Annotated in this window: 52 protein-coding genes and 1 pseudogene (1 of these 53 running past the window's edge); 16 read left to right on the top strand and 37 right to left on the bottom strand. The window is 42.5% G+C overall.

Features of this window, described 5'->3' with window-relative positions; genetic code table 11:
* Positions 1 to 19, top strand: the 3' portion of a protein-coding gene (locus O3646_RS05605) for a VWA domain-containing protein (RefSeq protein WP_371610654.1). The gene continues 1,400 nt to the left of window position 1, outside the view; only the last 19 of its 1,419 coding nucleotides appear in the window; its start codon lies off the left edge, out of view; it ends in the stop codon at positions 17 to 19.
* Positions 20 to 168: 149 nt separating this feature from the next.
* The gene (locus O3646_RS05600) at positions 169 to 2,883 is read left to right on the top strand and encodes a DEAD/DEAH box helicase family protein (RefSeq protein ID WP_371610653.1); all 2,715 of its coding nucleotides are present in this window, start codon (positions 169 to 171) and stop codon (positions 2,881 to 2,883) included.
* 69 nt (positions 2,884 to 2,952) lie between these two features.
* On the opposite strand, the gene O3646_RS05595 is transcribed toward O3646_RS05600, so the two are convergent.
* The gene (locus O3646_RS05595; protein WP_049474106.1) at positions 2,953 to 3,294 is read right to left on the bottom strand and encodes an antibiotic biosynthesis monooxygenase family protein; all 342 of its coding nucleotides are present in this window, start codon (positions 3,292 to 3,294) and stop codon (positions 2,953 to 2,955) included.
* Between the two features lie 82 nt (positions 3,295 to 3,376).
* Complete coding sequence (locus O3646_RS05590; RefSeq protein ID WP_049474107.1) at positions 3,377 to 4,813, bottom strand: glycoside hydrolase family 1 protein; 1,437 nt, start codon at positions 4,811 to 4,813, stop codon at positions 3,377 to 3,379.
* Positions 4,814 to 4,920: 107 nt separating this feature from the next.
* Here O3646_RS05590 and O3646_RS05585 point away from each other — a divergent pair, with 107 nt between their 5' ends.
* From O3646_RS05585 to O3646_RS05575, 3 genes are all read left to right on the top strand, one after another.
* A complete protein-coding gene (locus tag O3646_RS05585) occupies positions 4,921 to 5,802 on the top strand; it encodes an AraC family transcriptional regulator (protein ID WP_070662788.1) in 882 nt (293 codons plus the stop codon).
* A 98-nt stretch (positions 5,803 to 5,900) separates the two neighbouring features.
* A complete protein-coding gene (locus O3646_RS05580) occupies positions 5,901 to 6,740 on the top strand; it encodes a Cof-type HAD-IIB family hydrolase (protein ID WP_049474109.1) in 840 nt (279 codons plus the stop codon).
* A 9-nt stretch (positions 6,741 to 6,749) separates the two neighbouring features.
* Positions 6,750 to 7,349, top strand: coding sequence for a histidine phosphatase family protein (locus O3646_RS05575; protein ID WP_371605536.1), 600 nt, complete (start codon positions 6,750 to 6,752; stop codon positions 7,347 to 7,349).
* Between the two features lie 290 nt (positions 7,350 to 7,639).
* Here O3646_RS05575 and celB read toward each other — a convergent pair whose 3' ends face one another.
* The 10 genes and pseudogenes from celB to O3646_RS05525 all read right to left on the bottom strand — a co-directional run bounded on the left by celB (position 7,640) and on the right by O3646_RS05525 (position 16,970).
* A complete protein-coding gene (gene celB / locus O3646_RS05570) occupies positions 7,640 to 8,986 on the bottom strand; it encodes a PTS cellobiose transporter subunit IIC (protein WP_049474111.1) in 1,347 nt (448 codons plus the stop codon).
* Positions 8,987 to 9,071: 85 nt separating this feature from the next.
* Positions 9,072 to 9,578, bottom strand: coding sequence for a hypothetical protein (locus O3646_RS05565; protein WP_049474112.1), 507 nt, complete (start codon positions 9,576 to 9,578; stop codon positions 9,072 to 9,074).
* Between the two features lie 28 nt (positions 9,579 to 9,606).
* Entirely contained in the window at positions 9,607 to 9,921 is a 315-nt protein-coding gene (locus tag O3646_RS05560) for a PTS cellobiose transporter subunit IIA (RefSeq protein ID WP_049474113.1), read from the bottom strand.
* Positions 9,922 to 9,930: 9 nt separating this feature from the next.
* Positions 9,931 to 11,907, bottom strand: a complete 1,977-nt coding sequence (locus O3646_RS05555) for a transcription antiterminator (protein WP_371605535.1) — start codon at positions 11,905 to 11,907, stop codon at positions 9,931 to 9,933.
* A 151-nt stretch (positions 11,908 to 12,058) separates the two neighbouring features.
* Positions 12,059 to 12,373, bottom strand: a complete 315-nt coding sequence (locus O3646_RS05550; RefSeq protein WP_049474114.1) for a PTS cellobiose transporter subunit IIB — start codon at positions 12,371 to 12,373, stop codon at positions 12,059 to 12,061.
* A gap of 130 nt (positions 12,374 to 12,503) precedes the next feature.
* Positions 12,504 to 12,743, bottom strand: coding sequence for a SemiSWEET transporter (locus O3646_RS05545; protein WP_049474115.1), 240 nt, complete (start codon positions 12,741 to 12,743; stop codon positions 12,504 to 12,506).
* A gap of 2 nt (positions 12,744 to 12,745) precedes the next feature.
* Positions 12,746 to 14,182: a 6-phospho-beta-glucosidase gene (locus O3646_RS05540; protein WP_371605534.1), complete on the bottom strand. Its 1,437-nt coding sequence runs from the start codon at positions 14,180 to 14,182 to the stop codon at positions 12,746 to 12,748.
* A gap of 190 nt (positions 14,183 to 14,372) precedes the next feature.
* Positions 14,373 to 14,594 (bottom strand): annotated as a pseudogene (locus O3646_RS05535) (PTS transporter subunit EIIB); the annotation flags it as partial.
* A 354-nt stretch (positions 14,595 to 14,948) separates the two neighbouring features.
* Positions 14,949 to 15,986, bottom strand: coding sequence for a zinc-binding dehydrogenase (locus tag O3646_RS05530; RefSeq protein WP_371605533.1), 1,038 nt, complete (start codon positions 15,984 to 15,986; stop codon positions 14,949 to 14,951).
* 78 nt (positions 15,987 to 16,064) lie between these two features.
* The gene (locus O3646_RS05525) at positions 16,065 to 16,970 is read right to left on the bottom strand and encodes a cation diffusion facilitator family transporter (protein WP_371605532.1); all 906 of its coding nucleotides are present in this window, start codon (positions 16,968 to 16,970) and stop codon (positions 16,065 to 16,067) included.
* A gap of 132 nt (positions 16,971 to 17,102) precedes the next feature.
* On the opposite strand from O3646_RS05525, the gene O3646_RS05520 reads away from it, so the two are divergent.
* From O3646_RS05520 to O3646_RS05510, 3 genes are read left to right on the top strand one after another with little or no spacing between them, the layout of a single operon-like run.
* Positions 17,103 to 17,642, top strand: a complete 540-nt coding sequence (locus O3646_RS05520) for a TetR/AcrR family transcriptional regulator (RefSeq protein WP_371605531.1) — start codon at positions 17,103 to 17,105, stop codon at positions 17,640 to 17,642.
* Between the two features lie 15 nt (positions 17,643 to 17,657).
* A complete protein-coding gene (locus O3646_RS05515; RefSeq protein ID WP_371605530.1) occupies positions 17,658 to 18,128 on the top strand; it encodes an HXXEE domain-containing protein in 471 nt (156 codons plus the stop codon).
* A 34-nt stretch (positions 18,129 to 18,162) separates the two neighbouring features.
* Positions 18,163 to 18,495: a glucuronide permease gene (locus tag O3646_RS05510; RefSeq protein WP_371605529.1), complete on the top strand. Its 333-nt coding sequence runs from the start codon at positions 18,163 to 18,165 to the stop codon at positions 18,493 to 18,495.
* Between the two features lie 48 nt (positions 18,496 to 18,543).
* Here O3646_RS05510 and O3646_RS05505 read toward each other — a convergent pair whose 3' ends face one another.
* Complete coding sequence (locus O3646_RS05505; RefSeq protein WP_371605528.1) at positions 18,544 to 19,482, bottom strand: AEC family transporter; 939 nt, start codon at positions 19,480 to 19,482, stop codon at positions 18,544 to 18,546.
* A 224-nt stretch (positions 19,483 to 19,706) separates the two neighbouring features.
* Between O3646_RS05505 and O3646_RS05500 the strand changes: the two genes are divergently transcribed.
* A complete protein-coding gene (locus O3646_RS05500) occupies positions 19,707 to 19,868 on the top strand; it encodes a hypothetical protein (protein ID WP_001062367.1) in 162 nt (53 codons plus the stop codon).
* A 224-nt stretch (positions 19,869 to 20,092) separates the two neighbouring features.
* Here the strand turns inward: O3646_RS05500 and O3646_RS05495 are convergent, their stop codons facing one another.
* From O3646_RS05495 to O3646_RS05470, 6 genes are all read right to left on the bottom strand, one after another.
* Positions 20,093 to 20,893: an energy-coupling factor ABC transporter ATP-binding protein gene (locus tag O3646_RS05495; RefSeq protein WP_014713856.1), complete on the bottom strand. Its 801-nt coding sequence runs from the start codon at positions 20,891 to 20,893 to the stop codon at positions 20,093 to 20,095.
* Positions 20,880 to 21,716: an ABC transporter ATP-binding protein gene (locus O3646_RS05490; protein WP_247923625.1), complete on the bottom strand. Its 837-nt coding sequence runs from the start codon at positions 21,714 to 21,716 to the stop codon at positions 20,880 to 20,882. The genes O3646_RS05495 and O3646_RS05490 overlap by 14 nt, the downstream gene beginning before the upstream one ends.
* A complete protein-coding gene (locus tag O3646_RS05485) occupies positions 21,692 to 22,483 on the bottom strand; it encodes an energy-coupling factor transporter transmembrane component T (RefSeq protein ID WP_193389732.1) in 792 nt (263 codons plus the stop codon). The genes O3646_RS05490 and O3646_RS05485 overlap by 25 nt, the downstream gene beginning before the upstream one ends.
* Positions 22,483 to 23,085, bottom strand: a complete 603-nt coding sequence (locus tag O3646_RS05480; RefSeq protein WP_021153833.1) for a hypothetical protein — start codon at positions 23,083 to 23,085, stop codon at positions 22,483 to 22,485. The genes O3646_RS05485 and O3646_RS05480 overlap by 1 nt, the downstream gene beginning before the upstream one ends.
* A 603-nt stretch (positions 23,086 to 23,688) precedes the next feature.
* Positions 23,689 to 29,088, bottom strand: coding sequence for a Cna B-type domain-containing protein (locus tag O3646_RS05475; RefSeq protein ID WP_371610652.1), 5,400 nt, complete (start codon positions 29,086 to 29,088; stop codon positions 23,689 to 23,691).
* 302 nt (positions 29,089 to 29,390) lie between these two features.
* Entirely contained in the window at positions 29,391 to 30,446 is a 1,056-nt protein-coding gene (locus O3646_RS05470) for an acyltransferase (RefSeq protein WP_257738894.1), read from the bottom strand.
* Between the two features lie 118 nt (positions 30,447 to 30,564).
* Here O3646_RS05470 and pabB point away from each other — a divergent pair, with 118 nt between their 5' ends.
* From pabB to O3646_RS05450, 4 genes are all read left to right on the top strand, one after another.
* Entirely contained in the window at positions 30,565 to 32,292 is a 1,728-nt protein-coding gene (pabB, locus tag O3646_RS05465) for an aminodeoxychorismate synthase component I (RefSeq protein WP_371610651.1), read from the top strand.
* Entirely contained in the window at positions 32,292 to 32,906 is a 615-nt protein-coding gene (locus O3646_RS05460) for an alpha/beta fold hydrolase (protein ID WP_003008726.1), read from the top strand. Before pabB ends, O3646_RS05460 begins: the two co-directional genes overlap by 1 nt.
* A 395-nt stretch (positions 32,907 to 33,301) precedes the next feature.
* Entirely contained in the window at positions 33,302 to 34,210 is a 909-nt protein-coding gene (locus tag O3646_RS05455) for an ABC transporter ATP-binding protein (protein ID WP_049471876.1), read from the top strand.
* Positions 34,211 to 34,267: 57 nt separating this feature from the next.
* On the top strand, positions 34,268 to 35,020 hold the full coding sequence (locus O3646_RS05450; protein ID WP_006595651.1) for an ABC transporter permease: 753 nt from the start codon (positions 34,268 to 34,270) through the stop codon (positions 35,018 to 35,020).
* Between the two features lie 20 nt (positions 35,021 to 35,040).
* On the opposite strand, the gene O3646_RS05445 is transcribed toward O3646_RS05450, so the two are convergent.
* On the bottom strand, positions 35,041 to 35,928 hold the full coding sequence (locus O3646_RS05445; protein WP_049471878.1) for a sensor histidine kinase KdpD: 888 nt from the start codon (positions 35,926 to 35,928) through the stop codon (positions 35,041 to 35,043).
* Positions 35,928 to 36,617, bottom strand: a complete 690-nt coding sequence (locus O3646_RS05440; protein ID WP_037615952.1) for a response regulator transcription factor — start codon at positions 36,615 to 36,617, stop codon at positions 35,928 to 35,930. Before O3646_RS05440 ends, O3646_RS05445 begins: the two co-directional genes overlap by 1 nt.
* A gap of 203 nt (positions 36,618 to 36,820) precedes the next feature.
* Here O3646_RS05440 and O3646_RS05435 point away from each other — a divergent pair, with 203 nt between their 5' ends.
* Positions 36,821 to 37,354: a hypothetical protein gene (locus O3646_RS05435; protein ID WP_371610650.1), complete on the top strand. Its 534-nt coding sequence runs from the start codon at positions 36,821 to 36,823 to the stop codon at positions 37,352 to 37,354.
* Between the two features lie 114 nt (positions 37,355 to 37,468).
* Here O3646_RS05435 and O3646_RS05430 read toward each other — a convergent pair whose 3' ends face one another.
* The 16 genes from O3646_RS05430 to O3646_RS05355 all read right to left on the bottom strand — a co-directional run bounded on the left by O3646_RS05430 (position 37,469) and on the right by O3646_RS05355 (position 55,418).
* A complete protein-coding gene (locus tag O3646_RS05430) occupies positions 37,469 to 38,908 on the bottom strand; it encodes a 6-phospho-beta-glucosidase (RefSeq protein ID WP_003005649.1) in 1,440 nt (479 codons plus the stop codon).
* A 208-nt stretch (positions 38,909 to 39,116) separates the two neighbouring features.
* On the bottom strand, positions 39,117 to 39,464 hold the full coding sequence (locus O3646_RS05425) for a VOC family protein (RefSeq protein WP_003005063.1): 348 nt from the start codon (positions 39,462 to 39,464) through the stop codon (positions 39,117 to 39,119).
* Positions 39,465 to 39,572: 108 nt separating this feature from the next.
* Positions 39,573 to 41,348 carry a pyruvate oxidase gene (gene spxB, locus O3646_RS05420; RefSeq protein WP_003005687.1) on the bottom strand — a complete coding sequence of 592 codons (1,776 nt, stop codon included), beginning with the start codon at positions 41,346 to 41,348 and terminating at the stop codon, positions 39,573 to 39,575.
* A gap of 348 nt (positions 41,349 to 41,696) precedes the next feature.
* Positions 41,697 to 43,919 carry a heavy metal translocating P-type ATPase gene (locus tag O3646_RS05415; RefSeq protein ID WP_371610649.1) on the bottom strand — a complete coding sequence of 741 codons (2,223 nt, stop codon included), beginning with the start codon at positions 43,917 to 43,919 and terminating at the stop codon, positions 41,697 to 41,699.
* Positions 43,920 to 43,929: 10 nt separating this feature from the next.
* Entirely contained in the window at positions 43,930 to 44,301 is a 372-nt protein-coding gene (locus O3646_RS05410; RefSeq protein ID WP_002901455.1) for a cupredoxin domain-containing protein, read from the bottom strand.
* Positions 44,302 to 44,319: 18 nt separating this feature from the next.
* Entirely contained in the window at positions 44,320 to 44,715 is a 396-nt protein-coding gene (locus tag O3646_RS05405) for a CopY/TcrY family copper transport repressor (RefSeq protein ID WP_003005519.1), read from the bottom strand.
* 420 nt (positions 44,716 to 45,135) lie between these two features.
* Positions 45,136 to 45,768 (bottom strand): SGNH/GDSL hydrolase family protein, encoded by a 633-nt coding sequence (locus O3646_RS05400; RefSeq protein ID WP_155124640.1) that lies wholly within the window; start codon positions 45,766 to 45,768, stop codon positions 45,136 to 45,138.
* On the bottom strand, positions 45,769 to 46,617 hold the full coding sequence (locus tag O3646_RS05395; protein ID WP_371605514.1) for an HAD family hydrolase: 849 nt from the start codon (positions 46,615 to 46,617) through the stop codon (positions 45,769 to 45,771).
* A 136-nt stretch (positions 46,618 to 46,753) separates the two neighbouring features.
* Positions 46,754 to 47,332, bottom strand: coding sequence for an HD family hydrolase (locus O3646_RS05390; RefSeq protein WP_371605557.1), 579 nt, complete (start codon positions 47,330 to 47,332; stop codon positions 46,754 to 46,756).
* Positions 47,333 to 47,790: 458 nt separating this feature from the next.
* Entirely contained in the window at positions 47,791 to 48,507 is a 717-nt protein-coding gene (locus O3646_RS05385; RefSeq protein WP_371610648.1) for a DUF554 domain-containing protein, read from the bottom strand.
* Positions 48,508 to 48,529: 22 nt separating this feature from the next.
* Positions 48,530 to 50,194, bottom strand: a complete 1,665-nt coding sequence (locus tag O3646_RS05380) for a hypothetical protein (RefSeq protein WP_371605513.1) — start codon at positions 50,192 to 50,194, stop codon at positions 48,530 to 48,532.
* Between the two features lie 3 nt (positions 50,195 to 50,197).
* A complete protein-coding gene (locus tag O3646_RS05375) occupies positions 50,198 to 51,541 on the bottom strand; it encodes a CapA family protein (RefSeq protein WP_155170228.1) in 1,344 nt (447 codons plus the stop codon).
* A 159-nt stretch (positions 51,542 to 51,700) separates the two neighbouring features.
* Positions 51,701 to 52,414, bottom strand: coding sequence for a CPBP family intramembrane glutamic endopeptidase (locus O3646_RS05370; RefSeq protein WP_155170229.1), 714 nt, complete (start codon positions 52,412 to 52,414; stop codon positions 51,701 to 51,703).
* Between the two features lie 378 nt (positions 52,415 to 52,792).
* On the bottom strand, positions 52,793 to 53,728 hold the full coding sequence (msrB, locus tag O3646_RS05365) for a peptide-methionine (R)-S-oxide reductase MsrB (RefSeq protein ID WP_155170231.1): 936 nt from the start codon (positions 53,726 to 53,728) through the stop codon (positions 52,793 to 52,795).
* 273 nt (positions 53,729 to 54,001) lie between these two features.
* The gene (locus tag O3646_RS05360) at positions 54,002 to 54,358 is read right to left on the bottom strand and encodes a helicase BlpT (protein ID WP_151378950.1); all 357 of its coding nucleotides are present in this window, start codon (positions 54,356 to 54,358) and stop codon (positions 54,002 to 54,004) included.
* 124 nt (positions 54,359 to 54,482) lie between these two features.
* The gene (locus O3646_RS05355; protein ID WP_155170235.1) at positions 54,483 to 55,418 is read right to left on the bottom strand and encodes a dihydroorotate oxidase; all 936 of its coding nucleotides are present in this window, start codon (positions 55,416 to 55,418) and stop codon (positions 54,483 to 54,485) included.
* Between the two features lie 299 nt (positions 55,419 to 55,717).
* Between O3646_RS05355 and gdhA the strand changes: the two genes are divergently transcribed.
* Together gdhA and O3646_RS05345 are read left to right on the top strand one after the other, a co-directional pair.
* Positions 55,718 to 57,064, top strand: a complete 1,347-nt coding sequence (gdhA, locus tag O3646_RS05350; RefSeq protein WP_003004977.1) for an NADP-specific glutamate dehydrogenase — start codon at positions 55,718 to 55,720, stop codon at positions 57,062 to 57,064.
* A 278-nt stretch (positions 57,065 to 57,342) separates the two neighbouring features.
* Positions 57,343 to 57,660 (top strand): hypothetical protein, encoded by a 318-nt coding sequence (locus O3646_RS05345; protein ID WP_003013440.1) that lies wholly within the window; start codon positions 57,343 to 57,345, stop codon positions 57,658 to 57,660.
* Positions 57,661 to 57,671: the final 11 nt, after the last annotated feature.

Here is a 57,671-nt window from a genome sequence, read left to right as displayed (position 1 = left end):
TAAAACAAAGAAAGACTAACATGAAAAGCCTAATCCGTTGATTGGGCTTTTTATCACTCAAAATTTCCCCTTTGCTATTTTCATTAGAAAGCGGAAATCTTCAACTTCTACCAAGAGATTCTTGTCCTCCGCTATGATATAATGGGGACAGTACAAGGGAGGAAACCAATGTTACAAGAACTAGCCTTTACAGGCCAATGGAGACACTATCAAAAACGCGTTCTCGATAAGAGTGACGCTTTTATGGCGGATGGCCACCTGCATTTGGTAGCAGCTCCTGGCTCGGGAAAAACAACCCTGGGAATCGAATTTATCAGACGCTTCGGCCAGCCAACCCTGATCTTGGCTCCAACGGTCACCATTCGTCAACAATGGGTGGATCGGATTATCCAGGCATTCTTGAGTGATGAAAGTCAAGCGGAACAACTGATTTCACAAGACTTAAAACATCCTAAGCTGATTACAGTAGCTACCTATCAGGCCCTACACAGCGCCATGAACCAAGTCGTCGGTCAATCGCAAGCTGAGGATACCGATGACCAGGCAGAGATTGAAACATTTGATTTCAAAGGCTTTGATATCTTCACTACTTTCAAAGCCATCTCACTCGGAACCCTTTGTTTAGATGAGTGTCACCACTTACGCAATGAATGGTGGAAGAGTTTGGAAGCCTTTCGTCAAGCCTTCCCTGACTTAAAGATGATCTCCCTTACCGCCACCCCTCCCTATGAAGGGGATCCTGCCCTTTGGGATCGCTATATCCGCATGTGTGGTGAGATTGATGAGGAAATTACGGTTCCCGAATTGGTCAAGGAAGACACCCTTTGTCCTCACCAAGACTATGTCTACTTTGCCTTTCCAACCAAGGAAGAGCAAGAGCAGTTGGATGCTTTTAGCCAACAAAAGAATGCTCTCTTGCAACAACTGACTTCCGATCCCCTCTTTTGCCAACACCTCCAAACCTGCCAGGCCTTATCGGGTCAGATCAGCGATGATGAATTGCTCAATGATCCCCAATATCTCTCTGCTACCCTGATCTTTCTTCGGAGCAAGGGAATCGCCTTTCCCAAACGTTTCCAGGACCTTTTAGGAGCCAAGAAACTTCCTGCTTTCACCATGGATTGGCTAGAAATTCTCCTGCAAGGCCTGCTCTTTCAAGTTCCCCACTGGTACAATCTACCAGAAGAATACGAAAAGCAAGTCCTCCATGAATTAAAAGCAGCTAGTTTAATCGATCGAAAACAAGTCAAACTGGTCCACAACAAAAAACAAGATCTCCTACTCAACCAATCCCTCGGAAAACTCAATGCGGTTCGAGAGATTTTCAAGGCGGAATACCAGGCTCTTGGAAGCCAACTGCGACAACTGGTATTAACAGACTACATTCGTCAAGACTTTGAAGTCCATCTCGGGGATAAGGATGCCCAATTCACTCAGTTGGGAGTTCTCTCGTATTTTGAATCCATTCGCAGGGAAAGCTTAGAGCTAACGACTCCTCCTGCCATCGCTGTCTTAACAGGTAGTATCGTCATCATCCCAACAGTTGCTAAGCCAAGACTAGAAGAGCTTCTAGGAGCAGATCGACTGACTTACCAAAATGTCGGCCAATTATCTCCTGATGACTTTCTCAAGGTTCGTTTGGTCGGTTCTCAACATGATTTGGTGACAGCTGTGACCCAGCTCTTTCAAGAGGGCCTCATCCAGGTTGTTATTGGAACCAAGTCTCTTCTAGGAGAAGGCTGGGATGCTCCTTGTGTCAATTCCCTGATCCTAGCGAGCTTTGTCGGCAGCTTTATGCTCAGCAACCAAATGCGAGGTCGTGCCATCCGAGTGTGGCCTGAGGATCCAGACAAGACCAGTAATATCTGGCATCTAGTCTCTATCAACCTTTCCCTAAAGAAATGGTATGAAAAGTCCGATCTTGAAAAGGAAGAAATCGAAGCCATCACTGATCAGTTGAAAGAATACAGTCCTGATCTGGAGCTCTTAGAAAGACGGATGAAGCAATTTTTAGGTCTCCATTACAAGGAGCCCTTCATCGAATCCGGTATTGAGCGTCTAGCCTTTGACAATATCCGCTATACCAAAAAACAGTTGCAAAAACTCAATGAAGAAACCTTAGAGCGCTCCACCCATCGTCAAGAACTCCGAGACGGCTGGCAAAAAGCCCTTCCGATTCTGGAGAATATGGAGATTGCAAACGAGGTCCAAGTGGATAAACACTTCCTGCCTCTGGCCCTATTTTTTGATGCCAGAAAGCTAGCTCGCTGGCTGACGGCTGCTGCTTTGACCGATGCTTTCGCCAACCTTATTTACTACTCACATAGAGGAGGAAGGAACACTGTTTCTCTTATTCTTCTATTCGTCTTAGCTGTTCTCGCACTCCTTGCTTGGCTCCGTTACTACCTCTATAAGAGTCCTTATAAACGCATGGAAGTATTTGGAGAAGCTGTCCGTCAAGCCTTATTAGCTTCTGGACAGATTCAAACCCAAGAGACCCGTATCCAAGTGGTCAGAGATAGGAAGGATGCCATCAACACGCTGATCTATATGAAGGGCGGAACCATGCGAGAGAAAGAACTCTTCTCGCAAACCATGATCGAATTTTTCGCACCGATTGAAAATCAACGCTATATCTTGAAAGCACAAGAAAAGGTATCCGATCAGACAGAATATTTCGCCGTGCCAAGCCTCTTTGACAAACGGAAAGAAGATGCCCAAGCCTTTGTCGAGCAGATTCGAAAGAGTATAGGTAAGTATGACCTGGTTTATACTCGAAGTACGGAAGGTCGTGCTGTTCTTTTAGATGCGCGCATCAAGGCCTTGGCTAACAAACAAGAGCGCACCTTCACCAAGAAACAAGTGATGTCGAATTTGAAATAAAAAGAATAAAAAACATCCAACTCCCTATCTTACTTAAAGGGTTTGGATGCTTTTTTTGATTAGATATTTTTAAAGTTCTCCCCTAGCAATAAACTGCTCGTCACCTTCTGGAATTCCTGATTCATCTTCGATAAATCGCTCTACTTCCATGACAAGGTTATATTTCTGGCGTAAGTCTAAGATTTTCTGCATGGTAGGAGATTGGTGATGAAGATCAAGGGCTTCTTGATTGGCCCATTGGTCAATCAGTAAGACTGTTTCCGGATCCTCTAAGGGGAGGAAGTAGCCATATCTGAGACTTCCTTCTTTATCTCGGATCTCAGCTACAATACCAGTTTCTAACATCTTTTTGGCAAAGGCAATAGCAGCCCCATCTTTTCCCTTGTAATAAATATTGACTGTTAAAACCATTTTATTTCTCCAATTTCTCTTTTACTATTATTTTAAAACAAGTCTGAGAATGTCTCAGACTTGTCGTCTTATAAGGAGCAAATTAATGATATAGTAACTCACCGTTACTTGCAATGACTTCCTTATACCAATCAAAGGATTTCTTTTTATATCGAGCCAAAGTTCCTGTGCCATCATCATTACGGTCTACATAGATAAATCCGTAGCGCTTGCTCATCTCTGCAGTCGACGCAGACACCAGGTCGATACAACCCCAAGTCGTGTATCCCAAAAGTTCTACACCATCCTCAAGCGCTTCTCCCACCTGTTGCAAGTGCTGTTTTAAATAATCAATCCGGTAGTCATCTTCCACCGTTGGACCATTTGGACCTTCTACCAAGACATCTTTAGCTCCAAGTCCATTTTCTACGATAAAGAGTGGCAATTGATAACGGTCATAGAAATCGTTCAATACTAAGCGTAGGCCAACTGGGTCAATTTGCCATCCCCACTCAGAGCTAGCAAGATAAGGATTGCTTACTCCACCAAGAAGATTTCCCATACCTGACTCATAGTTTTCAGGATCGTGTGCTTGCACCACACTCATATAGTATGAGAAGGAAATGAAGTCAACCGTATTTTCTGCTAGTAATTCGGCATCACCGTCAGCAAATTCAATGGAAATATTGTTTTCACGGAAATAACGATTGATATAGGCTGGGTATTTCCCACGCGCATGAATATCGGAGAAAAGATAATTTTGGTTTGAAAACTCACGAGTTGCTAGGACATCTTTAGGATTTGGTGTCATTGGATAAGCTGGCATTGCTAATACCATACAACCAATCTTGAAATCTGGGTTAATTTCATGACCTACTTTTGTTGCTAAAGCTGAAGCTACCAATTCATGGTGAACTGCTTGATAAAGATCTTGTTTTGACAACTCTTCAGCTGGTGTAGCAATCCCACCACTCATGAAAGGCGCATGCAGAACCGAGTTGATTTCGTTAAAGGTCAACCAATACTTCACTTTGTCCTTGTAACGATTGAAGACTGTACGAACATAGCGCTCGTAGAAAGCAATTAAATCACGGTTCACCCAGCCATTATACTGACGAGCTAAGTGCAATGGTGTCTCATAGTGAGAAAGTGTCACCAATGGTTCAATGCCATACTTAGCTAATTCATCAAATAAGTCATCATAGAACTGTAAGCCTGCTTCGTTTGGTTCCAGCTCATCCCCGTTAGGGAAGATACGAGACCAAGCGATAGACGTGCGATAGACCTTAAAACCCATTTCTGCAAATAGAGCGATATCTTCCTTGTAGCGATGGTAGAAATCAATTCCCTCAAGTTTTAAGTTGTCAGGAGTAGGTTCTTCTGTAATCAGCGGATTATGGTCTCCAGGTTTAGCCGGAACTCCACCTTTTGGTGTCACATCCTGAACAGAAAGTCCTTTTCCATCAACATTATAAGCACCTTCATATTGATTGGCAGCAGTTGCGCCACCCCATAAAAAATCTGTAGGAAATTTAGCCATATTCTTTCTCTTTTCTTTTGTTCTTTCTTATATTATAATGAATCCAGAATCAACTGTCTTACACTAAACTATCTATTACTGATACTATTCTCACAAAAAGGAAAATCATGCTTAATTTAGGACAACTCCACAAAAATATCCCCTATAAGAACGATCTCACCCCCTACTCCATTACTCGGACCATTATGGAAGACGGTCATCCTGATATTCTCTTTCATTGGCATACCGATATGGAACTCATCTATGTCCATGATGGCCAAGCGCAATTCCATATTGATTATGATTATTTTAATAGTGAAAAAGGCGATATTATCCTCATCCGTCCCAATTGCCTCCATTCAATCCACCCAATTGATAGGAACTATCACTTTATGGATGCCATCAATTTCCATCTCGATTTGCTTGGCTATTCAACTTTAGACTACGCTTCAATTAATTATCTTCAGCCACTCTACAACGGACAGTTAGACTTTGATCGTGTCATCAAACCTCATCAAGCTGGTTATTCCGAGATTCGGAAACTTCTGGTTGAGGCGATAGAAATTGGCTACTACCGTAAGGGCTTCTTTGAATTAGAACTGAAAAGTAAACTCTTATCCCTCCTTCACCTTCTCTTTCAACACGGCTATGTCCACTCCAAAGACCAAACCCGCGATGCCTATCGAAGAGAGGAAAAAATACGGACCATCATTGATTACATCAATGCGCATTACAACGAGGAGCTCACCATTGATCACCTAGCATCCATTTGTAACTATAGTCCCACTTACTTCATGAATTTCTTCAAGAAAAATCTGGGCGTTAGTTGCATCGATTACCTGATCTCCTACCGTTTACGAAAGGCGACCGAACTCCTCCAACACTCCAGTCTCTCCATCCTAGAAATTGCATCGGAAGTCGGTTTCACCAATCTGTCCAATTTCAATCGCCAGTTTAAAAAGGCTTATCACGTGACTCCTCGGGTCTATCGAGAAGAACGAAAAGGATAATGGGGTATAATAGGAAAGTATCATTATATAACAGGATATCAGTAGATTACTTGCCAATTAAAATGTAGAATCGTGAAAAATAGGAAAGGAAGGAACTGATGAGCAAGATTATTTTCCTAGATGTTGATGGAACCATTGTTGACTATGATAATCACATACCCAATTCAGCTAGACAGGCCATTCGAAAAGCACGTGAAAATGGACATCTCGTCTATGTTTGCACGGGACGGAGTAAGGCAGAAATGCCTGACGACATTTGGAATATCGGTTTTGATGGCATGATTGGAGGAAATGGTTCTTATGTTGAACATAAGGGTCAGATCCTCCAACATCAACTAATCCCCTATGAGACAGCCAAGCGAGCTGTTGATTGGCTTGAATCACGAGGCTTAGAATTCTATCTTGAAAGCAATAACGGCCTTTTTGCCAGTCGGAATTTTCGGGAAGCCGCGAGACCAACTCTACGCGCCTACGCTTTAGGCAAGGGAGCTAGCGAAGAACAAGTCTTACACATGGAGGCAGAGGATGCCTTGCATGGCTTGGTTTATGGTGGAGAGCTCTACCGCGATGACTTGAACAAAATCAGCTTCATTCTCCACTCCTACCAGGATCATTTGGATTCTAAGGAAGCCTTCCCGGAGCTAAAAGCCGGAACTTGGGGAGGACGTGGGGAAGAGGCTCTCTTTGGAGATTTAGGTGTAAAAGATATTCATAAAGCCTATGCAGTTGATGTTATTCTCCAGCATCTTGGGGCCAATCGTGAAGATACCATCGCTTTTGGTGATGCTAAAGTCGATATTCCTATGCTAGAAGCCTGTCAGATTGGTGTGGCGATGGGAAATGGTGGACCAGAAATCCTTGCCATGGCGGATTTGATCACGGATGATGTCCGAGAAGACGGTCTTTATAAAGCTTTTGAAAAACTAGGTTTACTGTAGGAGGATCGTATGTCAAAAACTCTTTATCTCATGCGTCATGGGCAGACACTCTTTAACAAACGCCATCTGATCCAAGGTTGGTGTGATTCTCCACTGACAGACCTTGGAATCTACCAAGCTCAGATTGCTGGCAATTATTTAAAAGAAAATGGCATTCATTTTGATCAAGCCTATAGCTCAACTTCTGAACGTGCCTGTGATACTTTGGAAATTGCAACCAATGGACAAGTCTCTTATCAACGAATCAAAGGCCTCAAGGAATGGAATTTTGGAGTGTTTGAAGGAGAAAGTGAGGACCTCAATCCAGCTCTACCTTATGAAGACTTCTTCGTTCACTACGGGGGAGAATCTCAACAAGAAGTTCAAGAACGCATCAACCAGACTATTCAAGAGCTGATGGAAAAAACAAGTGGAGATACAATTCTTATGGTCTCCCATGGGGGCTCTATCCGCAATTTTGCAAGAGTCTGGGAGAAATATCAGCAGACGCCGATCACTGGTCGCATGACCAATTGCTGCATCCTCAAGTTCACCTATACAGATCATATTTTTTATTTAGAAGACGTCATCCATCACGATTTCAGTGGCTGGACAGGCGATGAAACCTAGACAAGAAAAAATCATAAACACACAAGGTTTATGATTTTTTTAAATAGGGAATAGTTTAGTTCTGTAAAAATTAATTAATGCACCTATAAATCTTATTATAACAAACTTTGCAATGATTCCAAAAAACAGATATAGACTTCAAAGATAGTTAAAATAGATAACAGTCTATTTTACTTGTCTTTGAAAAAAGTAGAGAAAAATTTTTAAAATGAAAATTTTTCTCTACTAATTCAATTTTATCTTATATGAATTTCTTGGAGTACGTTAATAATTTGGAAATTCTTAATTTATTATGCTTCTTGTTCTTCTTTCACCAATTTTTGATCATAAACTCGGATGAATGGGAAATAAACTAAGAACGCTGCAACTGCACAAAGTAGTGCAACAAAAACTGCTCGAACATCCGTCGTTCCTAAGAAAGCACCTATCCCTACTGGAGTTGGCCAAGGAACTTGAGCGATTACCGGATTAATTAATTGCAGAGCGTTAGCAAAATAGTAAATACTTGCAGTAACCATTGGCGCTAAGATAAACGGAATGGCCAAGGCTGGATTATAGATAATTGGTAAACCAAAAATCAAAGGTTCATTAATATTGAACAATGCCGGCACAATTGAAGCACGTCCAATCGCTTTAAGTTGTTCTGACTTAGCTACAAATGCGATATATGCACATAGACCAAGAGTTGCTCCAGATCCTCCTGCAATAACAAACATGTTAGAAAACTCTCCAGCTACAGCAAAGTGACCTCCAGCAGCATTTTCCGCCATGTTAGCAAGTGCGATTGGAGTTACAAAAGCAAAGATAATATTTGCACCGTGAATACCTACAATCCAAAGAAGTTGAGTTAATAGATAAATAATCATCAGTCCAATCCATGAGTTGGTCAGATTCGCAACAAACCCAAATGGAATAGCAATAACTTTAAAAATATCTGTTCCCATAGCCACAAGTAAGCCATTAATGAAAATAACAACGAACGCAACTACAAAGCCTGGAATCAATGCGGTAAATCCACGAGAAACACCTTCTGGAACAGCTTCGGGCATTTTAATGACCCAATTCCGTTTAACACACATACGATAAATAAGAACTGTGACAATAGCCATAATAATCGCTGTGAAAATACCTGTAGTACCAAAACGAGTAACTCCATTTCCCATTGCCCAACCATCAGCAACTACAGCTCCTTCTTTGAGACTTGTCACAGCCTTCATCATACCTCCATCAAAAATAATCTGTGGAACTGTCATGATAAATGCCATTAATGCAAGAAGAGCACCATTAAGAGGATTCATATTTAACTCTTCTTCTTCTGCATAGATTTTAGTCAACTCATATGCTAATGAAAGTACAAAGTAAAGTGATAATGAGCCCATAGTTGCATAGTTTGCAACCATATATAGTGACGTAAATTTATCAAATGAAGCAGAGAAAATATCTGCTACAATTGGCCAGAATGAGAAAGCTTGTGGCAAAATACTAAATACCAAAAACATTGACCCAACAATAGTAAAAGGTACGGCTGCCATACCGGCTGCGGTAATAGCACGCACAACTTTAAACTGAGCAAGTTTACCCATTGGTCCCATGACGTGATTTTCAAGGAAACCAAACAATCCGCTTTGCTGATCCATAAACAGACCTCCTTAATTAAACATAATAATTATTTACTTTTTCAAAAAAAGAATAATTCGAAGTATATCGACTCTAACCAAAAGTTTATAAGTTAAGTGAGCTCTTTTCCAATTGAATAAATCGTTGATAAGCCTTATCTTTTTGTTGATATATATCTTGAATTCTTCTAATATCTAATAAGCTGATAACCAGACCCAATAAAAGAACTATAAAGACAAACACACGTGCGACTTGATTATTTTCGAAAATTGGAAAAAGATAGGTGAACCAACTTGTCCAAGTTAGAACAAGTAATCCCGTTGAAATAACTGCTTGTAAACGAACAAACATTTGTGTTATTCCCAATCGCACACTCCGTTTCCCATACAATCGAAACTGCTCAACAGTAGCTAAAATAGAAAATACGACGAGTATAATAGGGAAAATCACGACAAGAGAGGGTCTAATAAATTGGATTAAAAGCCAATAAATATTGCCAAAAAAGAAGAGTGCGATTGAATAACGTAAAAGAAGAAATCGATTGAAAAAAGTATTTTTCAAAGCAGTCTCCCGACGTTGTCGTTCAATTTCTTGTCGTTCTTTTTTATCCATTTTTACCTCCTTGTGTAAATATACAAATTTAGCCAACTTTCCTATAAAGAACTAACATTTCCTTCGCTACTTCTAACAAAGTCATCGTTGTCATTAAATGATCTTGAGCATGTACCATGATAATTTCAATTTTAATTTCTACGCCACTTGCATATTCATTTAGTAGTTTGGTTTGTGCATGATGAGCCTCCAGAATTATTTCATTTGATTTATTTAATTGATTCTCTGCTTCATCGAAACTACCTTCCCTCATCTTAGCAAATGCTTCATGTATTTCTGATCTTGCATTTCCCGAATGAAGAATAATTTCAAATGCCGCGACCTGTAGTTCTTCTTGATTCATACGAACCTCCTATGTTACGTTCTCAAATATTTTCATAAAATCTTCAAAATTATCGCAAGCTATTAATTGATTTTGCAAGTCCTCCTTCTCTGTTAGCGAAACAATTCTTTTAGTCACATCCGTCAATCCTTCATTACCATATATTGATGGCGATAAGAGAAAAACGAGTTGAACATTTGAGTTTTGATCATCCCAAAGCAAGGGATCTTTACAAATAGCAACCGCTATCTTTACATTTGTTCCTAAAGCCTGGATCGGATGTGGAACTGCAATCTTTTCAGAGAAAACTACCGAACTTAACTCCTCACGTTGTTGAATACCGTGTAGTAAAGAATCTTTAAAATTATACGATTCACCTCCAGATAAAACATCAGCCATTTTTGAAAGTAAACTTTTCTTATCTTGATTGAACCATATTAGAAAATTATCTTTACTAAAATACTGTTTTACATCTGAAGCGTCCCTGTTAATCTGCGAGCTTTTCATATGATTCGAAACCTGCATCTGATCCATCGCCTCTCGAATTTGAGCAATTTCATCATTTTTAAGGAAGACGCTAACCGTAAAAACCGGAACCTGAAAATAGAGATTTGATAAATCTACAGCGGATACAATAAAGTCAATGCCTTGGATTTTTTCTTGATTCAACTCGTAATATCCTATTACGTCAACAACTTCAAGTCGATTACCAAATTCTGCTTCCAAACGATTTCTAAGCATTTGAGCAGCGCCGAATCCCGATGCACAGATAGCAAGAACAGAAAATTTATCATTTTCTTTCCGACGCTCTATAGCAGCTAAAAAGTGAAGACTCACATATGCTATTTCATCATCTGATATAGACACCTGAGAGAATGTTCCCATATTCTCAAGGATTTCTTTAGTCATAAAGAATATGTCACTATAATTCTTTTTAACCTCATCTACCAAAGGATTATTGAGAGTAATTCGACTATCCAAACGAATTTGTAAAGTCATTAGATGTGTTATTAATCCCTCAAAAAGTTGAAAATCCGAAGAGAAATGATAAATGTCATCTAAGCCTAAAGCCTGAAAAGTCTGGACTAAAGACCTTTTCATTTCCTCTTTAGAAATTTTCATTTGAGTTTTTTGAGATAGTTGGCTTTTAGCCAATAAATGCAAAGTAATATAATCTACTTCTTGAACTGGAAATTCTTGATTTGAAACCTCACTTATCCTTGCGAGTATTTTCTTAGCAACTTTTCTTTCCGTGTCATTATTAGACATCTGGCAAGATAAATTTTTTATCTCAAATCCAGATTTGATGCGCACAATAGCTAGTGCTACATGAACAACCAAATTTTGTAAAACAAAATCTGATAACTTGAGTTTTGCATCATGACACTCTTCTAAAATAATTCTAGCTATTTCTTCTAATGATAGTGTTTGATCAAAAAAGTTAGATTGAACATGACAGTGTATTGTTTTAAAAAATTGATTACCCAAAAAATAGTTTATAATGAAGCGTCGTTTATCTCTTTCTTCTCCTGAAACATATACTCCCTTATTAGCTCTACTCTCAATCGATAAATCATACTCCGATAACATTCTTCGTATTTTTTTAAAATCATGAGATAAAGTTGAACGACTAACATAAAGTTCATCAGCTAAATCATCAAAAAGAACCGGGACTTGTTCAAAGAGCAATTTGTTTAATATAAAAGATAAACGATCATCACTTTTTGAAATGGAGGTTGTTGAATAAACTTCACTAAGTTCATAAGTTAACCGAAATTCTTGATATGCCTCTTGATTCTCAAAAAATAATTGGAATCCTTGTCCTTGCTTTGAAATCAGCTTAACACCCTGAATATTCATTGTCTGATCAATTAACTTGAGGATATTACGAACAGTTCTATCTGAACAGGATATGTGCTCTGCAAGTTCCTTACTTGTAACAAAACGCTCCTTATGCCTTATCAAGAATTGAAGGATGCTTTTTTCTTTAGAGTTTGACACAATCATACCCTCCTAAAATTCATGTTTTCACCTTCTTTTATAGGATATATCCGCACCTAAATGATTTACAATACTCACAAGTCTCAAATACGAAATCAATTTTAAATTCTTATTAATTGTCTCGCATTAATGTGGAGATATTGAATCTATTTTAAAACTAGATATTTTCAAGAATTAAATTAGCCATTTTTTCAATTCCCATTGGAATTGGAATATATGCTTGAGGAGGTATTTGTACTACCGGTTTCCCTACTCTGAGACCTGCTTCTTCAAATTGCTTAAAATACATTTTAGTTTGAGGGCTAACTAGATATAAATCAAAGCCTCCCGTTGCAATAGCTTTTCCTCCTTCGGTAGCACTAATAGCATCTACCTCAATATCTTGACCTTTACCTTTAAGAAATTCCGTTGTTTTCTTCGCCATAAGTGATGAAGACATTCCTGCCGCACAAATAATTAAAGCTTTTGCCATAACATTTCTCCTTATTTCAATTCCAATCATCTATATATTTGATTGAGTAGTTTGTTATCTATAATTCTATTATAGATCAAAGCGCTTACAATAACCATTCTTATTTTTTCCTAATCGATACGGAAAAAAACTATTTATACTTCAATTTATATAGCAAAATAGTACCAGATAGCAAAAACGAAATACTATTAGCCAAAATCAAAGGTAAGTCACCAATATGAAGCCCATGAGCAAGCCATAAAGCAATGCCAATAACCTGCATAATATACATCCCTAAGGCAATTGATTCGGTATCTTTTGTTTTTACTACACGCACAACTTGCGGCAAAAAAGCAAATGTTGTTAAAATTGCTGCAATGCTACCAATCATATTTATTCTACCGTTGCACCGTTAGATGCAATAACTTCTTTATACCAATTAAATGACTTTTTCGGTGAGCGTTCATAACTTCCCTGTCCATCATCATCTTTATCCACATAGATAAATCCGTAACGTTTCCTCATCTCACCGGTACCAGCTGAAACCAGGTCAATACAGCCCCAAGGTGTATAGCCCATTAAATCAACGCCATCTTCAACTACAGCTTTTTTCATTTCACGAATATGGGCACCTAAGTAATCAATTCGATAATCATCATGAACCATGCCATCTGCTTCAACTTGGTCTATGGCACCAAAACCATTTTCAACAATGAAGAGTGGTAAATGATAGTGATCAGTAAACCAGTTTAATGCATAACGTAAGCCCTCTGGGTCAATTTGCCACCCCCACTCAGATGCCTGAACATAATTATTTTTAACCAAATCTTCTGTTTCAAGATAATCGAAATAAGGGTTATTCTCACGATGAGAATCGATAGCAAAAGACATATAGTAGCTAAATCCAATATAGTCTACTGTTCCTTCAAGTAAATCCTCTTTATCTTGATCTGTAAAATCAACTGAAATTCCTTTACGTTGCCAATACTTGAGAATGTGTTCAGGATATTTACCAAAAACATGCACATCAGCAAAATAATAACGCTTCTGCATAGCTTTCATAGCCATTAAAACATCTTTAGGATTACAAGTTGCAGGATATATCGGGCACATGGCAATCATACAACCAATCTGAAAATCCGGATTGATTTCATGACCGAGTTTTACTGTTTTAGCAGAGGCTACTAACTCATAGTGTGCTGCTTGATACATGATAGCTTCTCGGTTATCACCCTCCTCATATACAATGCCTGAGTTCGTAAATGGTGCAAAATCTTCCTGGTAATTGGCTTGATTATTGATTTCATTAAACGTCATCCAATATTTAACTTTATCCTTATAACGCTTGAATACAACTTCCGCAAAACGAACAAAGAAATCAATCAATTTTCGATTTTTCCATCCACCATATTCCGTAACTAAATGATAAGGCATCTCAAAATGAGATAAAGTAATTACAGGCTCTATTCCATGTTTCAAGCACTCATCAAAAAGATCATCATAAAATTGCAAACCTTGTTCATTAGGCTCTAATTCATCACCTTTTGGGAAAATACGTGTCCAGGCAATCGATGTTCGGAAACATTTAAATCCCATTTCAGCAAAAAGTGCTATATCTCCTTTGTAACGATGGTAAAAATCTATTCCCTCATGGTTTGGATAATATTTGCCTTCCAAAACACCTGGGGTAATTTCACGAGCAACTCCATGGCGACCAGCTGTCATCACATCAGCAACACTGATTCCCTTGCCACCTTCTTGCCATCCTCCTTCAAGTTGATGAGCTGCAACAGCACCGCCCCACAAAAATCCATTTTTAAAAGTAGTCATCTTTTTTCCTCCTGGCTTTGATACTTTTATTATAAGCTTTACAATAAACAATGAAAATGTACTCTTTTTCCATAATATAACGGAAAAAAAGACTATTCTAAGCAACTATTACGTAAATCAGAAACTAATAATCAATGATTAGTACTCATTGGTTACATTTATAAATGTACAAATAAAGTCACTGATATACTATATGTTTCAAATCATTAAATATAAAAACCTGATATTGGCCACCTGCCTGAACAATTGTCACAATACCATCTCTTTCCATGAGATAGTCTGTATCTGCTTTACTCTCGTCCTTAAGAGAGAAGCGTAAACGAGTGACACAGTGTTTAACACTAGTAACATTATCACGTCCACCGACGTGATCAAGAATATCTTGAGCTAATTCTGTATAATCCTTAGCCATAATGGAGCCTCCTTTATTTTTAGGCCATCAGTCTGTTCCCATTCCCGGAAAATGGGTAACAAAAAAACTAAACAGATACCAAACAGAAAACACGCACAAAGAGGGCGATTTCTATCTTGTATATGCTTAGGTTTTACCTGCATGACCAGTAACAATCCATGGATTTAGTATAGTACATTATTTCTAAAATGCAAGCGCTTTTATAAACTATTTTAATTTTTTATTTGTCTTCTACTCATTTTATTCATGAACATCCTTGATAAATCAATGTTTTATAGCCTTTTTAAGATTTTAAAAAATTTTATGTACACCAAGTTAAAAGTCTAGCAGAAACGATTCTACTAGACTTTTTCGTTACTCTATCACAATCATAGCCTTAATGGTCTTGCGTTCGTCCATGTCTTTGTAGGCTTGATCAATCTCGTCCAAGCTATAGCTATGGGTGAAGACGCGTCCTGGATTGATATCGCCATCAAGGACGGCCTTGAGCAAAAACTGTTTGTCATAGGTGGTAACAGAGGCTGCTCCACCTGCCACGGAAATATTTTGCGCAAAGGTCGAACCAAGGGCACGGTTATTGTAGTGAGGGACACCCACGAAGCCTAAGCGACCACCATTATGAAGGACCCCAAGGGCTTGGTCGACAGCTGCCGCTGTACCGACACATTCAAGAGCGGCATCCGCTCCGCCTCCAAGGATTTCACGAACCTTGGCAATCCCTTCTTCACCACGCTCAGCCACAACAGCTGTCGCACCTGACTCCAAAGCCATTTGTTGACGGTCTTCGTGGCGACTCATAAGGACGATTTGCGATGCACCACGCATCTTAGCTGCAATCACAGCACATTGACCCACAGCACCGTCACCGATAACGACAACCTTATCACCCTTTTGCACATTGGCAACACGCGCCGCATGGTAGCCCGTCGGCATGACATCAGCCAGCGTCAAGAAGGATTTGAGCATGGCTTCTGTATAATCAGATGGTTGCCCTGGAATTTTGACAAGGGCCCAATTGGCAAAGTGGAAACGGATGTACTCTGCTTGCACCCCGTCAGACCAGTTGGTGCCGATATGGCGGTCACAAGTCCCATCATAACCAGCACGACAGGCATCACACTCCCCACAACCATGGGTGAAAGGCGCGATAACAAAGTCTCCTGGTTTAACCGTTGTAATGGCTTCTCCGATTTCTTCGACGATACCAATAGCTTCGTGACCACTATTTTGATGACCTGCTTCAATATCAGGATTGCGGTAGCTCCATAGATCGGATCCACAGACACAGGTACGAACGATGCGGAGAATGACATCATCCGGTGCTTCGATGCGTGGACGTTCTACTTCTACTAGACCCACTTGCCCAGCTTTTGTATAGACTGTTTTCTTCATAGGATTAACCTACTTTCTATTGCTTACTTATCTATAGTATACACTTTTTATCGAGCTTCTGCTCATACCAACTCGTCATTAATGGTGGTGATAATCATGCCCATGACCTTGATCAACTTCCAGTTCTTCGATCTTGCGTTTATGGGCTCGGTGGGTTGCCAGGTCTTCATCAACCTCAATGGTGACGTTTTGAAAACCACAATCTTTGAGCAAGGTACGAATCGCTTCTTTACAAACCTCCATGTGGTTGACATGCTCTAAACAAACATGGACAATGGCGTTCTTTTCCAGCCCATCCATGGTCCAGAGATTAAGCTGATTGATACTAGCCACATGCTCCAACTGCTCCAAATCACTCTTGACTTGCTGGATATCCACTCCTTCTGGAACGGCATCGAGGAAAATCTTGAGCGTGCTCCAAAAACGTGGAATTGCTTTTGACAGAATAAAGATGGAAATGGCAAGAGATAAGAGCGGATCCAGAATATACCAGTCGGTAAATCGTAGAACAATGGCCATTAGGATAACAGCCACCCAACCCAAGGTATCTTCCAGAAAATGCAGGCTGAGAATGGATTCGTTCTTGGTTTGTCCTTTGCGAATGACGAGACTCGCTAGCACATTGATGCTGACGGCTATGATTCCAAGCCAGAGAATGCCCTCATCGTTGACAGGTTGTGGATGAACCAGTTTCGTTATATTTTCCAAAATAACTAGAACGGACCCTGTCATGAGAATCACAGCCGTTACCATGGCCCCTAAAAGGCTAAAGCGCTTGTAGCCCAAGGTATAGTGGCTGTCTTCTTCACGGTTGGAAATACTCTCCAAAAAGGCAGAGATCCCAATAGCGATCGCATCCCCCAAGTCATGGACCGAATCCGCAAGGACCGCACTGGATCCAAAAATCCCTCCTGCAATAAACTCAACAATGGCATAACTCAAATTCAAGAAAAAAGCGATCCAGACCGCATGTTTTGTCTTCATAATCCTATTTCCTTTGTTATAATAGATTCATGAACATCATGTTCATTATCATTATCTAACATTCACAACAGAAAGGATAGGGGCAAACCGTTTAGGGTGTCCGTTACTGAACAGTTTGTTCGAAGTGTCCATATGACAGCACAGGATCGTCGCATCACCAAAACTCGAAAAGCTATCTATCAGGCTTTCTTACACTTACTCAACCAAAAAGACTACGAAGCCATCACGGTTCAGGAAATCATAGACCTTGCTGATGTGGGGCGCTCGACCTTTTACAGTCATTACGAGAGTAAGGAACTCTTGCTAGATGAACTCTGTCAAAAGCTCTTTCACCATCTCTTTGAGCGTGCTGGACACCTCTCACCACAAGACTATCTAGCTCATATCTTTCAGCATTTCAAGAAAAATCAAGATCATGTGACCAGTCTCTTGCTCTCTAAAAACGATTATTTTATACGGCAACTGCGAAAAGAACTAGAACACGATGTCTACCCAATGGTAGCCGACGAACTCATCCAATCGTACCCTAACATTCCTCACTCCTATCTCAAACACCTGGTCGTCAGCCATTTCATCGAAACCCTCAGCTGGTGGTTGAAAAAAGGCAAGTCCTACACCGAACAAGAAGTGATCCAATTTTATTTGGAGATTCTAAAAGTGGGCTCGAACTAGAAGGGAGTACTTTCAATGACCAGCGTGCAATTTTACTTTCTATTTCCATCACTCTTCATGCTTCACGAACTGGAAGAAATCGTTTGGATGCCATCCTTTGTCAAAAAAATATCAATCCAGTATCCAAACAATCGAATCCTAACTTATTACACTCCTTTTGCTTTCAACTTTATTGTCTTGGAACAATTTCTGATCCTAATGACATCGCTATATCTTAGTTACCAGTTTAAAAACTATAGCATTTACGCAAGCATCATAATCGCTTATATCTACCATGTCTTAGGACATCTGATTCAGACAGTCGTTATTCGAAAATATGTGCCTGGATTGTTGACGGGCATTTTAACGAGTTTGTTTGCTCTTTGCAATCTCAAAAATGAATTTCCAATTAAACTTTATGGTTACTCTCTTTTTACCTTATTGGTTATTATTTTAAATCTTGTAGTATCATTTATGATTCTTCATAAAATCAGTCATAAAAAATAGTACTCAGGCAATCATATCTTAGAAAGGAAACCCTATGTTCTTCCCCATTCTTCTCGGCTTTTTTACAGCCCTCTTTGCCCTTGCTTTTGTTCTTCTTCACTTATTGGCCTCCCTTTCAGAATTTAAAAAGGGAAATCATACTCTAGGAAATACATTTCTCCTCATCGGAAGTAGCCTTGCGACCTTATCTCTCACCCTCTACTTCTTTTTACCGATTGTCTCTCTAGTCCTTTGGTTGATCGGCTGTGGTTTGATTTGCTACGGGGCCTATTGGAATGGGAAACACAAAGGAAACTTCCACCCAGCCCACCATCTGATTCGGACGGGCATCGCTCTGGTCCTCACCATCTTGTTAGCCTTGTTATAAGAAAAGCTCAAGTTTTAAAAAAACTTGAGCTTTTGTATTTGCTATTTGTTAAGCCATCAACAGCATGAGAATAGGGATCACCACCATGGTTGCAAGGGTTGTTTCTGTCACCATGACTGCTGCATAATCACTATCAGCTCCGTAGAGTCTCGCAACGACTGGCGCATTGGTCATCACAGGCATGGCAGACTGGATGATAAAGACTTGCTTCATCAAGCTTGGAAGAGGCACCCAGTAGACGATGGTCGCCATCAAGAGAGGGGCAACCACGAAGCGACCTAGTAGAATCAATAGCTGATCTTTTCCCAGAACCAACTGCTTCACACCTACATGAGACACTGACAAACCGATAAATATCATGGATAAAGGGGTTGTTAAATTGCCCAGGTACTGTAAATCACTGGCTAGAAAGGCTGGCAACTTGATCTGTAGCATCACCAAGACTAGTCCCAAGAGAAAGCCCATCAGCGGCGGAGAAAAGACTTTTTTCAGACTGGTTTTGAGATCAAACTGAGCTTCTCCCTCACCATCCCGCTGGATCAGATAGGTTCCCAAGGTCCAGAAAAAGGTCGTATTACACATGTAATAGATCAAAACATAGGGAATGCTGTCATCCCCAAAGAGGGCCTGGTTGATGGGAAGACCCACAAAAATCGTATTGGAATTAAAAAACATGGAAATAAAGAGGCCACGACGGTCCTGTCTCACCGCAAAGATTCTGGCTACTCCTGTCGCGATGCCAAGCAAAACAACCATAGACAGGGCAGGAAACTGCAAGGCTGGCAACATTTTAAGTAGATCTGCTGCTGTGAAGCGCTGCGTGATGGTGTAGAGCATATAGCAGGGAAGAGCAACTTGAGTGACCAATTTAGCGAGTAGGCCACGCGACTTATCATCGAACCAGCCTTTTTCACCAATGACAAAGCCCACTAAAATCATGCCCAGGATGACGAGGATCCCTGATATGCTCCTCAAAAAGATGTCCATGTTCTCCCCTTTTCTTTTTTAAATTTGAACTAGAAAATCACATTTTTTACAAATCTCAAAAACTACTCTAGTATATCATAAAAAGAGGTGGAGCAATATGCCCAACCTCATGTATTTTATTAATTGCCACTAATATCCCTTCTTAGCTGCCTTGCTCCATTGGTACCAACCAACTAGACTGTTGATAAGGTAAATCAAGAAAAACCAATAAAATGGTGGGGACTATGGCGAAAATAGATGATTCAGTTAAAAAGAAAGTTCCAGAATTGAGATTTAAAGGATTCACGGATGAATGGGAACAGCGTAAGTTGGGAGACGAAGTTCGAATAGTGATGGGACAGTCTCCTAATTCAGAAAATTATACTGATGATCCTAATGGGCGCTAAAAATGCGAAGACCTATGAAGACCTATTTTGTATTAGTCAAACAAAAGATCCAAAAGAAATGGTATATGATTATGACCATGAAATAAAGTAAAACCAAACCGAGTGATCTGAGGAAGCACCCGATGATCATGAAACGTTATTAAACACAAAAGTCACCCATGTGAGTTCTTGCCAGAAGCTGAAGTTAATCCTTCAACCTGGAAAACCCGCAGAGGTGACTTTTTCTATACATCTCGATTTTTCTGGCAATAATCATTAACCGATAAATATGTCTGTGAATCACCCAGCGACTCCGCTATGTCCATAATCCGCGGTGGTAGTAATCCCACTCGCTGGACAAGTTCGTGATCGCTGAACAATTCCCGTGGACTGCCGGCGAAGCCAAACTTCCCGTGTTCCATAACATACACCGACTCAAACTCGGCGGCGACCCAATCCATGTCATGGGTGATGGTCACAACTTGGTGGCCCGAATCAGCCAACTGATGGAAAATTGCGGTCAACTTGCGCCGACTTTCCCAATCAAGCGACATCATCGGCTCATCAAATAAATAAATCGCCGGATCCACTGCCAAAACTGTGGCAACGCTCAACAGCTTGCGTTCCGACAATGACAGGTCATATGGACTTTCAGCTGTTTTATCATCCAAGCCAACTCTTTTTAGAGCCGCTAAAGCCCGCCTCGTAATCGTGTCGTGGTCATCCATGACCTGCGCGACACTCCACTCCACCTCTCGTTGAACGGTCGGGTTGAAAAGCTGATCGTCAGGATTCTGAAAAGTAATCCCAACCTTCAGTAACTTTTCGACTGGTTTAAGATCATTAAAATTTTCTCCATCGATCTTAATCACACCGGTTTGTGGTGTCAGCAAGCCCGTCAACAATTTGAAGAGCGTTGATTTACCGGCACCATTTTGGCCGACAATCGCCACCATCGGATCGGCGAAGTGTTTGTCTTCAACATCCAAGCTAAAGGACCGTTCCGGATAAGTGAACGTCAGGTGGTTCAGTTCAATTGTGGACATAAAAAACCTCCTTCAGTTCAGCGTCATTCACCGGATACCGGCCATCAGCCAAGTGCCAATCCATTTTTTGAGCAAGTTGCTGGATTGTCGGGGCTGGAATCTGCCAGTCAGCTGCCAAATGATTAAACACCTCACCCGGCCTGCCCTGGGCTACCATTTGACCCTCGTGCAGCACCCACACAACGTCGGCGACTTCGCACAAATCGTCAATTTCACTGGTGACAATGAAGACAGTCGTCTCTTTGACTTGGGCCAGCCATTGGAAAAATTGTCGGCGGCCAAGGGGATCCATCTGACTGGTCGGATCATCCATAATCAAAACAGCCGGGTTAGCCGCAATCGCCGTGGCAATTGCCAACCGCTGGCTCTGACCACCGGAAAGGCTCTCGGGACGCAAATTCAGCTGTTCAATCAGCCCCATTTGCGTGGCAACTTCTTCAACCCGTTTTTGAATCAGTCCTTCAGCCATTCCCTGATTAATCAAGTCAAAGGCGATTTCATCGGCAACCGTGTCTGCCAACCCGCTTAGTTGGCCAGCTGGATTTTGCAGTACAACTCCATTCATGGCATTATAAACGGGCCAATTGTCGGACACTCGCTGGCCAAACATGTGCCAGTCGCCCTCAATCTCAGCAGACACCATTTTGGGAATGACCCCTGCCAGCACACGGCACAAAGTCGATTTGCCGGAGTGGCTATTCCCGATAATCCCAACCACCTGGCCGGTATGAACCTCCGCGTTAATCTGACGCAGTTGTGGTTGCTCAGTACCCGGATAACGGGTGGTCAAATTTTCAATTACAATCCGTTTATCTTCGTCCATATCTTCCACCCAATCAATAAAATTGCCAATCCAGTCAGACCAATGTGCAGCGTCCGCGACAGGCGATACACGCGCTGGGAGGTTCTGACAGTCCGGTTCGGATTATCAAAACCTCTCAGTTGGAGAGAAATCGATCGCGCCATCGATTGATCCAAGGTCTTAATCACCAATGGAATTAGAACCGGCAGGACTGACTTTAATTTCTGAATCAACGTTTTTTGCGGATTGGTTCCGCGAACTTTTTGCGCCTGCTGGATTTTCCGCATATTGCGCATCATTTCCGGCAAAATATAACACACCGACATCAGAACGTAGACGGTTTTATAAGACAATCCGGACAGTTCCAAATAGGCCGCGTTTTCTGAAATACTCGTGGTCACCATAAAAAAGCCACTGGTCAAAATAATCACCAATACTCGACAACCCAGAGTGGTGGCGTAAATCAGGCCTTCTTTGTAGAACGATACCCCAAGCACAGAAAACAGCACAGTTTGATTCCGACTGTAAAATAACCCTTGGATGATCAGCATAGTGCAAATCAGAAACAGGCTGAATCCTAGCGCCTTAAAGGTGGTAGAACTCAATTTGGAAAATAACAATAGCAGTGTTGCGACAAGAATTAATCCGACCTGAAGCAATAAATTCATACTGGCAAAGCTCAACAACGTCATGTCCAAGATGAACAAGAGCTTAGTAATCGGATCGATCACCTGGTACCACTTGAGCTTGACCCGTGGCGCTCCAGAAATCAATGTTTGATCAGTCATCATTTATCACCGCTAAAGAAGTGCACCATCCGCTTCGGCAGCTGACGATAGATGAAGAATGCCAGGTAGGCCACGCAGACTTTATCCAAAATATCCAAGACAAACTCATCGGTAAATGAGGCCAGCCACACTGGTGCATGATTGGCGACCATTACCGCAAACAATGAGTCACCCCAAGCGATACCGGTCTGACCACCCCAAAAGATGACGTTGAGTGGCGTTGAAATGACAGCTGAAACGATGGCAATAATAATAGCAGAAACAAATACTCGTCGCGCTGACGAGAACCACCCATTGGCGTGCAAAACTCCGACAGCAATCCCAATTCCGATGCTGGTAATCGCATACACGGTTGAAATTGGCGATAAGGTCAGCCCATAGATCACGTTGTTGATGAAACCACTGATGGCACCGGCAACCGGCCCAGCCAACATGCTGGCAAGAAAGGTTCCCAAAGACCCCAGCCAAACGGGCAACTTTAACCCCTCCGCCAAGGCTTTAGCAACATAGTTAATCCCCACGGCAGCGGGAATCAAAGTCATGGTGGCAGCACTTAACTTAAATTTCCACATACTGGTACGATGAATCGGTTCTGTTTTCATAATCTTCTCCTTTTGTTTTTAAAGAGCCGTGTCTGTTTAGACTTTCGGACGCAACGCTCTATAGATTTTTGATTTGAACCGCTTCACCTTTCACAGATCCCTTAGCCGACATCAGGGTTTCTCTTGAAAAGGATTGTTCAACAGTTCACAACTAATCATACGCCTATTTCATCAGAAGTCAAGAATTTTCTGAAGTTTTCTTGAAAACGTTCGGGAATTGAAAAATAGAGCGAGCGCCCATGAGAATGATCGCAAGACAATTATAAGAGGCCACTATAAAAAAACAAACACCATTTCTGGTGTTTGTTGTGAACAGAGAAAAACTGTTCTTTTATATAAATCTAATAACTTCTTTAAAGTTTTATTTATTAGTGTTATTCGACCATCTTCTGAAACTTTCCTCTGTGAGAAAAGTGCTAGAAACAATAATGTTTCTAGCACTCGGAATTATTGAGACCTTAGGCTCAATAATTAGTCATGGAACTTCTTCGAAGTTCGCTGACGTCCGCACTCACCTATGGAAAGTTTCTAAGATGACTTTGTCTTTAATATGAACAAACACCATCTCTGGTGTTTGTTTCATTTTATAAAGGAAGCACTAGCTTATTTTTTCTTTTTCTTCAAAATATAAGCTGCAATGCTTGCCAAGACAAAGGCTAAAACTAAGCTAATAATAGAGATGGTCGTACCTGTATTTGGTAAGAATCCTAAGATCTTGCCTGGTTTCTTCGGCTCTGGTTGGCTTGGTTTTTTAGGTTCAGGTTGACCCGGTTTCTTTGGTTCAGAAGAACTTGGAGGAGTTGGTTGTTTTGGAGTTTCTTTTGGAACATGCTTGTTAGTAATCACAACATTTCCTTTACGATCCTCGTCATTACGAGCTTCATAGCCCTTTGGAACACTGACTTCTCTCACTGTATAAGTGATGGTGTTTCCATTTGCTTTTTCATCTAAATCTGCAAAGGTATGGGTCCACTTGTTTTCAGCTGACAATTCTACTTCTTGACCGACTTTTTGATCATTGGCATAGAGTTGAACTCGAATACTCTTCGGACGAATTCCATCCTTGTCATTCTCATCATCCCACTTCTTAGTGACCGTGACGCTTGTCTTACCAGGTGCATGGGTATTGGTAATGGTATAAGCAGCCTGATCAATTGTAGTCGTATATTCAGCTACCTTCTCTTCTTGAAGGGTATAGACGATTTCTTTTCCATCCTTGAATTTTGGTAGAGCTGTGAAGCTTTCTTTCCAATCTGTCGCATTCGTGAGTTCTTTTTGAGCAACTTTTTCACCATTGGCAAGAAGATTCACAACGATACTTGCTGGACGAAGACCATCTTGATTGTCTTGGTCATTCCAAATCTTGGTCACTGGAATATCGATCACCGCAGGCGTATGCGTATTGGTCAAGATCGTGTGAGCAGCGTCAGAAGTATCAGCAGATACTTGGTAGCCTTCAGGAACAGAGACTTCTTCCACACGGTAGCTGATAGCTTGACCGGCTTTCTTTTCAGCTAATTTACTAAAGGTATGAGTCCACTGATTGTCCGCTGACAACTCCACTGGATCTCCTACTTTTTCATCACCAGCATAGAGTTGAACCTTAATGGATTTTGGACGAAGACCATCTTGGTCATTGGCATCTTCCCATTTCTTCGTAACTTTCATCTCTGTCAAAGCTGGTTCATGCGTATTGGTCAAGACAACATTGGCCTTGTCCTTATCATTTACCGTCACCTTGTAACCATCTGGAACAGCGACTTCTTTCACCGTGTAAGTGATTGCTTTTCCAGCTGCCTTGGCATCAAGGTTTTCAAATGCACCTTTCCAGTCATTCGCGGCTGAAAGTTCTACCACTTGATCCGTTGCAAGGCCATCTTTGTATAATTGAACTTGAATGCTGGCTGGACGGAGACCATCTTGGTCGTCTCCATCTTCCCACTTCTTGCTCACTTCTACTTTGGTCTTTTCTGGTTCGTGCGTGTTGGTCACGACTACTTGACCTGGGTTGCTTGCTTCAACGGCTTGTGTATAGCCTTCTGGAACATCGATTTCTTTGACTGTATAGTTGATAACTTGGCCAGCTTTCTTCTCGTCTAGGTTTGAGAAGGTATGGGTCCATTTGTTATCTGCTGACAATTCAACCGCCTTACCAACCTTTTGATCACCAGCATACAATTGAACCTTGATTGTTTTTGGACGAAGGCCATCTTGGTTATTGGCATCCTTCCAGTTTTTCGTAACAGTAAGGCTTGTCTTACCTGGTTTGTAAGTATTGGTAATCGTAGTTCCATCAATCTTAGTAGTGTAATTGTCCACTTTGTCTTCCGTCACTGTGTAGACAACTTTTTGACCATCTTTATAGACGGGTAGGTCTGTGAAGGTATGAGTCCATTCATCTCCTTCACCAGTCAGATCAAGAGCTTGCACCTCTGTTCCATTTGCCAAGAGGTGAACTTTGATGGTAGATGGGCGAAGACCATCTTGGTTTTGAGCATCATCCCAGACTTTCTTGACTGTTACCGTCGTGGTCTCAGGAGTGCGCTTGTTGGTGATGGTGGCTTTTCCATCTGTGAAGCTGGCTTCTTCTGTATCAACCGTATAATGAGTCGGTACTTTCACTTCTTTGACCGTATAGGTATTGAGCTTGCCATTGCTGTCTTTATCTGGAAGGTTCGTAAAGTGAGCTTTCCAGTCTGTTGCAGCTGAGACCGTGACTGGTTTTCCTTGCGCTTTTCCATTCTTATAGAGTTGGAATTCGACACTTTCTGGGCGAAGCCCTTCTTGGTTGTCTTGGTCATCCCAAACTTTTGAAGCTTCAAGATCGATATACTTGATATCTGCTTCATTCGCGATTTCTAGAGGAAGAGCTTTTGAGCCGACAGCTTTTCCATCCACCGTGACGTGGTAGATTTGCTTGTCTGCATCATAGGTCACAACCACTACATGATCTGTTTCGTCCAACTTGTAATTTGCAGGTGCTTTGGTTTCTTTGAGCGTATAGTTTCCTTCTGTTAAGGTGTTAAAGGAAAGTTCTCCATTCTTATCAGAAGTTGCCGTCGCAACAACAGCTCCATTTGCATCTGTTAAGGTAAATTCAGCACCTTCAAGGACTTTCTTCGGATTGTCCTTATCGACTTTCTTGACTTGGAAAGCTGCTGAGAAGATTTGTGCTGTTACGGTATTGGACTCACGGTTTCCTTCGTGGCCTTTGGCCTTGTATCCAAATTGGTTATGGGCTTGGACCACTCCTGAACGTCCACCGTTGTCTTCGTTATCTTTGGTACGTTTTTGCATCAAGTCTTTGACATCTTTGGTCAACTCCGTTGGGTTGACGACTGGGACACCAAAGTTTGCTTCACTACGGGCTGGGATAGTCGTTCCTTTATCCGCCACAAACTTGATACCCGTCACTTGACTGTAATCTGCTACAGCTGTCGTCCAGATATCCTTATCTGCAGCCTGCTCCATGGTGTCACTTGTGACACTAGGATCTGTCGTGTAGTAGACTGTCCAACCTTCAGGGGCAGCTATAGGTCCACGAAGGCTGACCGTGTATTCTGTCATCCGACCAGATCCGTCTAGTGTGTTAACGTCTTTTACTTTTGGCAGGACATCATAGACGACTCCGTCTTCTACTGCCTTATCCGTATTATTTTTAATGGTGAGTTTGTAGTTAAAGGTTTCACCTGGTTTGAAGGTACGTGTCACAATCGAAGCGTCTGACAGGTCATCATTTTTAGCGATATATTTGCGTGCATAGATTCCTTCAGCAGCAACAATCGTATAGTTTGATTGAGCATATGGAATTTTATCCGTTGTTGAACCATTTCCGTTCAGATCATACACATCTTCCGTGACCCGATCAGGGTTGGCATTTTCAAGATCGTGGATCCCATTTCCAGCGACATAAACCTTATTGGTGAAGGTCCCACCATCGTCTTTCCCTTTCAGATCGGCCACGATAAATGGTAGACGCACGCGATTAAGATCTTGAAGAGAAGCCTTAATAAACTCTTTTTGATCCAAATGCATGATGAGAGCTGTCCGTCCAGAATTGTGGTAGTTTTCAATGACATCGTAGCTCTTTAAGAATTTCATACCTTTTTCATTAGAGGCAAGGTTTCTTTCAAAATCTTTATAGTCGACTTTAAGGGTATTTGGATCATACAGATCAATGATTCGCAGGTCTCCATAATCCTTATCAGGATCCAAGACCACTTTGGTTGCCATCAAACCAAAACGAATATTTTCTCCATCAGTATAACGAACATCATTGTAATCTGTCGTTTTTGAAATCTCAAAGCTTTCCTTCAAAGGAATCAGCTTAAAGGTCCAATCTGATGTTTGGTCTTTAGCAAGGTTTGATTGTGTTTGATAAGTGACACGACCTGTATTCTTGAATTCATTCTTGGTCGCATCATTTTCATCGTAACGAGTCTTCTCTGGATCTTTGAAGCTTGTATAGGTATTGAAGCGAATTCCTTGACCAGATTTTAGGACAAAATCATCCTTCATTTCCATCCGCCAACCGACAACGGTTCCATACTTGGTTAAGTCGATAAAACCATTGCCGTCTTTATCGGTTTCTGGCTGAACTTCTTTTTGACTACCATCTTCTAAAGTAAGGATGATGCGTTTCACATATTTGCTAATATACTCACCAATACCGTAATTTCCTTGCATAAGACGAGCGTAATCAATCTTGGTGAATTTTAACCGAGAGTCCACTGTCTCATCATAGAAAACAAAATTCTTTTGTGTCGAAGGAGTTTTATTATCAAAAGCGATGATCCATTTATAGTTTGCTGCCTTGTATTCAGTTGAATCATAGACATCACCATCTGCTTTTTTGGCAAAACTTCCAGCCCCTTCCAGGTCACGAGAGGTCAAGCGGAAAATAAGAGAATCTTCAGCTGTAATATCCGGTTCTCCCTCTCCACGATTGGCAGGAATTCCCACAATACTTCCTGAGTTTGTCAAATCCTTACTAAGGACGTCTTTGAGAGTCTGGTCCTTTTCCAAAACTAAATCAGGAAACTTCAAGTAAAGGTAACTTGTATTCTTGATTTTTGCCATGAATTCTTGGTGATAAGCTGCTGGATTACCGTTTGCATCTGCTGTAAACGTCTTAGAAACGGTGCCATCTCCATTATCTACCCAACCTTCAGACTTAGCTGTATCTAAAACTGCTGTCCGGGTATTGCCATTTTTATCTGTATAGGTTGGCAACTTATCGGTAAGCGTTACTGATTCTAATTGACGATATTGTCCCCCATACTGTCCTTGCATTCCCTCCAATTGAAATGCAAATGGAACAGATGATGGGGTTTCAATATAATTTTTTCCGTCAGCCCCTTTGACAACACCAGGCATGGCTTCCGCATAGTCCTTGGACATGGCTTCGTTCAAGTTTTGGTTGATATACTTGGTTAAGCGATAGTCATTGTACTTGGGTTTCCAAATGATATCATTGAGTTTTGCTTCTTGACCATTGATATTCAAGGTACCCGTAATATCCAATGAATAATTGGTCGGTGCATAACCGACTTTAAATTTTCCAATAAATGGTAAAGTCAGGACCTCTGACTTTTGGTAATTGTTAAAGTGAAGTGTGACTTGATAATCATCTCCAACTTTTGTAACCGTTGGTTTGTCATGCTCTGAAGCACTATTGAAGTCAGGGAAACTAACTTCTCGTAAGTACTTTCCAGGAACCTTCAAGGTCACCGTTACTTCATTAATATCCGTTGTCAAATTCTTAGGGGTGATCTGGATATAACCAGACATGGTATCCCCTGTGTAATAGGACATCCCATCTGGATGGTTCTGTTTATCCCCATACATAAGGGTAACATCCAAGGCCCCATTATCCCCGACTGCTAGCTCATTGGCAAAGGCTGTGATCGCCCCTTGACCAAGCTGGCCTAGCATCATGAAAATTGTTAAAATGGCAAAACCTTTTTTCAAAAAGTCTTTCCATAATGAACGAAGCTTTTTCATGTCTTATCTCCTTTACTTTTGTTAGCCTTACAAAAGGCCCTCCCTTTAATTTTATCACTTATTTTTTAAAATATCCTTTGCTTTTCAAATTAAATCATCACTATTCAATAATATAGACATTATTTGCAATGATGTCTATATTATAAATCACTATCTGGTACTGATTTCCCCTTTCTTCTATCCAAGGGCAAGAAAATAAAACATTTATAAACAAGGAGGAGCAGTCTGCCAATTCTTATTCTTCCTTGATTTTCTTCATACAAAAAAACTCAAACACATCTGCTTGAGTTTTGTACACCCTACTATTGGTTGATTATTTTATCTAACTCTTCACCATTTGAAGGAATCTTTTGTTTTTCCCTTCTCTCTCGTACCCACAGCATAGCTAGTCCAAAAAGGTGACTACCAAACAAGGCAGTCACAAAAATCAGCTTGCCCCTGTCTGGATAAGAGAGAGGGAGGTTGCTAAAGCCATAGCGAGCCCACTCGATAAAGATCGGATGCGAAAAGTAAAGAGCTATACTCATTTGCTTTAAATACTGTAAATTATAGCTTTTCAAAAAGGACGATCGCAGGCAGGCATTGACAAAATAAACGGTCACAAAAGGAAGAAGAAAGAAAAAGTTCTTATCAATTCCTTCGTGTTGAAAAATAATGATCCCTTCTAGACAGAGCAATCCAAAGGCAAGAGCTAGCTTTTGCCAACGGTGAATTCTAAAAGTTTGTGCATGAAAATGGTCATACAGATAATAACCCATATAAATAAAAATGGGCGTGTAAAAGAGACCATTTCGCGCTGTAAAAAATAAATTGCTGTAGAGCTGGTAACCTTTGAGAAGACTTGTGGTGTCCAGATAAGCCGAATAGGTCTCGATCAAGCCCCAGCAGTAAAGAAGAAAGGTGATCACCCCCGTCCAAACCATACCTAGGTGTTTGACCAATTGATTGACCAAAAACAAACCCAGCAAAAAGGCTGGGATATACCAGAGTTGGTAGCACATCCCCAGATAGATCAGTGCAATGAGAACACCTGCTGGAAAAAGATAGATAGGAAGATGGAGACTAGAGAAAAAGAGCCAGGCATAAGGAAGGTAAACAAAACTCCAAAACAAATAGGTTTTTACGATTTTGGCCAGATAGGTCTTCATTTTCTTAGAATTCCCTAGTGATTGCTTGAGGAAAAAGCTGGCACAGACGATAAAAAATGGCACTGCTAGCCGGCCAAGCATACTCTTGAGACCAAAATGCAGTGGCTCATAGGAGGTCAAGCGACCACTATGCACCAAAATCACTGCAATCGCAAAGAGGTATTGAAAAAAGCTGATACTAGAGGTGTTATAGAGGGGATTCTTTTGCATAGTCCTACTCCTTGCCCAAAGCAGTTTCTATGGTTATTTTAGCATGAAAGGGAAGGCCAAGCAAGGAATCTTACATCCTTATCTACCTTTTTTCCTCTATTTTTGATATACTCAAAGCATGCATAAACAAACCATTATTGATTTTAAAGAGCTTGGATTGCGACACCTTTTCACCAAGCCCATAAAGGAATTAAAAACTAGAAACCTCGACCAGGTAGAGGCTCTTCTTAGAGAAGTCGAAGCATACCAGGAGCAAGGCTTTTATGCGGTTGGCTATGTCAGCTATGAGGCTGCTCCTGCTTTTGAGAAGAAGTTTGCTGTCCATCCAGCACCTCTTATGGGAGAGTATCTCCTCTATTTTACTATCCACGAGGAGGTCGAAACCCTTCCTTTCCCAGAGCACTATGAAGCTGTGGATCTTCCAGCCAATTGGAAGGAAGAGGTAGAGGCACCTGCTTATCAAGAAGCCATCGAGACCATCCATCACCATATCCGCCAGGGAGATACCTACCAGGTCAACTACACCGTCCAGCTTTCTCAAGAGCTAAAGTCTGACCCTTTGGCTATCTACAACCGCTTAGTGGTTGAGCAAAAGGCCCATTACAATGCCTTCATCCAGCACGATGATGTCTCCATCCTCTCCATCAGTCCTGAGCTCTTTTTTGAGCAAGACGACCGACTACTGACCACGCGCCCTATGAAGGGAACGACGCACCGTGGTCTCACCAACCAAGCAGATCTTCAAGAAGCTGCTTGGCTAGAAGCCGATCCAAAAAATCGAGCAGAAAACATGATGATCGTGGATCTCCTCCGCAATGACATGAACCGGATTTCGGAGATTGGAAGTGAGCAGGTGACCCGTCTTTGCCAAGTCGAGCAATACTCCACCGTTTGGCAGATGACCTCGACTATTGAAAGTCGCTTGCGAGCTGAGGTCGACCTGGTCCAAACCTTCCGAGCTCTCTTTCCTTGTGGCTCGATTACAGGAGCACCGAAGATCTCCACTATGGAAATCATCCACAAGACAGAGAAGGCTCCTCGAGGTGTCTACTGTGGTACGATCGGCATCCTTCTTCCAAAAGGGAAACGGATTTTTAATGTAGCCATCCGGACCCTTCAAATGCAAGGAAATCAAGCCATCTATGGCGTAGGAGGAGGCATAACTTGGGACAGTAAGTGGGAAAGTGAATACCAGGAAACCAAGCAAAAATCGGCTGTTCTTTACCGGCAAGAGCCTCGCTTTGAGCTCCTAACGACTGGCCACATCCACCAAGGAGAGTTGACTTTCCTGGAGCAACACCTAACCCGTTTGAGAGAGGCTAGTCGCTACTTTGCCTATCCTTATGATGAGCAAAAACTCCTGAAAGAACTTCAAGAAGAGCTTGCTCATTTGGAGTCCAACCTTGACTATCGTTGTCGGATTGCCTTGCAAAAAAACGGTACCTTCCACCTAGTAATCACGGAGCTGACAGACTTGCCCGCTAGCTATCTACAGGCCCAACTGACCGAGCAAAAGCTTGATTTAGCGACGCCATTTACTTATTTCAAAACGAGTCAGAGAGACCATCTCAGCCAGTCAGATCACGAGCAAATTTTCCATCTGCCAGATGGAACCTTACTAGAGACGACGATTGGCAATCTGGTGCTGGAGATAGAGGGACAACTCTATACCCCACCAGCTCACCTCCCCTTACTCGATGGCATTTATCGGCGCCATCTTCTTGAGACCCAGCAGGTGGAAGAAAAACTCTTAACTCTGAACGATTTAACAGACGCTGATCGTATTTATGCCTGCAATGCTCTTCGTGGTCTCTACGAACTCAATTTTCAAAGAAAGGATTCCTGATGAAACTTATTTTTTTACATGGACTAGGGCAGGATGTCCTCTCTTGGCAAGGAGTCCAATTTGCACTTTCACCCTTGCACTCCAAAACTTTTGATATTTTCTCCCATCCAAAAGAAAGCTATCAGGAAGTCAAAGAAAGGTTGATGGAGCGCCTCCAGCAAGAAAGCGAACCCTTTATTCTGGTAGGACTCTCACTAGGTGGCGTGCTCGCTCTTGATCTCTCCAGACAAGACTTCCCGCAACTCAAGGGCTTGGTCCTTGCAGGAACACAATACAAACTCAACACCAATCCCCTCTATCGGCTCCAGATTCTCCTTTTTCGTCTACTTCCCAAGCATGTCTTTGAAAAACAAGATGCCAATAAACAACAGATGCTTCAAATCTTGACGGAATTAAAAGGGCTCAATTTAACCGATACCGTTAAAGTTTGCCCTCTTCCTAGCTTGGTGATTTGTGGTAGCAAAGATTGGGCCAATCAATCTTCTTCTAAAAAATTGGCCAAGCTCCTGCCAAAAGGCCGCTATCAAGAAATCGCAGACGGAGGTCATCTACTCAATACCGAGAAACCCTATGAACTCGCGCAAGCCATCAAGGAGTTTGTCGCTGGGTTTTAAAATGAAGAGGCTAACTTTTAGAACAGTTGCTCTTAATATATATAAAGTCATTTTTAAAACTTTCCTTAGGTGAGGACGGACGTCAGCGAACTTCAAAGAAGTTCCATGACTTAGTTTTGGACCTAAGGTTCCAAAACTCCCGAGTGCTAGAAACATGATCGTTTCTAGCACTTTTCTCACAGCGGAAAGTTTTAATATATTTTGGATTGAATTTCAACATTAGAAATTCTTTTTATTTCTTTGTAGAGTCACCTATTCAACATTTTTATTTTATAAGAAGTCTTTACCGCAATTTTTTAGAAATATTTGAGAATTGCTTGATAGTTATTTGAAAAGCAAGCTGTATACTAAGAGTGTAAAGAAAACAACTAGTCATTTGGACGAAGGAGAAAACCATGGAAAAAGTATTAGAAATTTCCCATTTGAGTAAAAAGTTCGGTCAACAATACGCCTTAAATGATGTGAATCTCACCATTCGCAAAGGCGACGTCTACGGACTCATCGGTAAGAACGGGGCTGGGAAAACCACCCTCATCAAGGTCATCACCCAACTAATTCAGGAAACTGACGGAAGCGTCTCTCTCTTTGCTTCTACAAATCGCTCCCAGTGGACCCAAGCCTTGAAACGGGTTGGATCTGTCATTGAAAGTCCCGTGGCTCACAAGCATATGACCGCCTATCAAAACCTGGTCTACTATTGCAAGGCTCGCCATATTCCCAATCCCGACCAGGTCATCAAAGAAACCTTGAACTATGTTGGCCTGAATAATACGGGTAAGAAGAAATTCCGTGATTTTTCACTCGGGATGAAACAACGGTTGGGAATTGCGATTGCTCTCATTGCTAAGCCAGATTTCCTTATTCTGGACGAACCCATCAATGGCCTTGATCCAGTCGGAATCAAGGAATTCCGTCAGATGATCAAACGCCTCAATGATGAACTCGGCATGACCATCCTCATTTCCAGTCACATCCTCTCCGAACTCTATCTGGTTGCCAATCGCTTTGGCATTGTCGACCAAGGACGCCTGATCAAAGAAATTAGCAAGGCTGAATTCGAAGAACAAGGAGAAGACTACATCATCCTCAAGACAAGTCAGCTAGCCCTTGCGAGTCAACTGATCCAGGATCAACTCCATCACCGCATCAAGGTCATCGATAAGGATGGAGAAATCCATATCTTCGGACAGACTCACGATATTAAAGTCATTGTCAAAGCCCTCGTTCAAGCCGATATTGACGTGGACGAAATCTACTATGCCCGCCAAGATCTGGAAAAATTCTTTACGGACTTGGTAGACTAGTCCAATCACCGTCTTCCTCTATTACCTATCCCACATATTTCATTTAGGAGATTTATCATGTTGCATACCATTCAAGCAGATTTTTACAGACTTTTTCGCTCCAAAGGTTTTTGGATTACAGAAGCCATTCTCGTTCTCAACATCCTGTCTGGAGTCATCTTTGGAGCTACTGGCCACGTCGGCGTCAATACGGAATCCAAATTGCCCCAAGCGACCGAAGTTTGGACAGGCTTTAAAGCTTTGACCAACTACTCTTCCAGCATCAGTGTGACTATCCTCTTTACCATTATTGTCATCACCTTGGTCCTGGGAACAGACTTAACGCAAAACTTATACAAGAATAGTCTGGCCTATGGCGTTTCGCGCACCAGTTACTACTTTGCCAAAAGCGCCGTTGTTCTGACCATTGCTCTCTTCCAATTTCTTGTTTCTTATGGTCTCGTCTTCTTGATCGCGACGCTCTACAATGGACTTGGCACCATGCCAGAGCACTTCCTTGCTCATTTTGGACTGACCGTGCTGATTCAGTTCCTTTCCACCTTGGCTTGGGTCAGCATCATTTCCTTCCTTCTTTATGCCAGCCAATCCATCACCTTGGCCTTCGTTGGCTACTTCATTGGAAATATCCTCTTAAGCCTTCCTGCGCTCTTCCTTAAAGATATTGATATTCTCCACTATCTAAACTTGGAATTCCAATATTCCATGGTACAGAGCACAACAGCAACAACCAACACCCTCTCGATCGCCCTTGGATTCATCCTTGTTTTCGGCTTCCTAGGACTGGCTACTTTTAAACACAAAGATTTATAACAAAAAGACTTGAGCAGTGCTCAAGCCTTTTTTCTTAGTGTAATGGTCAAGATAAACCAGTCTGCCTCCGTTGCCAGTTGCAAGTCCCCGCCTAAGATCTCTACAAAATTTTGAATGATATAGAGACCCAAGCCAGATGACTCTTCTGTATCCGAGAGATTTTCAGAGTAGAATCGACTAGCCAATTGGTCTAAGTGCTGGATCGGTTGTTGCACAATATTGCGCAGCTCGACTCGAATCGTGTCCGCGTCTGAGGTCAAGGTCAAACGGGCCTGCTCCTTTCCATGCTTGAGGACATTGCTGAGCATATTTTGCAAGAGGCGCTCCCAAAGCTCAGGATCGGTAGCATAATGGAGATGCTCTTCTAGCTCTACCTCTAAGGCAATCCCCGCCTCAGACAAGCTATCATAATACTGGAATAACTGCTGGGTTAGCACTTGGCTGAGATGAACGTCTGAAATCCGAGGCAGGATGGCTCCCTCCATCAAGCGTCTGTACTCCAAGAGAGATTCCAAGCGTTTGGAGACAACTTGAAGATTGGAAGCAATTTTCTTCAGCTTTTCCTCTTCTTGCGTCCCTCCTTTGATGATTTGTTGGGTATAGCCCGAAGCAATGGTCAAAGGCGTCCGGATATCGTGAGCAATATTACTGATGGCCATATCCAAGGTTTTCTTCTCTTGAAAGGCAATCCGATTGGTCCGCTCGATCTGTTCAAACAGATCACTGACCTGCTTGGTCAAGGCGACCAATTCTTTTTTTGAGACCTGAGAGGTCAACCGTACCCCACTCCCATTTTGGAGCTTCTTTTGAATTTGCTCCTGCAAATCTTTGAGGGCAGAGAGTAGGCGAAGGTAACCTAGTCCCAAGAGAAGGACAAGGACGACTAGAACTAGAACCAATCCCCACATTACTTGTCTCCTTTCAAGCGAACTCCCAAGCCCCAGACGGTTTCAATATAGTCCTCATCTGGATCGAGCTGAGCAATTTTCTTTCGGAGGTTGCTCAACTGGGCATTGAGCGTATTGTCTCCAGGCAGATAAACTTCTTCCCAGACTGCTTCATACAACTCTTCCTTGGTAAAAATCTTCTTTGGATGCGCCAGTAAGGTCTCAAAAATTTGAAATTCTTTTTTGCCCAAGCGAAGCGTCTGTTCTCCAGATTCCAGTTCAAAGGTTTCTGGGTTCAGGACCAGATTTTTAAAAGTCAGCTTTTTCGATGATGGAGGTTCCTGTGCCGGAGTGTTGTTATTTCTCAGCTGCACCGTTACCCGAGCTGCCACTTCGTCCAGATTAAAGGGCTTGACGATATAATCATTAGCACCTGCAAGGAGATACTGGCTAATGAGGTGTTTGTCTCCAAGAGCGGTCATCATGATGACTGGCACCTGACCCTGCAAACGGATCTCCTCCAGGACCTGATCCCCATTTTTCCCAGGAAGCATGATATCGAGAAGGACCAAATCAATGGCTTCTTGCTGGAAGACCCGCAGCCCTTCTGTACCTGAAAAAGCCTGAAGGACCTCATGTTCTTCACCTAAGAGACTGTATAAAATTTCTTGGATATCATTATTATCCTCGATTAATAAAACCCGTGCCACTTGCCTCACTCCTTTTTCCTTTGAACTCCAAATCATTTCTATTCCTCTAGCCTATCAAATAAAGGGACCTTCGTCAATGAAAATCTGATAAAATCCTATAGTACCCCTGCAAATCTGCATGTTAGGTCATCACAAGATGAACTTGACTATCCTTTCTTTCAAAGGGTATAATAGGACCAATGATAGAATAGGGAGAATCATCTATGAAAAATAACGCCAAAACTAAAATCAGCCTTGTATCCATCCTCGTCATCCTGGGCGTTGCTGCAAGAATGATGCGAGTTATCCACCGCCAGCAAATCAGGGAGCAAAACAGACAAACCATTCAAACGACTAATAAGGTTGCAGAGTTTCAGAAAACACTAGACGAGGAAGAAACGAAGAAACGGAACGAAACCTTCAACAAGATTTATAATGAATCCCTTGTTCGGAATAAGTTTGAGAATTGGCAAAAAGCCGATGAACTTCATGGTTTGGGACAAAGAACTGGGCAGTTTTATATCTATAACTTTGAAAAAAAAGAAGAGATTCTCTTAGAGAATACTGATCAAGCATTTGTTCTACCTATTCGAAACAAGAGTGATAACGTCACATTTCAGGCTATCTTTGCCCACAAGGACGGTCAGTGGCACATCATGAAACCAGACGAAAGTTCTCAGTTGCAACTAGGAGAAGCCAGCATTTCCGCTGAATCTAAGTTTGTCATCGAGAACAATGTCTTAGACTACGACCAGTAAATCAGTAAGGACTTGCCTTAGCTACATACAAAAAGCTTAGGACCCCAGCTTGTGGTAGGGATTCTAAGCTTTTTAGTTTATAGGAGAGAGTCGGCCAGCAAGTACCGAAAACTTTTATTCAACAGAGGCTCCATTTGTCGCAATGACTTCTTTGTACCAATAGAAGGATTTCTTCCGTGAGCGGGCTAAAGTTCCTTTCCCTTCGTTGTCCCGATCGACATAGATAAAGCCGTAGCGCTTCTTCATTTCTCCAGTCCCGGCAGAGACCAGGTCAATACAGCCCCAAGTCGTATAGCCCCAGAGGACGACGCCGTCTTCATGGATGGCATCTCGCATGGCCTTGACATGGGCAGCCAGGTAGTCAATCCGGTAATCATCCTCAATCTCCCCGGCTTCATTTGGTGTATCAACTGCCCCTAATCCATTTTCCACGATAAACATGGGCTTTTGATAACGATCCCAGATAGTATTGAGGGTAATGCGGAGACCAAGAGGGTCAATCTGCCAACCCCATTCCGAGCTTTCTAGGTAAGGGTTCTTCAGAGAGGCAAAGATATTGCCCGCTGTTTTCTCCCTTTCAGCTGGATCCCCTGAAGCGACCCTACTAGCATAATAGGAGAATGAAATAAAGTCCACCGTATGCTCTTTCAATAATTGCAGGTCCTGCTCGGTCATCTCAACCGTGATTCCCTGACGCTCCCACTCTTTCTTAGCATAGTTTGGGTATTCCCCACGCGCCTGCACATCGATGAAGAAATAGTTCTTGCGGTCTTCTTCTAGACCAGCCCAGACATCTCGCGGAGCACAGGTATGAGGATAGTTTGGTCCTGCTGCCAACATACAGCCGACCTTGTTGTTCGGATCAATCTCATGGGCTAGCTTGGTGGCAATGGCTGAAGCAACCAACTCATGGTGAGCTGCCTGGTATTTGACTTGCTCTTCATTCTCCCCTTCTTCAAAGCAGAGCCCCGCTCCCATAAAAGGCGCATGAAGGATCATATTGATTTCATTGAAGGTCAGCCAGTAGTTGACCAATCCCTTATAGCGAGTGAAGAGGGTTCGGCAGAGACGTTCATAACATTCCAACATCTTGCGACTACGCCACCCTCCATACTCTGTAATCAAATGCATGGGGCAGTCAAAGTGGGTAATGGTCACCAAGGGTTCAATACCATACTTGTGGCACTCCTTAAAGAGGTCTTCATAGAACTGTAGACCCGCTTCATTCGGCTCCAGTTCATCCCCTTTTGGGAAGATCCGAGACCAGGCAATGGACAAGCGATAGGTTTTAAAGCCCATTTCCCCAAAGAGGGCAATGTCTTCCTTGTAGCGATGGTACATATCAATGCCATCTTTAGCCGGGTAAAAATAGCCCTCTTCAAAGTCAAACATCTTTTTCTGACCCGTAATAATCGCATGACGATCAGGCCCAATCGGTACCACATCCACATTGGCCAAGCCACGGCCATCTTTATTATAAGCTCCCTCACACTGGTTAGCAGCCGTCGCACCACCCCAAAGGAAACCATCTGGAAATTGAAGTTTGTCGGTCATCACTTTACCTCACTTGATTGGATAGTTCTATTATACCCCTCTCTAACCCAAAAGTCTTACAAGATCCTAGGAAAAACCGAACCTATTCTAAGGTAACTATCGCTTTCATGCAACACAAAAAGATCGGATGACTCCGATCTTTTAATAGTTCATATTCTCATATTCTGTTTTAAGAATAATTATGGTTAACTTCAAATGACTAAGCATCCTATTTCATACGATAAAAATCAATGACTAGACCGGCAGGGCCTTCAACTAGCAGACTTTCTGTTCCCCAATCTGTTACAGCTGGTCCGTTTAAAACCTGGATACCAAGATCTTTCAACCGTTGGTAGTTCTGATTTAGATCCTCAACCTCGATATGAAGAATGATTCCTGACTGAAAATCTTCCAAAGGAATCAAATGATTTTGGGATAACATTAGACAATGACTGCCAATCGTGAACTGAGCAAAACTATCATCAGCATAATCTGCCTTTTTATCCAAGATATGCTCCAAGTCAGCACAGACTTGGGGAACATTTGAAACGATGATATCTATTTGATTTAAATTCATTTACTATCTCCATAAAAAGACCGGATTGCTCCGATCTTTTAAGTTTCCCTCTAAGAAAATCAATGCATAAAATCTACACTGTTTACTTTTGATTTTCGGCGAGAGGAATTATTTAATTGCGCGTGATTGCAATCCTTCTTCTTCCAAGAAGAGGCGGAATGGTACAAGCTCTTCAGCTTCGTATTTTTCCTTGAAGGCTTTGATGGCTTCTTCTGAGTGTTGTTTTGGATCCAACTCAAGAACTTCTACTGGAAGTGGACGGTGTTGAGTGATGCGAGCATCGATCACAACAGTTTTACCTTCTTTGTTCAATTTAACAGCTTCTGCAACGACTGCATCGATGTCTTCGATACGGTCAACTGTAAATCCTACAGCACCTTGCGCTTCAGCGATTTTCGCATAGTCAGCATTAGGGAAGTCACAACCAAACAAGTGTTTGTTTGTGTCTTCGTATTTGTCCTTGATGAAGGCATATTTACCATTTGAGAAGACAACGTTGATAACTGGAAGATCGTATTGAACGTTTGTGATAACGTCTGGGTAGCACATGTTGAATGCACCGTCACCCATGATGTTCCATACTTGGCGATCTGGATTGTCTTTCTTAGCAGCGATACCACCAGGAAGGGCGATACCCATTGTCGCAAAGAGTGGAGATGTACGCCACATGTTCTTAGGTGTCATGTGAAGGTGACGAGTAGATGTTTGAGTAGTGTCACCGACGTCGATTGAGTAGATAGCATCTTCGTCAGCGTATTTGTTAATAGCATTGTAAACTTGATACAATTGCAATTCACCCTCAGTTTTACCTTCGAGTTTGTTCATGTAATCACGCCAGTTTTGGTTGTTCTTAACGTTTGCACGCCACCATGGAGTAGACTCAACTGGGTTCACTTTGTCAAGGATTGCTTTCGCTGCTTGACCTGCGTCACCAAGGATTGAAGCGTCAAGGGCGTGACGTTTACCAAGTTTGTAAGGGTCAATATCCACTTGGATGAATTTTTCAGTGTTCTTGAATGCTTCGTAAACTTCAGCAAATGGGAAGTTTGAACCAAGGAAAAGAACAGTGTCTGCTTCAAAGACCACTTCGTTGGCTGGTTTCCAACCAACACGGTATGCAGAACCTGTCAAACCTTCGTAGTTCCATTCGAAGGCCTCGAAGTTTTTACCAGTTGTAATGATTGGTGCTTTAATTTTACGAGACAATTCAGTGATCACATCACCCGCACCAACTCCACCGAAACCAGCGTAGATCACTGGGCGTTCAGCATTGTTCAAAATTTCAACTGCTTTATCGATTTCCACTTCGTTCAAGGCAGGAGCGATAAAGTGACGTTCATAAGAACCTGATCCGTAGTAAGAGTTTTCGTCGATTTCTTGGAAACCAAAGTTTACTGGAATTTCAACAACGGCTGGACCTTTTTTAGAAACGGCAGCACGGCAAGCTTCGTCGATTACTTTTGGTAATTGTTCTGCGTAAGCTACACGTTTGTTGTAAACAGCGATACCGTTGTACATTGGGTTTTGGTTCAATTCTTGGAAGGCATCCAAGTTCAATTCGTTAACTGGACGTGATCCAAGGATAGCAAGGAATGGAGTGTTATCCATCGCTGCATCGTAAACACCATTGATCAAGTGAGTCGCACCAGGTCCACCTGAACCAACTGCAACCCCGATAGAGCCACCAAATTTAGCTTGCATAACCGCTGCAAGAGCACCAGTTTCTTCGTGACGAACTTGCAAGAAACGGATATCTTTGTCTTCAGCCAAAGCGTCCATCAGTGAGCTAAGTGTTCCAGATGGGATACCGTAGATCGTATCTACACCCCATGTTTTCAATACATTAAGCATTGCTGCAGATGCAGTAATTTTCCCTTGAGTCATTCTAACTCTCCTTTAATTCTATTTTGATCCCTTAAAATGCAGCATAGCGCTTCTACTTCATCTTTGCGATCATCTCGCCTTGAAAATGAGTTTTTTCTGACTTTTCTCATGAAAACGATTTACAAAACGATTACAGTATTAATTTATCACAAAGAGATTCACATGTATAAGGATCTGCTCAGAGATGCTCAATCCCTATTCCATAACAGATCCTCTTTTTGAGAAATTTTCACAAACTATCCTACAATAGGGTATTTTACTATAGTTTTATACCTATCCCTTTTCCTTGTCGTTCTAGGAAAAAGAGAAAAAGAGTGATACAGAATTCTGTACCACTTCTTATTTTCTTTAATCAATCTTCGCGACATTGAGGAGCAGAGAGCTAGTCAAAACAGACAAAGAACTAAGGGCCATGGCAAGACCTGCTAGTTCTGGATTGAGGGTCAATCCCAGTCCTACAAAGACTCCAGCAGCAATTGGAATCCCAAGGATATTGTAGATAGAGGCCCAGAATAGATTGAGCAAGATCCGGCGGAAGGTCTTTTGACTCATGTCAAAGGCGCGCACAACGCCAAGCAAATCATTTTGCGTGAGCACGATGCCACCGGACTCGATCGCAATATCCGTTCCAGATCCCATAGCGATCCCCACATCCGCGATCGAGAGAGCTGGAGCATCATTGATCCCATCTCCAACAAAGGCTACCTTACTACTTTCTTGCAGTTTTTGGATGGCGCTGGCTTTTTCTTGAGGAAGGACATCAGCAATCACGGTGTCAATTCCCACTTGCTTAGCAATAGCTTGGGCCACCCGTTCATTATCCCCTGTTAACATGACCGTTTTCAAGCCCCGTTCTTTGAGCTTTTTGATCGCTTCTTTTGAGCTGGCCTTCGGAGCATCTTGAATGGCAATCAAGCCAATCACTTGCCCATCCACAGACAAACTGATCACTGTTTTGGCCTGCTCTTGCAACTCTACCATCCGTTTTTCAAGCTCCGGATCCATCGCTGTCCCGTCATGAAGTTTGCCATTTCCCAAGGTCACCAACTGCTGGTCGATCTGACCTTGGACCCCTTTTCCTTCAATCGCTTGGAAGTTTTCCACAGGGGTTAGCACCAAACCTTTTTCTTCTGCTCGTGATAAAACCGCTTGCGCTAGGGGATGTTCTGAAAAAGTTTCAAGACTAGCAGCCAGTGTCAAGACACGCGCTTCATCTCCTACAACATCGGTTACAAGTGGTTGGCCAATGGTAATAGTCCCTGTCTTATCAAACACAACGGTTTGAATCTTTTGCACTTCTTGAAGAACTGTTCCATTTTTAATCAGAACCCCCATCTTGGCACTACGGCCGGTTCCGACCATCAGAGCTGTTGGGGTTGCTAAACCAAGGGCACAAGGACAGGCAATAATGAGGACAGAGACTGCGTAGAGCATGGCCTCTTGAAGCGACGCACCCAGAAGCACGGACCAAACCCAGAAAGTCGCAATGGCCAAAATCGTCACCACTGGAACAAAGATACCTGAAATCTTATCCGTCAAATCTTGAATAGGAGCACGACTGGATTGGGCCATTTTGACAAAGTCCACAATTTGAGATAAGAGGGTCTCACTACCGACTTTTTCAGCCTTAAAGAGAATGGTCCCATTGCTGTTGATAGTGGAGCCGATAACTGCATCACCAACTGATTTTTCCACAGGCAAGCTTTCACCTGTCACCATCGACTCATCAATGGTCGTACTTCCTTCTACAATCGTCCCATCAACCGCGATCTTTTCCCCAGGACGGACCCGAATCAAGTCATCAATTTGGATATCTTCTGCCGCCACCTCGACATAGTTCCCATCACGGAGAACTTGAGCCGTTTTTGCCTGCAAATCCAACAACTTTTCCACAGCCTCGGAGGCATTGTTACGCATCCGTTCCTCAAAGATTTGCCCTAAGAGGATAAAGAAGATGATAAAACCCGCAGCCTCAAAGTATACTGGCTGACCAGTAAAAAGGGCAAATACACTATAGACATAGGCTACCAGGGTTCCCAGAGCTACCAAGGTATCCATATTGGAATGGTGCTTCTTAAATGAGGCCCAGGCACTCTTGATAAAAGGAACTCCTGCCACTAGCATAATCGGCGTTGTCGCTAGAAAAGTCCCCCAGCGACTGACTGGATGGGATACAAATCCTGCCATCATCCCGATCATCAAGATCAATAAGAGAAGGGTAAAGATACTAGTAATCCAAAAGCGACCCAGTAAACCTAAGACACGACGGCGTTTTTCCACAACCGTGTAGGAACCCTTTTGCATCTTCATTCCACATGAAAACTCGAAGTCCCCTGTTTCTGTCGGGGTAAAAGATATGACCTTATCCACACCGACTTCCAAAGGCTCTAAAATCCCCTGATCTTCAAACAAAATTTCCTTGTAACAGCCGGAAGGATTGACCCGATGGAAGGTGATTTCAGCAGGGATCCCTTTTTGAAGTTGAAATTCCTTTGGACTATAGCCTTTTTCTGCTGTAATACGGATCTTTTGCACTCCGTTTTCCACAACTGCTTTTTGTTTTTCTACCATACCTACTCCTTTATTCCACAATCATGTGACCATGCATCATGTTCATTCCACATGAATACCCATATTCGCCCGCTTTTTCTGGCGTAATTTCAATGACATGTTTTTCACCTAAAGGCAAATCTTCATGAACGCCAAAATCTGGAAAGATCACTTGAGCCAGACATGAAGATGGATCCTTGCGATTAAAGATGATCCGGGCTGGAACATTCTTTTTCAGGACAATGGTTTCAGGCGAATAGCCCCCCATAACTTCGACTTCAATTTCTTGATAACCTGATTTCTGACGAGCGTGGCCGCTTACCTTTTCATGCTCTGCAAAGAACCACCAAGCAATAAAAGCAACCACAAGTAAACAAACAATACTAATTAACAATCCAAACATGGAATTTCCTTCTTTCTATTACATACAATTGCAAGGGACTGTTTCGACAGCCTCTGCTTTCTTTTCTTCCAGGACCTGCTGCAGCTGATTAAGATCTGCAAGCGTAAAGTCACTCTCCTGAATCAAGTTTTCAAGCACCTGGACAATTCTTTTTGAGCAAACCTTGTCTTTCACATCCTCAACCACCAAGTCTAAACTTTGGTCCTGCTTCAACAAAGCCGAGTAGACAAAGGCTTTGCCAGATTTTTCTCTGGTCAGACAGCCTTTCTCCACCAAGCGCGTCAAGAGGGTCTTGATGGTCGACTTCGACCAGTCAAAGCGCTCGGACAAGACGGCGATCAAATCCGTGCTGGTCTGCTTGCCTTCCATCCAGATAATCTTCATGATGCGCCATTCCGCATTGGAAATTTGCATGGCTTCTCCTTTCTAAATCTACATTTGTAAATCTTATGATGCTATTCTACTCCTAAGATTTACATTTGTCAACCAAAAAGACAAAAAATTTTCCTCTTGGAAATAGAGGAAGGGTGACAATCTGTTTTTACAAAAAATCATCTAAGGAAATCTAAAAAGAAATAGAATTGATATCAATTATAAGAACCATTCAAATATTTCCTGAAACTTTCCGCCGTGAGAAAAGTGCTAGAAACACTATTGTTTCTAGCACTCGGGAGTTTTGGAACCTTAGGTCCAAAACTAAGTCATGGAACTTCAAAGAAGTTCGCTGACGTCCGTACTCACCTAAGGAAAGTTTTTAAGAAGACTTTATCTTCGATCTGAAATTTTTCTTTGAAGATTTGTCTGATTGGGCTTTTTTCGCTCCTATTTTTGTCTCTATAATGTCTCCTGCAGAGCTTGGGCTAGGATGCGGTAACCGGCTACATTTAAATGGAGGCCATCTGTCGTATAGGCTTCTGCCAACTGCCTCTTTTCATCCAATAAAGACGAATACACATCAATATAGCTGACCTGGTGGTAGGCCTGGGCCAATTCGCGATAGGCCTGGTTGAGGGCCTGAATTTTTTCATTGGTCCGCACATAGACCTTTTGTTTGTAGCGCTCTTCTTGACTCACCGGTAAAACCGAGATCAGGTTGATGTGGGTCAGCGGAAAGTCCCGCATAATTGCTTGTAAGACCGCTTCTACATTGTCTAGGGTTTCCTTTTGAGGAATTTCTTTTCCGATATCATTGGTCCCGATCAAGAGAAAGATCTGATCCACCGCCGTTCCAAAGACATGGGCGTCTAGATGTTTACGAAGAAGATCCGTCTTATAGCCTCGTACTCCTCGATTGACCATGTGTTTGGGACTTTGTAATAGTTCATGAATGGGGAAATATTCCACAATGGAGTCTCCGATAAAGATCAAACCAGGCTCTTTCAGAGGGGCTTGATTGAGCTCCTGATAGGTTGTTATAATTTTCTCCTGCTCCTTTAAGAGCCAGTCTTCTAACAGTTGTACCGCCATCTACTTCTGTCCTTTCACTTGTTCCCAGGGGGTCAGTCCTAGGTACTCTTCGATCACCTGGTAGACACCGCCTTCTTGATGGCTCGGTGCTAGGTGTTTGGCAACAGCCTTGACAGCTCTTTCTGCATTGGCCACCGCATAGGAGTGACCAGCCATTTCAAGCATTTCGATGTCGTTTCCACTATCCCCAAAGGCCATGACCTGACTAGCATCAAGCTGCCATTTCTCCATTAATTGAGCCAGTCCCCAAGCCTTGTGAATGCCTGCTTGTAAGAGATCCATGCTCCCGAAACCGCTCGAAACCGCCATCAGCTGATCTCCAAAAGCCTGTTGGACTTCCTGACTCACTTGATCAAGACGATCCAAGCCAACCACCAAGCTCATTTTAAGCACCTGGTCAAACAAATCGGCTGTCAATTCCGGAACAAACTTCATTCGCTTGTACAAGGCTTCAATCACTTCCGGCTGCATGAATTTTTCAACTTCTGTAAAGACCGTGCCTTCCTTGACAAAGCCACCATTGACAGCTGATACAACCAACTGATCTGAAATTTCCCGGCCCTTAAAATAAGCAAGAACCGCCTCCACCAATTCCCGATCCCAGAATTTTCCTAGAACCATCTGGTCATTCTCAAAAATCCGAGCTCCGTTGGCGACGACCAGGGTCACCCGCTTGACCAAAGGACCCAAGAGCTGGCGCATGCGATGGATTTCATTTCCCGTCGCAATGACAAAGCGAATCCCTTTTTGATCCAAGTGGTCCAAAAGCCTTTCCAGGCGCGGAAGATCCACCTCTCCTCGCTCATCTAATAAGGTCCCATCCATATCTGTTGCAATCAACTTAATCATACAATCTAACCTTTTCCCTTTCAAAGGGTGCAAATTATCTGTTTCCATTATACCACAGATCAAGCAAGTCAAAACCACCCGTGAAAACAGGTGGCTTCCTCTTGGACTGAAGGTTCCTACTGATGGCCAAAGGATCTTATAAATACAAGCCCTTTTCTACACTTTCCTGAATTAACTCTTCTGTCAGTTTCCATAATTCTTCCGATTCACTTTTTATGAACTTTTTCTTTTCTAATACCATCTCTGAACGGATATGATCAGGATTATAATTGACTTCTGATACTTCCAAGTGATTGATCAGTGGTACCAATGCGTCAATCACTCTTGCATATCTTGCCTCAGGACTCTGCCCTTTTTCAAACTCCAACCACGAATTTTTCATATTCACATATGTTGCTTCTGGAAGGAGGCTCATTGTTTTTTCTATAGATGCGAACTCTCTATCATGAGCATGAACCTTTTTTTCATCGTCAAACACCCAAGTATCTCCAGCATTAATCTCACCTAAATCATGAATCAACAACAGAAACATAACCTTTTCCATATTCAATTTTTCAGGATAATAATCTTGCAGAACCATCGCAGCGATCGCACCCTGCCAAGAATGCTCGGCACTATTTTCAAACCGTCCATCAAGGGTTCTATTAAACCTTGTTACTGACTTTAATTTCTCGATTTCTTTAATAAATTCAACTGTCTGATTCAAATCACTCATGGCGACTCCAACCTTCCTATTCGAAATTACGATTATCATACCAAAAATCAGGTTTTCCATAAATGAATTCCCGTATTTGCAAAAAGAAAATGTCCCTCTTTTCCGGATCACCTTCATTTTTCTAACAAGACTACAAGGGCAAGCAAAAAAGCTAACCAGTCTTTACCGGTTAACTTTAGAATGAGACAAACTATTTTAAAGTAAAATATGTTAATCGATTCTAAAAGTAAGTAAAAATGAGTTCCTATTTTTAGAATGAATCAAGAAAATACAAAAACTTTCCGCTGTGAGAAAAGTGCCTGAAACAATACGTTTCAGGCACTCGGAATTATTGAGACCTTAGGCTCAATAATTAGTCATGGAACTTCTACGAAGTTCGCTGACGTCCGTACTCACCTAAGGAAAGTTTTTGATATGACTTTGTCTTAAATCTGAAGCTCCTGGTTAGCTTCTCTTTTTTAGCCAACAAAGGCCCAAATAATGGCAATCAGCACTGCTGGAAGGAGATTGGCGACCTTGATTCGTTTGCCCCAGATGAGATTGATCCCTACACAGAGAATGAGGCTAGAGCCAACTAGGGACAGATTCGAAAGGGCTTGCGGAGTCATGATCGGTGCGATCAAATGGGCCAACAGCGTGATCAAACCTTGAAGGATCACGAGTGGAACCACCGCAAAGATCGCGCCCTTTCCTTTTGAAACGGTCAAGACCAAAACGATAACTATATCGAGAATAGCCTTGGCCAACAAGGTCGAGGTGTCGCCTGTCAGGCCATCCTGGACAGCTCCGACCACTGCCATAGCCCCAATACAAATGGTCAAGGCCGTGGTCATAAAGGCATCAACAAAACTAGTATCGCCTTGGTTGCCCGTCTTTTCCTTCAGCCAGGTTCCCAGACGCTCAAAGCCTTCCTCAATCTTCAAGAGTTCCCCGATAACGGTCCCGATCACTAGACTCAGAATCAACATCATACTGCCGTGACTTTCCACATGACTTCCATGCACCACCAGCATCTTTTCCAAGGTCCCTGCAATGCCCAAGACAAAAACAGCAACACCCGTCACTTTCAGAAGGGTCTCATGAAAATCTTCTGACAAACGTTGACCGATGAGCAATCCTAAAAGCCCACCAAATACGACCCCTAAGGCATTATAGAAGGTCCCTAAACCGATCATTTACAAACTCCTTCGTTTATTTTCATTCTTTTTCAATTTCTTTCAAAGACCAGTGTCCCGTCTCTTCATACTGGTCAATCAAGTCCTTGGCTGTTTGCGTGATCGCCTCTGGATAATGCAGACTTTCTAGGGTATTGACCGCATTCTTGGTCACGGCTGACCCTGGCTTGATCTGGTAGTCAAAGACGATCTTGCCATCCACATAACGACTGTCAAAATGGTAATTATCATTGACCTCACCAGAAGCTGCGACCAGCTCAATATCATGACTGGAAATCATGTAGAGGCAGTTTTGAGCAGCTAACCAGCGGACAATCCCAAGGCCTGATCCGATCCGCTCGATGGTATTGGTCCCCTTAAAGAGCTCGTCAATAAAGAAGTAGTGAAAACCAGGCTTTTTCAGATGCTGAATCATGCGCAAAATAGCTTTGCTCTCCGTGATAAAGTAGCTATCTCCAACTTCAATGTCATCACTCACATCCATAGCCGTTAGGACATGACCATAGGGAAGAGCCAATCTTTCACCATAGGCAAAGCCTAATCCTTGAGCCAGAATGGCATTGATGGCGACAGTTTTCAAATAGGTCGATTTCCCGGACGCATTGTCCCCACTGATGACCATGTTTTTTTGAAAATGCACATCATTCGCAATCGGATTAGACAGCAAGGGATGATAGAGCGTCTCACCCTCAATGCCACCCGTTTCCGTAAAGACTGGCTGGCAGACCACTTCTAGGTCTCGCTTGTGGCGCAAGAGACTAATGGCGACTTCCATCTCTCCTAGGAGATCCAGAAGCTTCTGGGCCTCTTTTTGATGAGTCTTCACCTGATTGTAAATATAAACCTGAGCGATCTGCGGGAGTAAAAAGAGGACGTTGATGTAGAGGAGAATAATTTCCATCTCAGAGGTCCCCGTTGGACTCTGTAAGACACTGGCAAGGATCCGCGTTTTCTTAAAGGGTTTGACTGCCTGCTTGAGTTCTTCTTGTTGTGGCAAGGCTAGATGGCTCAAGCGTTCTGCCGAAGCAAAGATGCGGACCAGATAGCTAACATTGTCCAGACGGATTCTATTGGACCAATTGCGCAAACTCGAAAAGACGATATTAAAGACCACACTGATCACCAAGAGGGTAATGGCCCCGACTGGCTCAAAGGGGATGGCAAAGAGACAGAGAATAGGAAGGCAGGCCAAGGCTAGATAGAGGGGCAAACCTGCATAACGCTTGCCGGGATTTGCGACAATGCTACGCGCCATGTTGTGGTTCTTCTTGCCCAGTTGGTTGAAAATGACCTGGACCTTGAGGCGCAAATCCGGATGCTCTTCAAAGAAGGCTTCTAAGTCATGAAGCTGGTCCTGAAGCTGGAATTCCAGCAGGCGCATGTTTTGATAGAGAGCTTCTGCCCCAAGGCTCGATTGGGTATAGTTGAGCTGATCAAAGACCGAATCCAAAGCCAAATCATGCCAGGTCTGATCATCCACTTGGCTATCGATCGTCTTTCCCTTAGCCGGATAAGCCAGGCTGTCTATCAAACTTTCTTCTGTATCTTTCTTGCGAAAGAAAGGCGCTCCATCCCAAGCCTTCTTCAGCTTTTGCTTGAGACGGATGGCCGTAAGAAATTTGGTTGCCCAAATCACCACGATCAATCCTAGGATCCCAAGCAGGATCCAGTTCACATTTCCTTCCATGCTCTATTCCTTTCCACTCTGAGGCCAGTCCAAGTGAACATGTTCCTTCATTTCTCGGTAGGCCGTGTCCACTCTCTCCTTGGTCTCCTCATCCAGCTTGTTGCGGTATTTGCCACCCTGGATAAAATCTTCCAAGATATAGGTCTGGTACTTGTACAAGTCATAGCCTTCAGGAGAATAGGTGCCCTTCGGAGTCCGACTGACCCAGGTTGGATGAGCAGTAGCTGTCTTGATCTTTGTCTTGCGACCAACCTTTTCGATGGTCACATCCATCAAGACCCCTCGCTCTGTCCATTGGGCAGTCTCCACATCTCCCATAGTTTCCAGACGCTGATTGGACAGGAAATTCCCCATCGAGTAGATGATAAGCTTGTTTTGACCATCTTTATTGACCACTTCAGCAGGCTCTACAACATGGGGATGCCCACCAAAGACGATATCAGCTCCCCAAGAAACCATCTTGTGGTAGAGTTCTTTTTGCTCTTCTGTTGGCTCCAACTGGTACTCAATTCCCATCTGGGGCATGACGATAGTAATATCAGCCTCTTGCTCCGCCTTTTGGATCTCCGCCTTCATCCGCTCTTCATCCAGATCAGACAAGACATCTGCTTGCTCCTCTGGAGTAAGGGTCGTTTCCATTCCATTAAACCCATAAGCGTAGGCTAGAATAGCAATCTTGATGCCATTCACTTCCTTGATCACCAAGGGGGCCTGGCCTCTCTTTTCATGCGTGTAGACACCGACAGGGGTGATGCCTACATCTTCAAAGGCTTTGGCTGTCGAATAGACCCCTTCTAGACCTGAATCCAGGATGTGGTTGTGTCCCAAATCCATGACATCATAACCAGCATCCTTGATGGCTGGTACGACTTCGCTCGGCGCATTAAAGAGGGGATAACCTGACAAATAGTAATTGGGGTTAATGGTTCCCTCAAAATCGCCCAAGACCAGATCCGCCTTTTGTAGCCAGGGTTTGACATACTCATAATTTTCATGAAAATCATAGGTCCCATCTTCTTTTTGCGCGCTCATATAGACCAAATCATGATAGAGCTGATCTCCATTGGCCATGATCCGCGCTGTATGAGGAATCTGATCAGCCGGTGTTTTTGCCTTGTACACAACCTCTGGCCATTCGGTTGCGGTGATCGGAAAGCCTTGGAACTTTTGCACCCATAAGATGGCATTGGCCACGATAAAAACGACAGACAAGAGCACATAGATAAACTGTTCATTGGTCAGCTGAATCCTTGAAAAGAGACGATCAAAAGCCCAGTCAAAGGCTGCCGATAGCTCTTTCCCCATCTTTTTGATGATCCCTTTCACATTCTCCCACTTCTCTAACATTCCTACCTCTTCTTCGTACCTAGTTTCTCCAATGATCCGCCAACAAATTGAGCTGTCATTGAAATACTTTCTCTTCATTGTATCACAAATTTCCAGAGGAGAAAAAAAGTTCTGCAAAACAGAACTTCTAAATGATTTACTACTGAAACAATAGACTTGTCACACCAAAAAATGCCAGTAGATATAATTGTAGACGAAGATCCAAATTGGTTTCCAGTAAGGTAAAAAGTTGTAAAAAGCATGCAAGAGGATAACCAATCGTAGATCCCTGTGTTTTTTATAAATTTCTGCTAAGAATACCCCTCCAACAAAAAAGAGCAGGAAGGAGATCGGATCGCGAAACACAAACGCAAGATGAAGCCCTGAAAAAAGCAGAGCTGATACTAATACATCTAAATGAAAGCGACTATTTTTAAAAAAGGCATTCATCACATAGGCACGGCAAAGTAGTTCTTCCAAAATTGGACCAGTCATAATAGACTGAACGAATTTCAAAAAAACTACTATACCAGTTCCCTTCAAAAACACTGAATCTGGTAGTCTAGGTAATAAATCATTTGGTGCGGGAACAATATAGTTTTGAAATATTGTAGCAATCCACATCGTCATCATATTTAAAAGGAAAATAAGGAAAAAGTAAATCAGATAAGACCACTTCCATTTTGAAGCGGTAAACGTTATCGGAAGTTTTTCCCGTTTCATCCAGAGGATGATCCCAAGACTCAGCAACACCTCAAGAGCTAGCTGGATACTATAAAAGATGGTAATGCTCCCACTGAATAAGGTTGTAATTTTTATCGCAGCCATTACTACAACAAATAAAGCCATAAAGGAAAAACATAGCAAGGCAATCGTATGTTTCAAATATTTCATAATTTCATCTCTACTTTTTTAATTTGGAATTTCATGAAAATGATATTTATTATAGCATAGATTACCTTTATTGAGAACACTATATTTTAGTTTTTCTTTCGTTTCTAAAATTTATAAAAGAGGCTTCCTCCCCTTAGAATGCAGAGGAACTTTTTGACATAAATCATCTGCAGTAAACCGCCGGAAAACATCATCACGATTTTCAACTGGTGCAAGCATCTACTGAAACTTTCCGCTGTGAGAAAAGTGCCTGAAACAGTGATGTTTCAGGCACTCGGGAGTTTTGAAACCTTAGGTTCAAAACAAAGTCATGGAACTTCTTCGAAGTTCGCTGACGTCCGTACTCACCTAAGGAAAGTTTCTAAGATGCTTTTTCTATTATCTCAATGCTTTTAACAAATAACCATAGCCTTCTTGCTCCATCTCTTCTTTTGGAATAAAGCGCAAAGAGGCCGAATTGATGCAATAGCGAAGGCCACCTTGGTCTTTGGGTCCATCGGTGAAGACATGGCCGAGATGGGCATTGCCCGAGCGGGAACGAACTTCGATCCGCTCCATTCCATGGCTATGGTCCTGGTAATAGTGGACGACATCTTTGGCAATGGGACGGGAGAAACTTGGCCATCCGCAGCCAGATGCAAACTTATCCTTGGCAAAGAAGAGAGGCTCCCCCGTCGTAATATCCACATAGATCCCCTCTTCAAAGGTCTGATCATAGGCATTGTGGAACGGGCGTTCCGTCGCACTTTCTTGGGTGACTTGGTACTGTTCTGCTGTCAGTTTCGCCTTTAAGGTTTCTTGATCTGGCTTCTGATAGGCTGACGGATCAATCAAGGGCTGCTCAGCATCCGTCACATCGATATGGCAATAGCCTCCAGGATTCTTCTTGAGGTAGTCTTGGTGGTAGTCCTCAGCTAGGATGTAGTGGCGCAAGGGTTCCAACTCAACCGCAATTTTGCGGCCCAGTTGCTTCTCTTCTTCAGCAAACAGGTGGGCGATCACTTCACGATCTGCCTCATCTAGGTAATAAACACCAGTCCGATATTGGCGGCCTCGATCATTTCCCTGCTTGTTAATGGACAGGGGATCGATCACCCGGAAATAGTAGAGCAGAATCGCTCGTAGGGTGATTTTATCTGGATCGTAGATGACCTGAACAGTTTCTGCATGATCCGTTTCCTTGATCAGTTGGTAGTTGGTCGTTTCTACCTGGCCATTGGCATAGCCCACCGTCGTCTCTTCTACACCGGGGATCCGTGAAAAATATTCCTCTAAGCCCCAAAAACAGCCACCTGCTAGATAAATCTCTGCCATCTTTTTTCCTCGCTTCCTGCATTCCCCACAAGGAACGCTTCTTATCTATTAGCTCCATCATAATCCAAGAGCCTCAGATTTTCAAGGATTCTGCATCAAAAATCCCTTCTACTATATGTAAAAGGGATTCAATCCTTCTTATTTTTCAAATAAGAAAAAGAGCGAGTAATAGAAGTTCCAAAACGATAGGGTTAACTGATGTAGAAAATCATGAAGGACTACCATGACCAACACCTCCTCTGAATATCTGTAGACAAACTCAAGGCACATCAACTATAAAACTACCGTCGGTCCATAGACCTGTAACTGAGGCTTCACAACCTCGTAATGCCAGTGATCATAAGCTCGCCAAGCTTGAAAGGCCTCTTCGTTCAAAGCTAGCCCACCCAGACCAATCAATAGACTGGCGGTCTGATAAAACTTTTCCATCTCAATCAACAGACGATTGTCTACCCGCCTAGCCTTTCGTAAACCTTTCAACATCTGATCTAGATTTTCTCGAAATCGAAGGGCATCTGGACTGGGAGTGAATCCTTTAGAAAAGGCTGTTTGAAGAAGGGTGATCTTCGTCCTTGCCTCTTGAATCACGTCCCTTTCTTCCATAGAAATCACCTTCCTTTGCACCTCTATTGTACACCTTTTTCTCTCTATAAAAATAGAAAATTCCTAAAACTAGGAACAGAATGTTCTCTCTTGACGAGAAACCATAAAAAACTTCCCCAAGTTTCCACTTGAGGAAGTTCTTTTCGAATGATTAGTCAATGTAGTGCAATTTCCCACGGAAGTCTTCCAGACTTTGATATCCTTTTTCTTCCATGATGACTATGAGCTCCGCAGTGATGCGTTCAAAAGCTCCTACTCCTTCTTTATGCAACGTCGTTCCGATTTGCACCATACTAGCCCCACAAAGGATATGCTCAAAGGCATCGCGACCAGTCAAGACTCCCCCAGTCCCCACAATCTGAATTTCTGGATTCAGACGTTGGTAAAAGGCATGGACATTGGCGAGTGCCGTTGGTTTGATGTATTCACCACCAATCCCACCAAATCCGTTCTTCGGACGGATCACCACGGATTCATCCTCAATGTAGAGGCCATTTCCGATTGAGTTGACGCAGTTGACAAACTTGAGCGGGTATTTGTTAAAGATCGCTGCTGCTTGATCAAAATGAACGATATCAAAATAAGGTGGCAACTTGATCCCTAGAGGTTTGGTGAAATAGGCAAAGACCTCAGACAAGATCCGATCTGTCGTATCAAAATCATAGGCGATCTGAGGTTTCCCAGGGACATTGGGGCAAGATAGGTTCAATTCTGTCAAACCTTTAAAGTCACTGTCTTGCACCTTTTTCAAGATGGTATGGGTCTCTTCAGGAGACATGCCGACGAGAGATAAGAAGAAAGTCCGGTCAGGATCCGTTTCTTGCAACTCTAATAAGTAATTCAAATAATAGTCCAACCCTTGGTTAGGTAGCCCCATCGAATTGATCGAACCAAGCGGCACATCTTGGTAGCGTGGCTCTGGATTACCAGCACGGAATTCTAAGGTCGCTGTCTTGGTCACAAAGGTCCCAGCAGCTGAGTTCTTCACTTCTTCTAATTCCTCAGTGGTCATACAGGCTACACCTGCCGCATTCATCAAGCAGTTGTCAAATTCAAAACCAGCAATTTGCGTCTTTGTCGATACCATCTTGTACTCCTTTTTTGAAACACCACCAACAGAATCGTTCGGGATGCTCTCTATTTTCTTCTTTCATTATACCATCACTTGGAAGCTTCCGGACAATCAAAGCTAAAAATTCTTCCAAACATTCGGACTTTCCTACTAGTGATAAAATTTTCAGAAAATTCAACTTTTTTCTTTACAAGCCAAAAAAAGTCTGCTATAATGATCCATGTAAAAAAACATGACATTGTTTGTCAACTGTCTCAAAACCACTCCCCTAGCGGGTTTGCTGGTTTTCGTTTCATTCACAAAGGAGAATTAACATGACAACTGCTAAAGAATATATCCAAAGCACCTTCGAAACTGTAAAAGCTCGTAATGGCCACGAAGCTGAATTCCTTCAAGCTGTTGAAGAGTTCCTCAGCACTTTGGAACCTGTTTTTGAAAAACATCCTGAATACATCGAAGAAAACATTTTGGCTCGTATTACAGAACCTGAACGCGTAATTTCTTTCCGTGTTCCTTGGGTTGACCGTGAAGGAAACATCCAAGTAAACCGTGGTTACCGTGTTCAATTCAACTCTGCTGTAGGTCCTTACAAAGGTGGTCTTCGTTTCCACCCAACTGTTAACCAAGGGATCTTAAAATTCCTCGGTTTCGAACAAATCTTCAAAAACGTCTTGACTGGTCTTCCTATCGGTGGTGGTAAAGGTGGATCTGACTTCGATCCTAAAGGAAAAACAGACGCTGAAGTGATGCGTTTCTGCCAAAGCTTCATGACGGAATTGCAAAAACATATCGGTCCTTCTCTTGATGTCCCAGCTGGTGATATCGGGGTTGGTGGACGTGAAATCGGATACCTTTACGGTCAATACAAACGCCTTCGCCAATTTGATGCTGGTGTCTTGACTGGTAAACCTCTTGGTTTCGGTGGTAGCTTGATCCGTCCAGAAGCAACTGGTTATGGTTTGGTTTACTACACTGAAGAAATGCTCAAAGCAAACGGCGACAGCTTTGCTGGTAAGAAAGTCGTGATCTCAGGTTCTGGTAACGTTGCTCAATACGCTCTTCAAAAAGCAACTGAACTTGGTGCAACTGTTATCTCTGTATCTGACTCAAACGGTTACGTGATCGACGAAAACGGTATTGACTTCGACCTTCTTACAGACGTCAAAGAAAAACGTCGTGCACGTTTGACTGAATACGCTGCTGAAAAACCAACTGCTACTTACTACGAAGGTTCTGTATGGACTTATGCTGGTAACTATGACATCGCTCTTCCATGTGCAACTCAAAATGAAATCGATGGCGATGCTGCAAAACGTTTGGTCGCTCAAGGTGTGAAAGTTGTCTCTGAAGGAGCAAACATGCCAAGTAACATCGATGCCATCAACGTATACAAAGAAAATGGTATCCTTTACGGACCTGCTAAAGCAGCTAATGCTGGTGGGGTTGCTGTATCTGCTCTTGAAATGAGCCAAAACAGCCAACGTCTTTCATGGACACGCGAAGAAGTGGACGGACGTTTGAAAGACATCATGACCAACATCTTCAACACTGCTAAAACAACTGCAGAAACTTACGGTCTTGGTAAAGATTACCTTGCAGGTGCCAACATCGCTGCCTTTGAAAATGTCGCAAATGCGATGATTGCACAAGGTCTTGTATAATCAATCGATATTTTTCTTTGAGACCTTCGGGTCAAAGCCTCTCAACTCCTGAAACCAGTATGTTTCAGGAGTTTTTTTGTAGCTACCGACCTCTATCAAGTCAACCCGACCAAGGGAGAAAAGCCATTTTTAAGACAAGGGGTTCGACCTTCTGTAGTGGGGAGATGTAAGCCCTCTCTTTTTCTGTATCTTTTTCTAAAAAAATTTTATTTTTTTTACTTTACCCCCTTGCATTTTTAATAAATTAGTATTAAACTATAGCAAAAGGAGGTGTGCTTATGTTTCTTTTAGCTCAAGAAAAATCAGATACGATCGAATTCCTTAAGTCTGAATTGGTCCAATTACTCTCCAATATGCGACAAGAAATCGCAGCTAGCCGTCAATCACAGACCGGCGCAGCTTGCCATCATATTGAATGTTGCATGGACAAGATCCAAAGGGCAAAAAGTTCCGTAGCCATTGCCCTCCCGATCGAATCCTTAAATCTTGAAATCACGACTATGCTGCGCAAGCAACTCATCGTCTTGCCACCAGATGCTCGAAAAAATTGGGACCAGATTAAAAAGCTGGATTTCAAATACTGCCACTTAAAATAGACCAAAAAAGA

Origin of the sequence: Streptococcus sp. 27098_8_148, from assembly GCF_041432105.1 — a bacterium.
GTDB lineage: Bacteria > Bacillota > Bacilli > Lactobacillales > Streptococcaceae > Streptococcus > Streptococcus parasanguinis_AE.
Note: the sequence above shows the minus strand (reverse complement) of the source record. Positions and strands in the feature narration are given on the sequence as shown.

Coding starts and splice junctions, on each gene's coding strand:
- O3646_RS05505 (WP_371605528.1), bottom strand. CDS start 19,482: ATGGACATCTTTTTGAGGAGCATATCAGGGATCCTCGTCATCCTGGGC.
- O3646_RS05430 (WP_003005649.1), bottom strand. CDS start 38,908: ATGACCGACAAACTTCAATTTCCAGATGGTTTCCTTTGGGGTGGTGCG.
- O3646_RS05580 (WP_049474109.1), top strand. CDS start 5,901: ATGAGCAAGATTATTTTCCTAGATGTTGATGGAACCATTGTTGACTAT.
- gdhA (WP_003004977.1), top strand. CDS start 55,718: ATGACAACTGCTAAAGAATATATCCAAAGCACCTTCGAAACTGTAAAA.
- O3646_RS05445 (WP_049471878.1), bottom strand. CDS start 35,928: ATGTGGGGATTGGTTCTAGTTCTAGTCGTCCTTGTCCTTCTCTTGGGA.
- O3646_RS05390 (WP_371605557.1), bottom strand. CDS start 47,332: ATGAGTGATTTGAATCAGACAGTTGAATTTATTAAAGAAATCGAGAAA.
- O3646_RS05405 (WP_003005519.1), bottom strand. CDS start 44,715: ATGCAAATTTCCAATGCGGAATGGCGCATCATGAAGATTATCTGGATG.
- O3646_RS05520 (WP_371605531.1), top strand. CDS start 17,103: ATGACAGCACAGGATCGTCGCATCACCAAAACTCGAAAAGCTATCTAT.
- O3646_RS05485 (WP_193389732.1), bottom strand. CDS start 22,483: ATGACTGATCAAACATTGATTTCTGGAGCGCCACGGGTCAAGCTCAAG.
- O3646_RS05435 (WP_371610650.1), top strand. CDS start 36,821: ATGAAAAATAACGCCAAAACTAAAATCAGCCTTGTATCCATCCTCGTC.
- O3646_RS05490 (WP_247923625.1), bottom strand. CDS start 21,716: ATGGACGAAGATAAACGGATTGTAATTGAAAATTTGACCACCCGTTAT.
- pabB (WP_371610651.1), top strand. CDS start 30,565: ATGCATAAACAAACCATTATTGATTTTAAAGAGCTTGGATTGCGACAC.
- O3646_RS05550 (WP_049474114.1), bottom strand. CDS start 12,373: ATGGCAAAAGCTTTAATTATTTGTGCGGCAGGAATGTCTTCATCACTT.
- O3646_RS05515 (WP_371605530.1), top strand. CDS start 17,658: ATGACCAGCGTGCAATTTTACTTTCTATTTCCATCACTCTTCATGCTT.
- msrB (WP_155170231.1), bottom strand. CDS start 53,728: ATGGCAGAGATTTATCTAGCAGGTGGCTGTTTTTGGGGCTTAGAGGAA.
- O3646_RS05410 (WP_002901455.1), bottom strand. CDS start 44,301: ATGTTTGGATTGTTAATTAGTATTGTTTGTTTACTTGTGGTTGCTTTT.
- O3646_RS05525 (WP_371605532.1), bottom strand. CDS start 16,970: ATGAAGACAAAACATGCGGTCTGGATCGCTTTTTTCTTGAATTTGAGT.
- O3646_RS05395 (WP_371605514.1), bottom strand. CDS start 46,617: ATGATTAAGTTGATTGCAACAGATATGGATGGGACCTTATTAGATGAG.
- O3646_RS05540 (WP_371605534.1), bottom strand. CDS start 14,182: ATGACTACTTTTAAAAATGGATTTTTGTGGGGCGGTGCTGTTGCAGCT.
- O3646_RS05455 (WP_049471876.1), top strand. CDS start 33,302: ATGGAAAAAGTATTAGAAATTTCCCATTTGAGTAAAAAGTTCGGTCAA.
- O3646_RS05385 (WP_371610648.1), bottom strand. CDS start 48,507: ATGATCGGTTTAGGGACCTTCTATAATGCCTTAGGGGTCGTATTTGGT.
- O3646_RS05345 (WP_003013440.1), top strand. CDS start 57,343: ATGTTTCTTTTAGCTCAAGAAAAATCAGATACGATCGAATTCCTTAAG.
- spxB (WP_003005687.1), bottom strand. CDS start 41,348: ATGACTCAAGGGAAAATTACTGCATCTGCAGCAATGCTTAATGTATTG.
- O3646_RS05460 (WP_003008726.1), top strand. CDS start 32,292: ATGAAACTTATTTTTTTACATGGACTAGGGCAGGATGTCCTCTCTTGG.
- O3646_RS05590 (WP_049474107.1), bottom strand. CDS start 4,813: ATGGCTAAATTTCCTACAGATTTTTTATGGGGTGGCGCAACTGCTGCC.
- O3646_RS05470 (WP_257738894.1), bottom strand. CDS start 30,446: ATGCAAAAGAATCCCCTCTATAACACCTCTAGTATCAGCTTTTTTCAA.
- O3646_RS05595 (WP_049474106.1), bottom strand. CDS start 3,294: ATGGTTTTAACAGTCAATATTTATTACAAGGGAAAAGATGGGGCTGCT.
- O3646_RS05560 (WP_049474113.1), bottom strand. CDS start 9,921: ATGAATCAAGAAGAACTACAGGTCGCGGCATTTGAAATTATTCTTCAT.
- O3646_RS05500 (WP_001062367.1), top strand. CDS start 19,707: ATGGCGAAAATAGATGATTCAGTTAAAAAGAAAGTTCCAGAATTGAGA.
- O3646_RS05370 (WP_155170229.1), bottom strand. CDS start 52,414: ATGAAATATTTGAAACATACGATTGCCTTGCTATGTTTTTCCTTTATG.
- celB (WP_049474111.1), bottom strand. CDS start 8,986: ATGGATCAGCAAAGCGGATTGTTTGGTTTCCTTGAAAATCACGTCATG.
- O3646_RS05575 (WP_371605536.1), top strand. CDS start 6,750: ATGTCAAAAACTCTTTATCTCATGCGTCATGGGCAGACACTCTTTAAC.
- O3646_RS05495 (WP_014713856.1), bottom strand. CDS start 20,893: ATGTCCACAATTGAACTGAACCACCTGACGTTCACTTATCCGGAACGG.
- O3646_RS05415 (WP_371610649.1), bottom strand. CDS start 43,919: ATGGTAGAAAAACAAAAAGCAGTTGTGGAAAACGGAGTGCAAAAGATC.
- O3646_RS05530 (WP_371605533.1), bottom strand. CDS start 15,986: ATGAAGAAAACAGTCTATACAAAAGCTGGGCAAGTGGGTCTAGTAGAA.
- O3646_RS05565 (WP_049474112.1), bottom strand. CDS start 9,578: ATGGATAAAAAAGAACGACAAGAAATTGAACGACAACGTCGGGAGACT.
- O3646_RS05555 (WP_371605535.1), bottom strand. CDS start 11,907: ATGATTGTGTCAAACTCTAAAGAAAAAAGCATCCTTCAATTCTTGATA.
- O3646_RS05400 (WP_155124640.1), bottom strand. CDS start 45,768: ATGGCGGTACAACTGTTAGAAGACTGGCTCTTAAAGGAGCAGGAGAAA.
- O3646_RS05380 (WP_371605513.1), bottom strand. CDS start 50,194: ATGGAAGGAAATGTGAACTGGATCCTGCTTGGGATCCTAGGATTGATC.
- O3646_RS05585 (WP_070662788.1), top strand. CDS start 4,921: ATGCTTAATTTAGGACAACTCCACAAAAATATCCCCTATAAGAACGAT.
- O3646_RS05450 (WP_006595651.1), top strand. CDS start 34,268: ATGTTGCATACCATTCAAGCAGATTTTTACAGACTTTTTCGCTCCAAA.
- O3646_RS05545 (WP_049474115.1), bottom strand. CDS start 12,743: ATGATTGGTAGCATTGCAGCAATTTTAACAACATTTGCTTTTTTGCCG.
- O3646_RS05355 (WP_155170235.1), bottom strand. CDS start 55,418: ATGGTATCGACAAAGACGCAAATTGCTGGTTTTGAATTTGACAACTGC.
- O3646_RS05600 (WP_371610653.1), top strand. CDS start 169: ATGTTACAAGAACTAGCCTTTACAGGCCAATGGAGACACTATCAAAAA.
- O3646_RS05425 (WP_003005063.1), bottom strand. CDS start 39,464: ATGAATTTAAATCAAATAGATATCATCGTTTCAAATGTTCCCCAAGTC.
- O3646_RS05475 (WP_371610652.1), bottom strand. CDS start 29,088: ATGAAAAAGCTTCGTTCATTATGGAAAGACTTTTTGAAAAAAGGTTTT.
- O3646_RS05510 (WP_371605529.1), top strand. CDS start 18,163: ATGTTCTTCCCCATTCTTCTCGGCTTTTTTACAGCCCTCTTTGCCCTT.
- O3646_RS05375 (WP_155170228.1), bottom strand. CDS start 51,541: ATGTTAGAGAAGTGGGAGAATGTGAAAGGGATCATCAAAAAGATGGGG.
- O3646_RS05480 (WP_021153833.1), bottom strand. CDS start 23,085: ATGAAAACAGAACCGATTCATCGTACCAGTATGTGGAAATTTAAGTTA.